Raw genomic sequence first — 57,671 nt, 5'->3', positions numbered from 1 at the left:
AGTCAATAAGCGAAGTTGAATTATGCGCAAATATTTTTGACTACTATGCAAATGAAGGAAGCCGTTTATTAGCGGATAAAGAAATTGATGTTAAACACGGAAAAGCCTTCTTAACTTATGAACCAATCGGAGTACTCCTGACGGTTCAACCATGGAATTTCCCGTTTTATCAAATAACTCGAACAGCTGCCGCTAATTTAATGGCAGGAAATACCATTGTTTTAAAACATGCTTCAAATATTCCTCAATGTGCTGAAATGATGGAAAAAATATTTATTGAAGCAGGACTACCGGATGGGGTTTACAACAATTTATTCATTCCTGGCTCAAAAGTTTCTGCTCTTGTTTCAGATGAACGAGTCAAAGCCGTATCTTTAACAGGTAGTAAACCTGCAGGTTCCAATTTTGCCTCTGAAGCCAGTAAAGCAATAAAAAAATCAACCCTTGAGCTAGGAGGAAGTGATGCTTTTATTGTGCTAGCTGATGCAGATATTGATAGCGCGGTTGCATCAGCGACTGCTGGCCGTCTATGGAATGCAGGGCAGGTTTGTGTTTCACCAAAACGTATTATTGTATTAGAAAACGTTGCGAAAGAATTTATCGCAAAAGCAAAAGCAATCTATGAAAAAATTATTGTGGGTGATCCAATGGACCCAGCCACGCAACTTGCTCCATTAAGTAGTGAAAAAGCGGTGAATGAAGTTGTTCATCAAGTTGAAGTAGCCGTAAAAGAGGGAGCAACACTGGTATTTGGAGGTAAGCGATTAGATCGTGAAGGGGCATTTATGCAACCCACAATACTGACAGATATAAAACCGAATATGAAAGCGTATTATGAAGAAATATTTGGCCCAGTTCTTTGTATTTATGCTGTAAAAAATATAGATGAAGCCATTCAATTAGCTAACGCGACTGAATTTGGTTTAGGTGGAACTGTCTTTGGTAAAAATGAAGCTGAAGCGATAAAAGTGGCTCGCCAAATAGTTTCAGGGATGGTTTATATCAATCATCCGACAGGAATTGCCCCGGAACTCCCCTTCGGTGGAACTAAGCTTTCTGGTTATGGTCGAGAACAATCACTTGCGGGAATTCGTGAGTTTGTGAATGAAAAATTAATTCGGGTTACCACGCCAGATGCACCTTATTAATCATTTTTAATCTTCAGTTAGGGCTCATGTTTTTTATAGACATGAGCCCTAGCCTATTCAAATCAGCCTTATTCCTACTCAGATTTTCTCGCCTTAATACTGCTACACACGATTTAAATCAAATAACACAAAAGAAAAATGACAAAATTGATTGCGCTGTTTATAAAAGGGCAGATAACCTAAGAATTAAGCGTAACTTAAACATTATTGAATTTGTTATTCAATGAAAAGGAATATCGATGCAATTATCTGAACGAATAGCTCAATTAAGCAATTACCTTGAAAGTGGTTTATATGAACGCCAGCAAGCTATTCGTTTGTGCTTATTAGCCACACTCAGTGGTGAAAGCGTATTTCTATTAGGCCCTCCAGGGATTGCTAAAAGCTTAATTGCACGAAGAATGAAATATGCCTTCCGTCATGCCCATGCATTTGAGTATTTAATGACGCGCTTTTCGACGCCTGAAGAAATTTTTGGGCCGTTATCTATTCAAGCTTTAAAAGACGAAGGGCGCTATGAACGCCTAACCAAAGGTTATTTACCTGATGCTGAAGTGGTTTTCTTGGATGAAATCTGGAAAGCTGGTCCAGCTATTCTTAATACGCTATTAACGGCTATCAATGAACGTAAATTCCGTAATGGTGATGAAGAAAAAGCTATCCCCATGCGTTTGCTCGTCACGGCTTCGAACGAATTGCCTGATGCAGATAATAGTTTAGAAGCCCTTTTTGACCGCATGTTAGTGCGTATCTGGCTTGATAAAGTACAGGAAAAACAAAACTTTCGGGCATTATTAACAGGAAAATCATCATTAGAAGAATCTCAAATCCCTGAACATTTAAAAATCAGTGATGAAGAATACCAACAGTGGCAACAAGAAATCCCTAAAATTACGCTGCCCGATCACTGTTTTGAGCTGGTCTACCAGCTGCGCCAGCAATTGGACGCCACTGACAAGCAAGTTTATGTCTCGGATAGACGTTGGAAAAAAGCCATTTATTTATTACAAGCAAGTGCATTTTTTAATGGCCGTAGCAGTGTTTCTCCCCTTGATATTGTGCTTTTAAAAGATTGCCTGTGGCACGATATGCAATCTATGAATGCATTACCACAGTTAATTCAATCACTTTTACAAGAAGAGGGTTGGCAGCAGCGTAAATTCACCCGTGAAATTGAGCAAATTTACCAACAGTGGATGTCATCTACGCAAGATCAAAACAGTCAAGATGCCTTTAAAGTGAATAAAAACAATGCGATGTTTGCCCGCAAGGCCTCATATGTGCTGCCTGAGTATGTTCAGGAAGGACGGATCACGCTGTTTTTACATCGTCCATTGCAATTGCATAATATGAAAGTGACATTTGTTACCACAGACAAAAAAGCACTCACTTTATTTTTAAATAAAGGTACGACGTTATCCGCACATTTAAACGGTATTGGTTTTGCACAAGAAATTGCCGCTGAAGTGAATAATTTAAATCAGATACAGTTATTAGATATAAGCCATCAATCATCAACATTATATATCCAAGATAAAACAGTGACACAAACCTCCACATCAAATAACCAAGAATGGTTAGATAAGCTGGATAACATTCAATCTGATATTCAAGGCGCTCGCTATCAATTTGAAAAGCAGCAACCCAATCTTTTTATTGAACCCCATTGGTTGGCAGATATTGAGCAAAGTTTTCTACAACTTTCAGAAAAATTAACGCAATTACGTAATCAGATCACAGGGAAAGTGGCTGAATAATTATGATGAGTTTAGCCACTCTGGAGATGCTGCTTTCGGTTAATGAAAGCCAACTAATTGAAGAGATTATTATCTCGCTCCTTGCTACACCGCAATTAGCGGTATTTTTTGAAAAACACCCTCGTTTAAAAAAAGCATTGTTAAAAGACTTATCCAGTTGGAAAACAGACCTGAAACAGCGCTTACAAGATGCGTTAGTTCCCGCGCAACTTTCTGAAGAGTTTGAGTTGTATCGACAATCCCTTGGTATCTCAACGGATGCTTTTTTTACGCGGCTTCCTTCTGTAATAGAAAGGCTTAACCAAATCGACTCGCCGTTTTACCGAGAAGCAAATCAATTACAAAGTGGTAAAATTGAAAATCGCAGTGCAAGGCAAGCTTTGTTTGTACAAAAGTGGCGAGTCAGCTTAATTTTACAAGTCACCACCCTGCATAAAGAGTTATTAGAGCAAGAAAAAGAGCAATTACTGGCGGAATTGCAACGCAGGTTAGCCTTGAGTGGAAATTTAGAAGATATTTTGGGTGAAAATGAGCGGGCAGCAGGACGTTTGTGGGATTTAAGCAAAGGGGTGAATATGACCTCTACTTATAATGACCAGTTGTTAAATCGCTACAGTGAATTTTTACGTCAGCAGCCTGAACTCGAAAAAATAGCTCAATTATTAGGGCGCAGCCAAACAGCGCAAGCTATTCCTGATGATAGCGTGGTTTTAGAACCGATGACCATCATGGAGAAAGTACCAGAGACAGTGCCTGAACAAGTTAATGGCTTAAACCAAAGCGATGATATTTTGCGTTTATTACCCGCTGAACTTGCGATGTTGGGTATCGAAGAAATTGAATTTGAGTTTTATCGAAAATTACTGGAAAAGCAGCTATTAACTTATCGATTGCAAGGGGATAGCTGGCAAGAAAGAAAAGTACTACGCCCTATTACACATCACCATGATGAAGAGCAACCTAGAGGACCATTTGTGGTGTGTATTGATACATCAGGCTCAATGGGCGGGTTAAATGAGCGTTGTGCAAAGGCATTTTGCCTTGCGCTAATGAAAATTGCGTTAGCCGATAACCGCGCGTGCCATGTGATGCTGTTTTCTACGGATATTGTGCATTACGATTTATTATCTGCAGATGGGCTGGAACAATGCATTCGGTTTTTACATCAAACATTTAAAGGCGGAACAGACCTTGCAGCATGTTTGCAAGAGACAACCGTTAAACTAGAGTCTAAGCAATGGATGGATGCTGATGCTGTGGTCATTTCTGATTTTGTAGCTCAACGTTTGCCCGATGAACTCATTCAAAAAATAAAAACCATGCAGAAGAAAGGGAAATACCGCTTCCATGCGGTATCTGTGTCAAACTATGGGAAACCCGGCATCATGAAAATCTTCGACCATATTTGGCGCTTTGACACCGGGTTAAAAAGCAGGCTTTTACGCCGCTTTAGTCGCTAATTACAGCATACCTTCAACAGATTCTTGCATGTCTGGCGCCCAAACACCACATTGAACTTGGCCAATGTGCTGGCGTTGCAGAAGTAGCATCACTAAACGGGATTGGCCAATACCACCACCAATAGTTTGTGGCATTTCACCTTTTACTAGTGCTTGGTGCCATTCTAGTTCCATCCGTTTTTCATCTTGTGTCAGGCTTAATTGACGCGTTAAGCATTCAGGGCTAACACGGATCCCCATGGAAGACAGCTCAAATGCGTCTTGTAATACAGGGTTCCACACAAGGATGTCCCCGTTTAAACCACAAAAACCGTCTTCGTTTTCTGTTGTCCAGTCGTCATAGTCTGGAGCACGTACATCGTGAGATTCACCACTGGATAACTTACCACCGATACCAATAAGGAAAACAGCACCAAGTTCCTTCGCGATTGCTCGCTCACGGCCTTTAGCATCAAGGTCAGGGTAGCGTTGTAACAGCTCTTCACTGTGGATAAAGTGAATTTGGTCTGGCAGGAACGGTGCCAGTCCAAACTCTTTACTTACGGCAGCTTCTGTTTCTTTTATTGCCTTATAGATTTTACCCACTGTCTGTTTCAGATAAGGAAGTGTACGCTCCTCATCTGCCATCACTTTTTCCCAATCCCACTGATCGACATAGACGGAGTGGATTGGGGTTAAGCGATCTTCGTCCGGACGTAACGCTTTCATATGCGTATAGAGTCCTTGGCCTTCACTGAAACCAAAACGACCTAACGTTTTACGTTTCCATTTAGCCAATGAGTGCACCACTTCAAAGGTCGCACCTGGGATTGATTTCACTTTTACTTGAACCGCTTTTTCACTGCCTGATAAGTTATCTTGTGTACCATCACCAAGACGACTCAGGATAGGCCCTTGAACTTCAATTAGACCGAGTTCTTTTTCAAGTAAACGTGAGAAATAGGATTTTACAAAACTAATTTGTTGCTGATGTTCAATGAATGACTTGTCCATAATTTATTACCCATAATTTGTTTGCTGTATTAGCTGATGTATAGATTAAGCAACAAAATGAGGTATAAATTCAATATCCATCATTAAAAAAAGCCTTTCCTATTTATTTTAATTAAAAAAATAGGTATAAAAATGAATAATCGTTAAAATAGAGGTAAAATAATGCCAGAAAATTATCAAATCGATAATCTCGATCGTGACATACTTCACGAATTAATGAGAAATGCACGTACACCTTATGCAGAATTAGCCAAAAAATTTGCAGTAAGCCCAGGGACAATTCATGTCCGTGTCGAAAAAATGAAGCAAGCAGGGATCATTAAAGGCACCCGTATTGATATAAACCCAAAACAGTTAGGTTTTGATGTCTGCTGCTTTATTGGCATTATTTTAAAAAGTGCAAAGGATTACCCAACAGCATTAAAAAAATTGGATGCCTTAGAAGAAGTGGTCGAGGTGTATTACACAACTGGTCAATACAGCATTTTTATTAAGGTCATGTGCAAATCAATTGATGCCCTGCAAGACGTACTTATCAACAAAATTCAAACAATTGATGAGATTCAATCTACGGAAACCCTGATCTCCTTACAGAACCCGATCTTACGTACAATCAACCCTTAGAAAAAAAAATGATATAACCACATTATCCACAGGTAGATCCCAGCTCATTCACAGCGTACAATAGCGCCCTATTATTGTGAAAGAGAATCACCATGACAAAAGTAACCTTAATAAGTGGCAGTACAATGGGCAGTGCAGAGTATGTTGCTGAGCACATGGCTGAGATTTTAGAAGAACTTGGTTATGAAACAGATATTCAACATGGCCCAGAGCTTGATGATTTAACACTTGAAGGCATTTGGCTGGTGGTGAGTTCGACTCACGGAGCAGGTGATCTACCTGAAAGTATTCAACCGTTCTTTGATGCTATAGAAGAAAGCTCACCAGATCTCAGCCAAGTGATGTTTGGTGCTGTTGGGATCGGTAGCTCGGAATATGACACTTTTTGTGGTGCGATCCACAAACTAGATACCCTATTAAGCGAAAAAGGGGCTAAACGGATCGGTGAATGTTTTGAAATAGACATCCAAAAACACGAAATCCCAGAAGATCCCGCAGGGGAATGGGTTAAAATTTGGGCAAACGAACTATAATTTGGTCAAAATAGCATCAGTCAGCTGTGGATAACTCAGGGTAGATCCCTTTATTAACCCGTAGTTATCCAGAGTATAAGTTTTAGGGCCACCAAGGCCTGTGCATAAGTACCCATTTTGATCCCAGCTTATACGCAATTGGATCACGGATCATTCACAGTATATGATCCTTTACATTTTTATGATCTTTAAAGTGAAAATCCACTTATCCACAGAAACCGATGATCCTAATAAAAGATCTAATAAAGAGATCTTTAAATAAAAAGATCTTAATATTATATAGGGGAGAAACCTAAGCTTGGTCTCTTCCTCAAACTTGAGTAGAATTCTCTCCTCAAATGCACAGTCAGCATTTTCTAACGTTTAAGGTTCACACATGTTTTATCCAGAGCAATTTGACGTCATCGTAATTGGTGGTGGTCATGCCGGTACTGAAGCAGCAATGGCAGCTGCACGTATGGGGCGTCAAACCCTATTACTGACTCACAATATTGATACATTGGGCCAGATGTCTTGCAACCCAGCCATCGGTGGGATCGGTAAGGGGCATCTGGTCAGAGAAATTGATGCTCTTGGTGGTTTAATGGCCACAGCAACTGACAAAGCTGGCATTCAATTTAGAACATTAAATGCCAGCAAAGGCCCTGCTGTTCGAGCTACTCGAGCACAAGCGGACCGCGTTCTCTACCGCCAAGCGGTTAGAACAGCTTTAGAAAACCAACCTAATCTAATGATTTTCCAACAACCTGTTGAAGATTTGATTGTTGAAAACAATCAAGTCACAGGAGCGGTTACTCGCATGGGCTTAAAATTTAAAGCCAAAGCAGTCGTCCTAACTGTTGGGACTTTCCTGGATGGAAAAATTCATATTGGGTTAGAAAACTACAGCGGTGGTCGTGCAGGTGATCCACCATCAATTTCCCTTTCTCAGCGTTTAAGGGAATTACCATTACGTGTTAACCGTTTAAAAACGGGAACACCACCGCGTATTGATGCAAGAACTATTGATTTCAGTCAGTTAGCTCAACAGCTAGGTGACGACCCAATGCCCGTATTTTCATTCTTAGGTTCGCAAGATCAACATCCACAACAGATGCCTTGCCATATCACTTATACCAATGAAAAAACGCATGATGTGATCAGAAATAACCTTGATCGTAGCCCAATGTATGCAGGGATCATCGAAGGGATCGGCCCTCGCTATTGCCCATCGATCGAAGACAAAGTCATGCGCTTTGCAGACAAAGACTCACACCAAATTTTCTTAGAGCCAGAAGGTTTAACCAGTAACGAAATCTATCCGAACGGGATTTCCACCAGCTTGCCTTTTGATGTGCAAATGCAGATCGTGCACTCTATGAAAGGGATGGAAAATGCAAGGATCATTCGTCCTGGTTATGCAATAGAGTATGATTTCTTTGACCCACGCGATCTCAAACAAACTCTGGAAAGCAAATTTATTAATGGCTTGTTCTTCGCTGGTCAAATTAATGGGACTACAGGTTATGAAGAAGCGGGTGCACAAGGGTTACTTGCAGGCTTAAATGCTGCACAACATGCCTTTGGCTTAGAAGGCTGGTTCCCACGCCGTGACCAAGCATATATGGGGGTTCTGGTTGACGATCTTTGCACACTCGGCACTAAAGAACCATATCGTATGTTTACCTCACGTGCAGAATATCGTTTGATGTTACGTGAAGATAACGCAGATTTACGTTTAACAGAAAAAGGCCGCGAGTTAGGCTTAGTCGATGATATTCGTTGGGCTCATTTCAACAACAAAGTTGAACTGATTGAAAAAGAACGTCAACGTTTGAAAGACATTTGGGTTCATCCTAAATCGGATAACCATACAGAGATTGATGGCATCTTAACCGTTCCTTTATCCAAAGAAGCTAACGGTGAAGATTTATTACGTCGTCCTGAAATGACTTATCAAATGCTAACTACGCTAAACTTATTTGCGCCTGCAATTGATGATCCACAAGCCGCTGATCAAGTTGAGATTCAAGTTAAATACGAAGGTTATATTGCGCGTCAGAAAGAAGAGATCGAAAGACAGCTGCGCAATGAAAACACTTTGTTACCTGTTGATCTTGATTACAAACAAGTGAAAGGCTTATCTAACGAAGTTATGGCAAAGCTGAACGATCACAAACCAACATCGATCGGCCAAGCTTCGCGTATTTCGGGGATCACCCCTGCAGCAATCTCTATTTTGCTTGTATGGTTGAAAAAGCAAGGCATGCTACGCCGGAGCGCTTAACATGGATTTATTATCAAAACTCAATCAATTGCTTGCAAAAACAGATATCGATTTAACGGAAAAGCAAAAACAGCAGTTAGTTAATTACGTTGGGTTATTAGTTAAATGGAATAAAGCCTATAACTTGACCTCTGTGCGTGACCCACAACAAATGTTAATTCGTCATATCATGGATAGCATAGTGGTGAACGGTCAACTCAACGGGCAACGGTTTATTGATGTTGGAACGGGCCCTGGCTTACCAGGCGTTCCTTTGGCTATTGTTCGACCTGACGCCCATTTTGTTTTATTGGACAGTTTAGGGAAGCGTGTACGCTTTTTAAAACAGGTTCAACATGAGTTAGGACTAACTAACATTGAACCTGTTCAATCGCGAGTTGAAGAGTACCCTGTTGGAAATGGTTTTGATGGTGTCATTAGCCGCGCATTTGCATCACTGAACGATATGCTAAGCTGGTGCCACCATTTACCGTCATCGGATGGACGTTTTTACGCACTTAAAGGTATCATTCGTGATGATGAAATGGTTCTGCCAGAAGGGTTTGCTATTGAGTCTATCACTGAACTTCAAGTGCCAGAACTTGATGAACAACGCCATTTAGTTAAAATTTCGATGAAATAAAGTTGCTTTCTATCAAATTATTTTATCTTTTAGAGCGATAGCCGAATGTTGAAAAACGGACGGCTATTTTTCGTTTTGAGCAAATAACAAAAACTCAGATTTTACGCATTATTTACACGGCAATAACGAATAAGTTTCAAAAATAATACGTTGAATGGAAAAAGTGAATGTAAATGCCTATTTTAACTTAATCGATTTAGCTAATAAAATAGTTAACAGTGAAATATTTGATTTATAGATTCGTTATTTAGCTTAAAAAATGTATTTCTTAATTATTTGATTTACAGATTAAATCTAATTTTTTTTGTGAAGAAAGTTGAAGGAATAAATAAAGCGAATAAAGCTAAATGTGATTAATGTCACAATTAAGTGAATGAATGTAGCAATTCATTAACTATTTATTAATTATTATAGCGACAATTCTGCGCTGACTCGAAAAAATTAAATATTTATTCACCTTTTCGCTACTTACTGATTGAATTCATTTCGCCTGCCCGTATAATTTGCACGTTTTTGTCTCTTGACACATTTACGCAAAGGCAGTTTTATACAACACTTAGCGTTTCTGAGGCTGAGAAGAGCTGGGAGTATACAAAAAGTTATGTCTGTATCCCTTTATGACAACAAGCATGCTGTAAAGCAGTTGTCTGTTCAGTTTATAACTTTAGTGATCCTCAGTGGGGCTTTCTGTGCAAATAGTATAGAATGGGGGGCCTCTGCTCTTGCTGGTGGGTTAGCATGCTGGTTACCAAATATCGTATTTATGCTGCTAGCACAATTTCAGAAAGCAAAAGAAGAGGATGAACCTGTCCGCATTGCCTGGTTCTTAGCATTAGGAGCAGGGCTAAAGGTTGTTACAACTATCGTTGTTTTAGTTGTTGCTTTCGGTGTGTTCAAAGCGTCATTAACACCACTGGGTTTGACCTATTTAGCGGTGCTAATTGTTCAGATTGTTGCACCAGCCGTTTTTAAACGGTAAGTATTTTTAAACTACAAAAGGGTAAGAGGCATCATGTCTGCATCAGGAGAAGTGATGACTACAGAGGATTACATAGGCCACCATCTGAGAAACCTTCAGTTGGACCTGAGTACCTTTAAGTTGGTCGATCCCCACGCTAGTCCAACATTTTGGACGTTGAACATTGACTCGCTTTTTTTCTCAGTAGTTCTCGGGGCTCTGTTCCTGTGGCTATTTAGAAGAGTTGCAGCCAATGCGACTAGTGGCGTACCCGGTAAGTTACAGACTGCAATAGAACTGATCATTGGTTTCGTTGATAACTCAGTCCGTGATATGTATCACGGTAAGAGCAAAGTTATTGCTCCTTTAGCATTAACGGTGTTCGTCTGGGTATTCTTAATGAACCTGATGGATTTACTCCCAATTGATTTCCTTCCGTATATTGCTGAGCATTATCTCGGGTTACCTGCACTACGTGCAGTACCAACCGCAGATGTTAGTGTCACTCTATCGATGGCAATTGGTGTGTTTATCCTAATCCTCTTTTACAGCATCAAGATGAAAGGAATTGGCGGATTTACTAAAGAGCTCACAATGCAGCCTTTTAATCATCCTGTCTTTATTCCAGTCAACTTGATTCTTGAAGGGGTAAGCCTGCTGTCAAAACCTGTATCACTCGGTCTGCGACTGTTTGGTAACATGTATGCAGGTGAATTGATCTTTATTCTTATCGCGGCTCTGCTTCCGTGGTGGTCACAGTGGTTGTTAAGCCTACCTTGGGCTATCTTCCACATACTGATTATTACGCTACAAGCCTTTATTTTTATGGTTCTGACTGTTGTCTATCTGTCGATGGCATCTGAAGAGCACTAATTTTATTAATCAATAATTGTATTAACTGAAACAAACTGGAGACTGTCATGGAAAACCTGAGTATGGATCTGCTGTACATGGCTGCCGCTGTGATGATGGGCTTAGCGGCGATCGGTGCTGCGATCGGTATCGGCATCCTAGGTGGTAAATTTTTAGAAGGTGCTGCTCGTCAGCCAGATTTAATTCCTCTGCTGCGTACACAGTTCTTTATCGTAATGGGTCTGGTCGATGCTATTCCGATGATTGCTGTTGGTCTGGGCTTGTATGTAATGTTCGCTGTTGCCTAATTAACGTAGAACATTAATTCACTAATGAATAAGAGGTATTGTCTGTGAATCTAAATGCAACAATCCTCGGCCAGGCTATCGCGTTTGTCCTGTTTGTTTGGTTCTGTATGAAGTATGTATGGCCACCGATTATGGCGGCCATTGAAAAACGTCAAAAAGAAATTGCTGACGGCTTATCTTCTGCAGAACGTGCTAAAAAGAACCTGGAACTGGCGCAAACCGACGCAACCGACCGACTGAAAAAAGCGAAAGCTGAAGCTCAAGTCATCATTGAACAAGCGAACAAACAGCGTGTTCAAATGATTGATGAAGCAAAAGCAGAAGCAGAAGCAGAACGTGCAAAAATCGTCGCACAAGCGCAAGCTGAAATTGATGCTGAGCGTAAACGTGCACGTGAAGAGTTACGTAAACAGGTTGCGATGCTTGCTATCGCAGGTGCCGAGAAGATCATCGAACGTTCCGTGGATGAAGCTGCTAACAGCGACATCGTTGATAAACTAGTCGCTGAACTGTAAGGAGGGAGGGGCATGTCTGAAATCGCTACTGTAGCTCGCCCCTACGCCAAAGCAGCTTTTGACTTTGCTGTGGAAAACCAAGCTGTCGAAAAATGGCAGAATATGCTGGCCTTCACCTCACTGGTGACGCGCAATGAACAGGTTGGTGAGCTGCTTTCTGGTTCTATTGCACCAGAAACATTAGCTAAAACGTTTATCTCTGTTTGTGGAGATGAAATTGACGAGCATGTTCAGAATCTGATTCGTGTGATGGCAGACAACGGGCGTTTAACGACGCTACCAGAAGTATTAGCTCAATTTATTCAATTGCGCGATGCTTTGGAATCAACCATTGAGGTTGATGTCATCTCTGCTAACGAACTGAGCGAACAGCAGTCAGCTAAAATTTCTGCAGCGATGGAAAAACGTCTGTCACGCAAAGTTAAGCTGAATTGCAAAATTGATAAGTCTGTTATTGCTGGAGTGATCATTCGTGCTGGAGACCTCGTTATTGACGGGAGTATCCGCGGTCGCTTAGAGCGTTTAACTGACGTCTTGCAGTCTTAAGGGGACTGGAGCATATGCAACTGAATTCCACCGAAATCAGCGAACTGATCAAACAGCGTATTGCTCAGTTCGATGTTGTGAGTGAAGCTCACAATGAAGGTACGATTGTATCCGTTAACGACGGTATCATTCGTATTCACGGTTTAGCCGAAGTCATGCAGGGTGAGATGATCGCACTGCCTGGCAACCGTTACGCTATCGCATTGAACTTAGAGCGTGACTCTGTTGGTGCGGTTGTCATGGGTCCTTATGCCGACTTGGCAGAAGGCATGAAAGTTAAATGTACTGGTCGTATTCTTGAAGTTCCAGTAGGCCGTGGCCTGTTAGGACGTGTTGTGAATACACTGGGTCAACCAATTGATGGTAAAGGTCCTGTTGATAACGATGGCTTCTCACCTGTAGAAGTTATTGCACCAGGCGTTATCGATCGTCAATCCGTTGATCAACCTGTACAGACTGGTTATAAATCAGTCGATGCGATGATTCCAATTGGTCGTGGTCAGCGTGAGCTTGTCATCGGTGACCGTCAAACAGGTAAAACTGCTTTGGCAATCGATGCGATCATCAACCAACGCGACTCAGGTATCAAATGTGTGTACGTGGCTATCGGCCAGAAAGCGTCTACTGTTTCTAACGTAGTTCGTAAACTGGAAGAGCACGGCGCACTGCAAAACACTATCGTTGTTGTTGCTACAGCATCTGAATCAGCTGCTCTGCAATACTTAGCACCATATGCTGGTTGCGCGATGGGTGAATATTTCCGTGACCGCGGTGAAGACGCACTGATCGTATACGATGACCTGTCTAAACAGGCTGTTGCATACCGTCAAATTTCACTGTTGTTACGTCGTCCACCAGGACGTGAAGCTTACCCTGGTGACGTTTTCTATCTGCACTCACGTTTACTTGAGCGTGCTGCTCGCGTTAACGCTGAATACGTAGAAAACTTTACGAAAGGTGAAGTTAAAGGCCAAACAGGTTCACTGACGGCTCTGCCTATCATTGAAACCCAAGCTGGTGACGTTTCTGCATTCGTACCAACAAACGTAATTTCGATTACAGATGGTCAGATCTTCCTGGAATCTAACCTGTTTAACTCTGGTATTCGTCCAGCGGTTAACCCAGGTATTTCAGTATCTCGTGTTGGTGGTGCTGCTCAGACTAAAATCATTAAGAAACTGTCTGGTGGTATCCGTACTGCACTTGCTCAGTATCGTGAACTTGCAGCGTTTGCTCAGTTTGCTTCCGACCTCGATGACGCGACTCGTAAACAGTTAAGTCATGGTCAAAAAGTCACTGAACTGCTGAAACAGAAACAGTATGCACCGATGTCAGTAGCAGAGCAGGCACTGTCTCTGTTCGCGGCAGAACGTGGATTCTTGGATGATGTTGAGTTAGCGAAAATTGGTGCGTTTGAAGCTGCTTTAGTTTCTTTTGCACAGCGCGAGCATGCTGACCTTATGAACGAAATTGGCCCGGCTGGTAGCTATAACGATGATATCGAAGGCAAGTTGAAAAAACTGCTCGAATCATTTAAAGCAACTCAGTCCTGGTAATACTATTCGGCCCGAATTTTTAGGGCCGTCTGGTTAATAAGGAGAAGCAGAAATGGCCGGCGCAAAAGAGATACGTTCCAAGATCGGAAGTGTACAAAATACACAAAAGATCACTAAAGCGATGGAAATGGTCGCTGCGTCCAAAATGCGTAAAACGCAGGAACGCATGGCGGCCAGCCGTCCTTATGCAGAAACCATGCGCAGTGTGATTGGTCACCTAGCGTTAGGTAATCTGGAATATAAACACCCATATCTCGAAGAGCGTGAAGTTAAGCGTGTCGGGTATCTGGTTGTTTCAACAGACCGTGGTCTGTGTGGTGGCTTGAACATTAACTTGTTCAAAAAGCTACTAGCGGACATGAAGTCATGGTCTGAGAAAAACGTTCAGGTTGATTTGGCTTTAATCGGTTCTAAAGCGGTTTCATTCTTCGGTTCTGTGGGCGGTAACGTCGTAACACAAGTCACCGGAATGGGGGATAACCCAACGCTTTCGGATTTGATTGGTCCAGTTAACACTATGCTACAAGCCTATGATGAAGGGCGTTTGGATAAACTGTATGTGGTGACTAACAAGTTCATCAATACAATGTCTCAGGAGCCAACTATTCTTCAATTACTGCCATTGCCTGCAAGCAATGACGAAACATTGAAGAAGAAGTCTTGGGATTATATATACGAACCCGATCCTAAGGCGTTGCTGGATACCCTGCTACGTCGTTATATCGAGTCGCAGGTTTATCAGGGCGTCGTTGAAAACCTGGCTAGTGAGCAGGCCGCACGAATGGTAGCGATGAAAGCCGCTACTGATAATGGTGGAAACCTGATCAAAGAGTTGCAGTTGGTTTACAACAAAGCTCGTCAGGCCAGCATTACTCAGGAGCTTACCGAAATCGTTTCGGGTGCTTCCGCGGTTTAACAGCTAGGTTTACGAATTACGTAGAGGATTCAAGATGGCTACTGGAAAGATTATCCAGGTAATCGGCGCCGTTGTGGACGTCGAGTTCCCTCAAGATGACGTACCAAAAGTGTACGACGCTCTTGAGGTTGTTAACGGTAAAGAAAAACTGGTGTTGGAAGTTCAACAACAGTTAGGCGGTGGTGTTGTCCGTTGTATCGCAATGGGTACATCTGATGGCCTGAGCCGTGGTTTACAAGTAGTAAACTTAGAGCACCCAATCGAAGTACCAGTAGGTAAAGCAACTTTAGGACGTATCATGAACGTTCTGGGTCAGCCTATTGATATGAAAGGTGATATCGGCGAAGAAGAGCGCTGGTCAATTCACCGTGCAGCACCAAGCTACGAAGAGTTAGCTAACTCAACAGAACTGCTGGAAACCGGTATCAAAGTAATGGACTTAATCTGTCCATTCGCAAAAGGTGGTAAAGTTGGTCTGTTCGGTGGTGCGGGTGTTGGTAAAACAGTAAACATGATGGAACTGATCCGTAACATCGCGATTGAGCACTCAGGTTACTCAGTGTTCGCGGGTGTTGGTGAGCGTACTCGTGAAGGGAACGACTTCTATCATGAAATGACCGACTCAAACGTTCTGGATAAAGTATCACTGGTTTATGGCCAGATGAATGAGCCACCAGGAAACCGTCTGCGCGTTGCGTTGACTGGTCTGACTATGGCTGAGAAATTCCGTGACGAAGGTCGTGACGTACTGCTGTTCGTTGACAACATTTATCGTTACACCTTAGCAGGTACTGAAGTATCAGCACTGTTAGGTCGTATGCCATCAGCGGTAGGTTATCAGCCAACGCTGGCGGAAGAGATGGGTGTTCTGCAAGAACGTATTACCTCAACTCAAACGGGTTCTATCACTTCCGTACAAGCGGTTTACGTTCCTGCGGATGACTTGACTGACCCATCACCAGCAACAACCTTTGCTCACTTAGACGCAACGGTAGTTCTGAGCCGTCAAATCGCATCTCTGGGTATCTACCCAGCGGTTGACCCTCTGGATTCTACTAGCCGTCAGTTAGACCCACTCGTCGTTGGTCAAGAGCACTATGATGTTGCACGTGGCGTTCAGTCTATTCTGCAACGTTACCAAGAACTGAAAGATATCATTGCAATTCTGGGTATGGATGAACTGTCTGAAGAAGACAAACTGGTTGTTGCTCGTGCTCGTAAGATCCAGCGCTTCCTGTCTCAACCATTCTTCGTTGCTGAAGTATTTACCGGTTCACCAGGTAAGTTCGTTTCCCTGAAAGACACTATTCGTGGCTTCGGCGGTATCCTGAACGGTGATTACGACCACCTGCCAGAACAAGCGTTCTATATGGTTGGTACCATTGAAGAAGCTGTGGAAAAAGCGAAAAAGCTTTAATCCAGCTGACAGGAGGTTGATATGGTAGCTGCAATGACATACCACCTGACTGTAGTGAGTGCTGAAAAACAAATGTTTGAAGGCCTAGTACAGAAAATTCAGGTGACAGGTAGTGAAGGTGAGCTGGGGATTTATCCACAGCATACCCCGCTGCTGACTGCCATAAAACCGGGCATGGTACGTATTACCAAGCAGTTTGGTGAAGAAGAACTAATTTACCTCTCTGGCGGTATTTTAGAAGTTCAACCAAACGGTGTTATCGTACTCGCTGATACAGCGATCCGTGGTAAAGATTTAGACGAAGCTCGTGCAGTGGAGTCTAAACGCAAAGCGGAAGAACACGTCCGTAAAGCACACGGCGATGTTGATTATGCTCAGGCATCGGCAGAACTTGCAAAAGCAATAGCGAAACTTCGAGTCATCGAGTTAACTAAAAAGCTAATGTAATGATAGCGGTATAGTAAAAAAAGCCAGTTGGTTAATCCTAACTGGCTTTTTTATTTGAGCGAAATATGTAGTATTTTAGATAGGAAATAGGTTTACTTTCATCCCAAAGTTGGAGTTTCAGGAAAAATGACTGTGCAAAGAAAAAGTGTCGTAATTTTAGCTGCCGGTAAAGGCACACGGATGTATTCAGATTTGCCTAAAGTTTTGCATTTACTTGCGGGCAAACCAATGGTTCAGCACGTAATTGATACTGCAAAATCAATCGGTGCATCAGATATCCATCTGGTATACGGGCATGGCGGTGATTTACTGAAAGAAAAACTGGGTGAGCAGAATTTAAATTGGGTTCTGCAAGCAGAACAGCTCGGTACTGGGCATGCAATGCAACAGGCGGCACCAAGTTTCCAAGATGATGAAGATATCGTCATGTTATATGGCGATGTGCCTTTGATTGCGAAAGACACGTTAGATCGCCTGATTGAAGTTAAGCCCCAAGGCGGCATTGGCTTATTGACCGTGATTTTAGATAACCCAACAGGTTATGGCCGTATCATCCGTGAAAATAATGAAGTTGTCGGAATCATTGAGCAAAAAGATGCGACTGAAGAGCAACGTAAAATCCAAGAGATTAACACTGGGATCATGGTTGCAAGCGGTAAAGATTTCAAACGTTGGTTGGCTCAATTGAACAACGATAATGCGCAAGGCGAATACTACATAACGGATATTATTGCTCTTGCTCATAAAGAAGGTAATAAAGTAGCGACCGTTCACCCAAGCCGTTTAAGTGAAATGGAAGGGGTTAATAACCGTCTGCAACTAGCTGCACTTGAGCGTGTTTACCAGAAAGAACAAGCAGAAAAATTGTTACTTGCGGGGGTGATGCTAATCGACCCTGAGCGTTTTGATATACGCGGCACATTGACCCATGGGCGTGACATTATTATCGATACCAATGTCATTATCGAAGGGAATGTGACGCTTGGTAACAACGTACAAATTCAATCTGGTTGTATTTTAAGGAACTGCGTTATTGGTGATAACTCAGTGATTAGCCCGTATTCAGTCATAGAAAACTCTGAATTATCATCAGAATGTACGGTTGGTCCTTTTGCTCGTTTGCGTCCTGGTGCTAAATTAGCGGCTAAAGCGCATGTGGGTAATTTCGTTGAAATGAAAAATGCCACTTTAGGTTTAGGCTCAAAAGCGGGGCATTTAAGTTACCTTGGCGATGCGCAAATTGGTGATAACGTGAATATCGGCGCAGGAACCATCACATGCAACTATGATGGCGCGAATAAACATAAAACCATTATTGGTGATGATGTGTTTGTCGGCTCTGATACTCAATTAGTTGCCCCTGTTTCGGTAGCAAAAGGCGCCACCATTGGTGCTGGCACGACAGTCACTCGAGATGTTAACGAAGACGAATTAGTGGTCAGCCGCGTTAAGCAAATGCACATTAAAAACTGGCAGCGTCCAGTAAAGAAAAAATAAGTGAATTTTGATAAGGGGCCGATTGCCCCTTTGAATATAAAAAGTAGTAAATTATAAAATAGCTACCTAAGGTGGCATAAAAATATCTCCCCATTTTCTACAAGGCTGGGGAACAGCGAAAGCTGAAAAGCAATTAGGTTACGACAAATGAAGGTTTCTAAAGAAAGGAACCTTTTGTCTAGGAATAAATAAAATATGTGTGGAATTGTAGGTGCTGTTGCACAACGTGATATTGCAGAAATTCTGTTAGAAGGTCTTCGTCGTCTTGAATATCGTGGTTATGACTCAGCGGGTATGGCTGTTGTTGACCACGAAGGTCATTTACAACGCTTACGTGAAGTGGGCAAAGTGCAAATGCTGGCGGAAGAAGCAGAGAAAAACCCAGTATCTGGCGGAACGGGGATTGCACATACCCGTTGGGCGACACATGGTATTCCAAGTGAACGTAATGCGCATCCGCATACGTCTGGTTATATTGCTGTTGTTCACAACGGTATTATTGAAAACTATTTAGAACTCAAAGACGAACTGAAAAAACAGGGTTATGTCTTTAGTTCAGAAACTGACACTGAAGTGATTGCACACCTTGTTCATCATGAACAACAAAAAGGTGGCACGTTGGTGGAAGTGGTTCAACGTGTTATCCCTCAGTTACGCGGCGCTTACGGTACCGTGATTATGGATAGCCGTATTCCTGAATTATTAGTCGCTGCACGCTCTGGTAGCCCATTGGTTATCGGTCTGGGTGTCGGCGAAAACTTCTTAGCTTCTGACCAACTGGCGCTGTTACCCGTGACTCGCCGTTTCATCTACCTTGAAGAAGGGGATGTTGCTGAAGTCACTCGTCGTACTGTTCGTATCTTTGATAATAGCGGTGCGCCAGTTGAGCGCGAACAAATTGAATCGAACGTTCAATATGATGCAGGCGATAAAGGCGTGTATCGCCATTACATGCAGAAAGAAATTTATGAACAGCCGATGGCCATTAAAAACACCCTTGAAGGGCGTTTTGATAAAGACAACGGTATCGATTTAAGCGAGTTAGGCCCGAAAGCGAACGAAATTCTTTCCCAAGTTGAGCACATTCAAATTGTTGCTTGTGGAACTTCTTACAACGCAGGGATGGTTGCACGTTACTGGTTTGAATCCTTAGCGGGTATCCCATGTGATGTGGAGATTGCTTCAGAGTATCGTTACCGTAACCCAGCGCATCGCAAAAATAGCTTGATGATAACGTTGTCCCAATCAGGTGAAACTGCAGATACATTGGCTGCGCTGCGTTTATCAAAAGAGTTAGGCTACTTGACCTCGTTAGCTGTTTGTAACGTCGCGGGTTCTTCATTGGTGCGTGAGTCTGAATTTGCACTGATGACAAAAGCAGGGGCAGAAATTGGTGTGGCATCAACCAAAGCGTTCACTACCCAATTAACTGTTTTACTGATGTTAGTGGCGTACATGGGCCGTTTAAAAGGCGCAAACCCTGAGTTAGAAGAAAGTATTTCTCATGCATTACATGCGCTCCCTGCGCGTATAGAAAGCATGCTGTCACAAGATAAAGTCATTGAAGCGTTAGCCGAAGATTTCTCTGATAAACACCATGCCTTGTTTTTAGGTCGTGGCGATCAATTCCCTATCGCAGTTGAAGGGGCATTGAAATTAAAAGAGATTTCATACATCCACGCTGAAGCTTATGCCGCGGGTGAATTAAAACACGGCCCATTAGCGTTAATTGATGCAGATATGCCAGTTATCATCATCGCACCTAACAATGAATTATTGGAAAAACTGAAATCCAATATTGAAGAAGTACGTGCTCGTGGCGGTCTACTGTATGTGTTCGCTGACCAAGACGCTGGTTTTGTCGCAAGTGAAAACATGAAAATTGTTTCGCTGCCACATGTTGAAGAATTGATCGCACCGATTTTCTACACTGTTCCACTGCAACTGTTGTCTTACCATGTTGCATTAATCAAAGGAACAGACGTTGACCAACCACGTAACCTAGCGAAATCAGTGACGGTTGAATAATCAGCATCAACTCATTTAGATTGCAGCCGGTATAACTATAATTAATTAGGTTATATCGGCTTTTTATTAATATAAGTCGTAATTTTCAGGAAATATTTTTAGAAACGACGAGTTTTTCTCCACTCTAACGCATAAAAAAAACTTCATAAATTCGTCACTTGCTGTTGTTATTTCATTGGTCTGCATATTCTATTTTTGGTGGATTAAAAATAAAATTGAGTGCATATCAAATCATCTTTTTGAACAATAATAAAAACCAATAGAAGGCGACGTGGATGGCAGAGATAGAATGGCTGAGTGCGGTTGTTATCGCAATTACAATTGGGTTTTGGGCAACAGGGAAACTCCCTGAATACTTGGTAGCATTACTGTTTTTAGCCGCAGCAGCATGTTTACATTTAGCCCCGACCAATGTGATTTTTTCAGGGTTCACTTCAGAAGCTTTTTGGCTTGTGTTAAGTGGTTTTATCCTTGGCTTTGCGATTAATAAAGTTGGACTGGCAGAGCGTATTGCTCAACATATCTCAGGGCGTTTTACGAGTTCATGGTTAAAGCTGATCACAGGTGTGGTGCTCCTTGCTTATGGGTTGGCTTTTATCATGCCATCGAACATGGGGCGGATTGCACTATTGATGCCGATTGTGATGGCGATAGCCGATAAAGTCAGATTAGAAAGTGGTAGCCGAGGCCGTATAGGGTTAGCGTTAGCTGTCGGGTTTGGTACATTCCAACTTTCAGCCACGATACTACCTGCTAACGTACCGAATTTAGTGATGGCTGGTGCAATAGAAACCACCTATGGAATAAAGCTATCTTATCTAAACTACCTATTTCTCCATATGCCTATTTTGGGGCTAATCAAAGGTCTTTTAGTTGTTCTGAGTATCTATTTTCTATTTCCTGCCAAATTACAGCCGATGACTGAACAAAAAAAATTACCGCCGATGAGCCGTAATGAGAAAAAATTAGGCCTTCTTTTGGCAATAACCTTACTTTTCTGGATAACAGATACCACTCATGGTGTTTCTCCTGCATGGGTCGGTTTAGTGGCGGCATGTTTATGTTTGCTACCGAAAGTGGGGTTTGTGACCAATGATGAATTTGTTCAAGCGGTAAATATTCGCACCTGTATTTATGTAGCGGGGATTTTAAGCCTAGCAACCTTAGTGAGTTATTCAAATGTCGGAATGGTAGTAGGTACTTACCTTCAAAAATTATTGCCATTGGACCCTAATAGCCCATTTGTAGATTTTGGTAGCTTAGTTGGGTTGACCAGCGGGTTAAACTTTGTCGTAACGGCTAATGGTGTTCCTGCATTATATACACCGCTGGCTGAATCTCTCTCCACTGCAACTGAGTTACCCATGATTGCCGTACTGATGGTACAAGTTATTGGTTATTCAACGCCATTGTTGCCTTATCAGGCATCACCCATTGTTGTGGCTATGGGGATGGGCAAAGTACCATTAATGGATGGCGTTAGATTATGTATTATATTATTTATACTGACTTTCCTCTTGTTAGTTCCTCTGGATTATTTTTGGTTTAGATTGCTGGGAGTGATCCCTTCTTAGTTTTACCCAAAAAGGGGATTTTATTTGCAATTGTTGCCTTACCATATTGCGTTAGTCAAAGGTTCATTATTTTATCGTAATGGACCTTTTTTATTATCTAAAAATATAGCTTCTATTTTTTGTTTTTTTTAATATAAAATTAAAAAAATAAGGAAATAAAATATGGAAATTATATTTATTGATGTAATTGATAAAGAATATGAATCTTTTTGTCAGTTATATTGGCAAGTTAATGAAAATGGTCGTTTTTCATATTCAATGCTTAAATTAGAAGAAAAAACACAGTTAAAAACGAAAGAAATAAAAGCAATAGTTGCTAAAAGCTGTAAAGCCTATTGTTTAAAACTAAAATGTGTTTCCTGTGGCGAAATGGAACCACTAAAAGATAGAAGCCACTTTAGTCATTTAAGTCATTTAGAACATATATGCATTGATTGTATTCGTATTGAAAATGAAAAGGAACGACTCGAAAAGATAGAGTACATTGATATGATGATGCTTTGTAAAAAAGAAAAAGCAATAAGTATCAATGATATTTCATTTGAAAACTGTGTTTATTTGCTTGCGCTGATACGCCATAGTGCAGATGAAAACCTAATGTATTTAGAAAGTATTGAAAGTCAGAAGTGTAAAAAACTGACGCCGAGTTGTGAATTTGATAGGTATATTATTGAAAAACTCTATGCTGAAGGTGTACTGGCTATTAGCTCAGCAACGAATTTAAAACGGTTAACGGTGAGTGAAGATGATATTCACTTTAATAAAATATCAATGTGTTGGGAGGTTATTGTCGCGGAAACAGATAACTTATCAGTTATAATTGATTTATTGGAAGATAAATTATCAGATATTTATTTTATAAATATAAATAAAGAAATTTTAATCAATCTATGCAAAGAAAATAATTTATATGAGTGTTTTTTTTATCTTAATAATGAAATGTCTGAATACGGATTTACTTCTTTTCAAATTGGTGAAAAAACAACGAAAAACATAGTTAATTTACTAGAAAGTATATCTGTTGGGCAAGTTTTTCATATTATCACTAAGACGGTTACGGATGCCTTTATCTATCACCAAAAAAAATCGACTAAAATCAATAAGGGGCAAGCGGCTAATTCTGTTGTTGATGCAATGAAAAGAATGTATGAAAGGTACTCTGCAAATGGGTGGCAGATATATTCAAAATACCGGCCTAGAGATTATCCTCAATCAGTACTTTGTCAGATTTTATTTGTATTTATTTTGCATACGGATGATGGTGGAATTCATAAACCGTTGAATCAAATTATAATTGAGGATAAAAGAGGTATTTTTTCAGCGCCTTAAGTGGCACAAACAGCATCTTTTTAAATGGTGAGTCGGCTATGAGTTTCTATAACTGACTCACCCAAATAAAATGTTATTTCAACGTCAAGGAAAATACCCCAGTCGCGGGGATTGGCATAAATTGTTGGTACATTTCTTTGCGGGTAGCTTCAGGGTCAATATCGTTAAACAACTCTGGGTGCAACCATTTAGCTAATGATTGAAAGGCGATAATATTTTCAGGTGAATCATAGAAAATATGCCATAAGCCATGTACTCGCCCTTGTTCGACAGCCCGTAATTGCCCAATAGGCTTGCGCATCGAAATGGCTTTTAAACTCGATTGTGCAGCTTGTTCTGTGGCGGAATAGCCGACGGTGACTCCTGCTTTACCTTCAGGGAAAACGCCAGTTGCGACATATACATCGGGTTGGCTTGCCAAAATAAACTCTGGGTTGAGTTTACCAATTGCCCCAGGAATAATTTTTTCACCAATTGCGATACCACCAGCAAGGTTTATCATATCCGTCATGCTGCCTTTTCCTGGTGAGCCGCAACATTCTTGTAAGCCGGGAAGATAATCCACAAAAATCGTTGGCTTATTTTTTGTCTCTATATTGGTTGGAATGCGTGCAATAATTTCATCCATTTTTTGTTGGTAATAGGCATTAAACTGATTCGCTTGAGCTTCTTTTCCAATGGCTTGACCGAGTATTTTCATACTCAGCTGGGTGTGTTTGATAGGGTGCTGGCTAAAATCCACATGGATCACTGCAATCCCTGCGGATTCTAATAAACGGGCGGCTTCACTGCCAGCTCCGGGGCCATGTCCACCGGTTAGCGGTAAAATAACTAAATCAGGTTGCAGGGCTAAGGCTTTCTCGATACTGAATGTATCTTCTGAGCCACCGCCGACAGTCGGAATATCATCAATTTGTTTAAACACGGCCTTGTAAGCGGCATAACCTTGCACATCTAAATCGCGAAAATCCCCTTGCCACCCAATTATTCGTTGGAACGGTGCTTCTTTTTCTAAAATGGAAAGGGGGTAAATCATCCGTCCTTCCCCCAGCAAAATGCGCTGAACGTGATCAGGAACTTGCACTTGCCGGCCAGTAATATCAGTCACAGTTACTGCTTGGCTGTAGATTGAAAATGAAAAGAGACCGAATGAGAGTAAAGAAAGTAATAATTTCATTATGTTATCCTGTTAACCGATAGCGCAGAAGAGCGCCGTTTTTTCCACCAAATCACCACGCCACTGATATACAGAAAGGGCAATAAAAAGCCGGAAAAAAACACAATAAGCAGCCCAAAGAAACCCAGTCCAATTTCGCTATGGAGAGTTGAAACCAAACCTTTGATTTCTTGGGCTGAAATTAATGAAGTGAATAAATCGGGGCGGGCTAGAAGCATACCGCTGAAGGCAATAATAAAAAGTGGGAGAGTAAAATAGATAGCAAAGAAATAGTGCCATTGACGCCATTTTGCCCCATTTTTTAGGCCTTTTTTCCAATGCACTAACATGGAAAATACGTTTTTCCTTGGCCACCATAATAGGGCACCACTCACTATTGATACGATCAACACTACGCCACAAGTTAATACCAACCAGCTTCCTATGTCAGGAGGTAATAGCAGCAAACGGTGTAATGAAACCACTTTGGCAAAGAGTAAATCATCAAAAATAACAAACCCTTTTGCATCTGCATTGATTGGGTCAATAAAGGCGATACCCAGTTTATTCGATGGGGTAACAGAGCCAAACACCATCGCATTCGTTGCAGGAATAAAGCCACTGTTCGGTGGTGCAACTCCCATTACTTTATTGAGCTGTGGATAGCTATTTGTCGCTTGCTGTCGCCAAATGTCTGACGACAGCAATGCCCCTTGTGTATGCGGCGTGGCATACAACACATGTTGGCCAATTTCCCATTCTAAAATAGGCTTCTTCAGTAATAGTAGCGACCCAGAAATGCCTAAAATAGCAATGAAAAAACCGATCACTAAGCCGAGCCATAAATGGATTTTTAGCCAATATTGACGTGAAGATTGCTTAGCCATCACGATCACCAACGGTACCGTAATGAGGCAATCACGGTTCTATCAAAGCCAACAGAACATCCACCCATTGAACAACTGGTATAATATTGTTTATTGGTAATATTGTTGACGTTCACCCCCACTCGCCAGTTATTCAGGTTGGAATTGATCCCACCTAAATCATAATGTGCAGCGGCATCGAAGAGGGTATTTGATGGATTGGAAATGGTGTCATCGTTATTTACAGGGGATGAGCCAGTATAACGAACACCTGCACCGAAGCCCAGGCCTTGAAGTTGCCCACTCTGTAGGGTGTAATCGGCCCATGCAGAGGCAGTGTGTTCGGGTAAGCCTGTTGGGCGCTTACCTTTTTCTGCGGCATTATTGGTTTTGGTATTTTCTAATTGGTTATAAGTGTAAGCCGCGGTTAAATTTAGCCCATCAAATGGTGAGTAAACCCCCTGTAATTCAACGCCTCTGGAGCGAACTTCTCCAGTTTGTAAGCTATTTAAATTATTTTCAGGATCGGCGGTGAGCATGTTTTGTTGCTTCAGTTCAAACACCGCTAAAGTGAGGTTAGTGTTGCTGCCTTCTGGCTGATATTTCAGCCCTGCCTCCATTTGTTTAGCAGTAATCGGCTTATAGTTATTGCCATAAAAATTAACCCCAAGTTGTGGGTTAAATGAAGTGGAATAGCTTACATAAGGGGCTAACCCAAAGTCAGTGACATACATAGCGGCTGTACGGTAGGTAAATTTGCTATCCCGCTGCTCGGTAGATGCTTCACTTTTTCGATTGTGTGTTTTGCTATTCGACCAATCTTCTCTCCCGCTTAAGACCAAGATCACGCCGTTATCAAATTTCGCTTGCTGTTGTGCATAAATGCCCACTTGGTCGCTAGTTTGTAGTGTATTGGACATCATATTATTGACGGGGCCGTAATCACCGCCGTAGCTTGGGTTGTAAATATCGATTGAGCTCGCCTTTCCGGTCATCAAAATATAGTCTTCACGAGTATGACGATAATCCACACCAGTAAGTGAGGTCATTTCGATGTTATCTATCCACCAGTTAGCCTGTAAGTTGTTGTCTAAACTCAGAACATCGCCTTTAATGCGAAAATGGTAAGCCACACGGTTTAACGTTTTCATATCGGGGGAAAGATACATCCCCTGTGCGATATTGGTATTTAAATCGGTATGGCTAAAACGTGCGCCTGAGTGAGCCGAAAAGGTCTCGTTAAAATCAGTATCTAATTGATAGCCCAGAGATGCTTGTGTCCTATCATTTTTTAACCCAGGCTCATCGAGGAAAACATTGGGGTTCACCTTACCATTAGGATTAGGAAGCAGCGTGCCATTCAACGGTAAGAAAGGGCGCGGGGCACCAAACTTATCATGACTGTAATCGGCTAATACCGTGAATGTCGTATTGTCATTCGGTAACCAAGTAAAGGCTGGGGCGATATAGACTTTATCGTCTTTGATGTGTTTTATTTGCGTATCACTTTTACGTACAAGACCTGTTAGGCGATAAAAATATTTGTCGCTACCATCAATTGGCCCACTAAAGTCCCCTTGTAGCTGGCGGCGGTCAAAGTTGCCACCTTGTACTTCAATTTCATGAAGTGGCTGGTACAAAGGCCGCTTAGTGATTTGGTTAACAATCCCACCTGGCGAGTTTTGGCCATATAAAACGGACGAAGGGCCCCGAATCACATCAACTCGCTCTAAGCCATAAGGTTCTACTTTAGGCCATGCTTGCGCGGTGGTACTGCGTAAACCATCCCTTAACATCCCTGTGCTGGATGCATTAAAACCACGGATATTTAAACTATCGAAACGTGATGATGCCGCTCCGTTGGTTTGTAGTACACCTGAGGTATAACGTAACGCTTCACCCACTGATTGCGCGTTGTGAGCGCTCATTTCGTCGCGTGTGACAACACTGATGGCTTGCGGCGTTTCAATTAACGCAGTATTGGTTTTTGTTGCGCTGGTACTGCGTGTTGCCACATACCCCTCTACTTCCCCTGTTGGGGATTGTACTGGGGATGCGGTGACAACAATTTTCTCGTTTTTGGCTTGATTGTTTTCTTTTGAATAGGCAGCAGACGAAAAAATTAATGAAATAACAGTAAGATAAATAGGTGAATACAGATAATTTTTCATTGAGACGCAAACCCTAGCAAGAAAGATAAAACGAGAATGTATCTCATTTACACTTTTCTGGTATTCGCGTCGCTTTGGATATTCAGACTATTTATTTGTGAATATAAATATCCTATTGATTGGATTGATTAATAATCAACATAATGTTTTAGGTGAAAAACCAAATCGTTTACGAAAGGCTGTTGAAAGGTGTGCTGGGGAGTAACCGACTTTCCATGCAATAGTCGAAACTTGTTCTGCGCCAGTTGATAATAGGCGGTAAGCTAACTGGAGGCGTTGTTCTTGAATAAATGGCGCAATGGAAGAGCCAAACAGTTGTTTAAATCCAAAATTGAGTTTACGAATGTTGAGCCCTGAGAGTCGGCTAAGTTGGTATAAATTTGGCGGTTGCGCTAAATCGGATAAAATCAACGCCTTGGCTTCATTGAGTTTGCTTATGTCATGGCTGCTAAGTTTTGGATGATGAATAGATTGGTGGCTTTGTTGGATATGTTCAAATGAATGAGCACAAAGTTCGAGTATTTTGCCTGTTAAATACATGTCTCCAAGTGCGCCACTGAGAGGGCTGTTCAGTATTTGATTTCCTAACGCAGTGAGGACATTACCTGCGTGTTTAGAAAGTAATTGTGGCCCTTGATTTTTGGCAGCAAGTAGCAACTCGGGTTGTTTAATGTGAAAAGAATCGAGTAAGTGTTCAGATAAGCACACAGAGACATAACGCACGTCTTCCGCTTGTAAAAAGCGCTGTTGGCTTTCATGGTCGTGTTGATTGGCGATAATACATAATGAAGCGCCCGATAACGAAACTGTTTTTTTATTATCGGGCTGGCATTCAAGCTCACCATTCATCATTAAGACGAGTTTGACCCCTTTCCACAAAGGCTCACTGACCCATTTTCCCGCTTCTGGGGTCATTTTTCCCCGAAAAAAGAAAGAGTTGCTATTGGGAAGTAATGTTGTGACTTGGTTGTTTTGCATTCCACCAACCTTTGGGATATCGACGTCGTGAATAGTGATTCTAACTGATAATTATTATCATCACTACAAATAAACGTCTAATGTTTACTGATGGCATAGAGTGTTACCTATCGATATGAGTATTTTTTTGCCATTTTTTAATGTGACATCGTCTGTAAATCGGCTATCACAATTAGATAAGTTGACGTTTTTATTAGGAATTTTAATAATAAAATTATTGATTTTGCAAATGGAACCATCAGGTTCATTTTTTAATAAATCAAACATATTAATAAATATAGCATTTGTTGTGTTGATTCTATTTTCGTTATGATTATGGATGAGTGTTATTTTTTTTGAATTAGGTGAGCTATAAATTAAATAAAGGTTTTTATTTAATAAGTCTTTTTTGAATATATCGATATTTTCAATTGGTTTTTCTAGGGTTTTCTCTTTTTTAATTATGTTGTTTTTTGTTTGTAGATAATTTTTATTATCCTCATTGGATTTGATAATGTTTTCAAATTTATTTAGTAATGTAGCCGTGTTGTTTGTGTTAAAAGGTTTCTCTTTTATATTGTAGGCGAATGATTTGTATGAGTTAAAATTTCTATTGAATATATTATTTTGTATATATGAGTTTGGTTTTTTTTCTATCATTTTCTATAATCTCCATTATTATCTATTTTTATTAAGTTATTAAATAGAGATTATTTTTGATATCAAAAAAAGAGACTAAGGCTAACTTTTTAATAAATTTTCCATATCACTAAATATAGACTGCCATTCATTATCATCGATTTCCATTAACCCCATATAGCGCAACATAAAAGCCCCTTCCGTTGCCAGAAACACAATGCGAGCTAATTTACCTTTTTCTGTTGATGTGTCGAGGTTTTCAATGCGTTCCCGATACCAAATACGGGTGCTTTCGAGGTATTCAGGGGTTTGCAGTAGTGATGCCATCAATGAAGCGCCTTTTGCCATGGCGATTTTATCGTGCTGGTGGGTGGCTTGCATGTGTGCCAAAACTTGCCCTTCTGGGGAGTTATCTCGCTCTATCGCTTGATTAAAAATTTCATCATAAGACTGCCCCCATCGCTCAAACATGGCATCGATTAAAGCATCTTTGTTGCCAAAACAGTATTGAACGCCCCCTTTGGAGATGCCCATCGCTTTCGCAACCGCATCGATCGTCAGAGCCGCAGCACCTTGATGAATAACAATATCTTCAGCAGCATCAAGTAGCTTTTCTCTGTCGATAGTTCGTTGACGTCCCATTTAGGAAAACCTCTTTTCAATACGTACGTATGGATTTATATTATAGCACGATCACCAATAAATGATGATCAAATAAACTCATTGAGAGAATGTTATGTTAACCGATTATAAGCGCTGGATAGTGCTTCTATTAGTTTCAAGTGTGTTGTTTCTTATCGTTATTGATGTCACGGTGCTTTATACCGCATTACCTAAATTAACGCACGATTTAGGGGCGACATCATCTGAAAAGCTGTGGATTATGAATGCTTACCCGCTGGTAGTGGCTGGGTTATTGCCTGCTGCGGGGATGTTGAGTGACAAAGTCGGCCATAAGCGGATGTTTTTATTAGGGCTGCCACTATTTGGTATTGCCTCTTTGTGTGCGGCATTTTCACCCACAGCAACCAGCTTAATTTTATCGCGTGGTTTTCTTGCTGTTGGCGCAGCTGTCAGTATGCCTGCAACGCTTGCCATTGTTAGGCACGTCTTTATAGACCCAAAAGAAAGGGCATTGGCGATTGGCATATGGTCCGCTGTAGCATCAGGAGGTGCAGCGATAGGCCCTTTAATTGGCGGAATTTTACTTAACCACTTTTGGTGGGGGTCTGTTTTCCTGATTAATGTTCCCGTTGTGTTATTAGTTATCCCTTTTGCGTATTTCTTGATCCCGCAATGTGGTGGGCAAAGTAATAAAAAAATCGATATTTTAGGCTCTGTTTTAGTGCTGGTTGGCTTAATTAGTTCAATTTATGCATTAAAAGAGCTTGGTAAACCTTATATTGATTGGATGAATGTAGTGGTTGCAGGGGGGATCGGGGCTTTCTTTTTGGTGGTATTCAAACGCCGGCAGATGGTGTCAGAATCACCAATGATTGATTTTGCATTATTAAAACAACCGAAATTCAGCGCAGGCATCATGATGGCTATTTTATCCATCGTGGTTATTGTTGGGGTTGAATTATTACTTAGCCAGCGTTTACAGCTTGTTTTAGGTTATAGCCCATTTGTCGCCGCGTTGTATATCATTCCTATTCCACTGGCTTCTGTGATAGCGGCACCATTGGCGGGTATGTATCTGCATAAATTTGGTGAGGTAAAACTGACCCTTTTTGGTTTTATTTGTACATTAGTCGGTGTTGTTGGTTTAACGATGGTGTACCAAACCTCAGCAGGTGTTTTGTTACTTTCATTCCTCTTTTTGATAGGTTTTGGTTTAGGTGCTATTTTTACGACGGCTTCGACTACGGTGATGTTAAACGCGCCTGATGAAAAAGCAGGTATGGCAGCTTCAATTGAAGAGGTTGCTTACGAAATAGGTAGTGTACTTGGCGTGACATTTATGGGTGGGCTGATGAGCGCTATTTATACGTTAAAGCTCTCTCTACCAGAAGGTATAGCGGTTAGTGATAAAGTGTATGACAGCATTGATGAGGCATTATTAGTCGCAGAAAAATTACCACAAGATAAAGCTAGTCTATTGGTCAGTCAGGCAAATATTGCTTTTGACCATGCATTTTTAGCGGTGATGGTCGCAACAATATTTGTTTTGTTAATCAGTATTATCGTTTTGCCTGCATTCTTGAGGTCAAAAAAAACGTCATCAGCCTATTAATTAGTAAAGAGGGAGCAATAGGCTCCCTTCTTTTTTACTTCACTTTACGAATCAAAAAGATAGCTAAAAGAGGGCTAAGAGCGAATAACGCAAACAACCAAATTGATGCTTGTTGTGCACCCACAATTCCTCCAGGGTTCATTAAGCCACTATTATTCACAACCACACCAACCAAAGCAGCAGAAAGGGCAGTTGCATACAACTGGATTGTAATGATGGATGAAGAGGCTAAATTTTCCTCACCTTCTGGTGCGGCATTGAAAACGCGCAGAACTAGGTGAGGCCAACACACACCAATCCCGAGTCCCACACCCGCCATTGCGACTAAATACACAATAAATAGCGGTAGAGACTCAATAAGTTGCTGATTATGCGTTAAAACAGCTAACACAATCAGAGAGATAAATATGATGATTGGACCCGTTCTAATTATCTTCACAACAATTGGGCCTGTTTTATTGGCGCTAAATAACGCACCAATAGTCCAGCCTGCCGCCATGATTGCGGTTAAATATCCAGCTGACAAAGGTGAGAACTGATGGATAGTTTGTAGGAAATAAGGCACATAAATTTCAGTTGTCATACCGCCAACGAGTAAACACATGGTTAAGAAAATGACACCAAGTGGATTTTTCAGCGAATAAGCGCCTGTTGGTAACAACCGCTTTCCATTTTTACCGTCTAAACGTGCCATCGTGACTAGCAAGGCAATACCGATAGCTAAACCGATAAGGTTTATCAATAGTTTGTCAGACAGGCTACCTATGGAAATGGCGAGTACTGAAATGACTAATAATGAAATTGCCAAGAAGGGTATTTTATTATTTTGTGGTGTTTGAGTTTGTTTTTTAGGTAATTGATTAATAACGATAATAACAAGGAATACTGCAACAGGAAGTAACGCCCAAAATGCCCAGCGCCAGTGGCCACCTTGTGCGAAAATTCCGCCAATGGCAGGGCCGCATAATGTCGCAATCCCCCACATCCCAGAGACCACCCCCATGGCCCGAGACCATAAGTTTTCGGTAAAGACGATGCGGATTAAGGCATAACTGAGTGCAAATAAAATTCCCCCACCGAGCCCTTGCAATGCACGTCCTCCCAATAACACCAACATTGAGGGGGAGGCTGCACACCAAATGGAGCCCAGTGAAAAGAGGGTGAGGGCGATTAAATACGCCAACTTTGGCCCAAAGTGGTCGAGCACTTTGCTTGAAAGTGCGGATCCGACAATCGAGGTAGCTACAAATAACGTGGTATTCCATGCATAATATTCGAGGCCGCCGATATCATTAACGACACTGGGTAAGATTGTGGTGACGATATAAATATTGATAGCATGTAGTGCAACGCCCCCAGTAAGGGCAATAGTCAGTAATGCATTGGTGCCGCTGAGTAAATCAGCCCACTTAGCCTGTGGTAAGGTCGATGTTTCATTGCTCATAGAGAGACCCGCTAGACGGAATAGGGAAAAAAGAGGTATTATCCAAGTAATAGCTTGGATAATAGAGTCGCATAATGATTAATGCAAGTAATTACTTTGATAATTTAAATCTAACACAAGCCGTCGATAAAGTGCTTTTTTGTATTAAAACCAAAGGGCCGATTTCGACGTCAGTGATTGCTAACGATTTAAATATGACAGGGGAAGCCGCAAGGCAACATATTCAAAAACTGACTTCGATGGGGTTAGTTGAAGGGGCTCAGTGTTTATCACAAACAGGCGCTGGTCGACCACGGCAAAATTGGGTATTAACCGAATTGGGGCATCAGCGTTTTCCTGATACTCATGCACAGCTTGCGTTACAGCTGATTGATTCTGTTCGGACTATTTTTGGCGATGATGGCTTGGAAAAGCTTATTCACCAAAGAGAGATTGAAAGCCGTGAAAAATATATCGCCCGCTGCCAAAACTTACCGTTAGCAGAGCGCCTTGCAGCATTAGCTGAAGTACGCAGCGAAGAAGGCTATATGGCAAAAGTTGAGCAAGAGGGGGAAGATTGGCTCTTTATTGAGAACCATTGCCCTATTTGCGCCGCCGCAACGGCTTGCCAAAATTTTTGCCGCTCAGAGTTAGCGCTTTTTCAAGAAGTGATAGGCAACGAGGCAAGTATTGAACGTGAACAGTATTTGTTAGAGGGCGCTGGGCGCTGTGTTTACCGTATTTCAGCGCGCTAACGTTTTTTCTCGCTTTTGTTGATCAACCAAGCAAATAAAATACCCGATAACGCGCCAGCAATATGGGATTCTGTCGAAATATATTGATGAACGGGTAACAAGCCGCTCGCCATTGCACCAAAATAAAATAACACTAACAATGCGATGGCGATATCCGCGAATTTTCGGCGCAAAAAACCTTGGGCAATCAACAACCCCCACAACCCAAAAATCCAACCGCTCGCGCCAACATGTACGGCATTACGGCCTACTAGCCATACCATCAGCCCGCCAACAACAATAATAAATAGTGAAGCAACGAGATAAAACTTGATGGTGCGATGGAGTAATAGGGCACTGAGTATAATCAGCGGTGGAAGATTACTGAATAAGTGATCCCAACTTCCGTGAATAAAAGGGGCAAGCAAAATCCCTATCAAACCACTGAGAGTACGAGGGACAATACCAAAATGAATAAGCTCACCCGCTGTTAGGCTATTAATCAACTGAATGCCAACTAATATGGCAACTAAAGCGACTAATAGTGTCACGCGGGGGTATTTCATTCGGCTTTACCTAATGCTTGAACACTTTCGACTAAAGAGGCGAGTTGGACAACCACTCGGTCACCAATATCAGTATTATCACCACCAAGGGCTTTATTACGCATAAAGTCTTTCTTGATTTGTTGCCAGCGTGCGGCTTCTTTTTCGGTTAGTGTTCCTCGTAACTCTGCGAGTTTTAATAAATTTTCCTCTGCACCCGTTGTGAGCAATTGGGCTTCACCGAGGTAGTGGTCATCTAATAACCGCTCCAGCTCTTCATCATTCATAACAGAAGAGACTTTTTCACTGAGTTTATTCATATTTCGGTAACTGCCTTGCAAACGAAATGCAGGTTCAGTGCGGTATTTGTCCGATTGAGCTGCGCTGGCAATATATTGCTGATTGACCTTCAACACAATGTCGCGAAGTTTAACTAATTGTTTGATGACTAAAACTATTTCGTTTATTTCGGCGTCAGAGTAAGGGTAACTCAGTGTATTGGTTGAAACCGATTTCCCCATGGCTTTATCTACAAGGAGATATAAGTCATTGAGATCTCTGAGTGCCAGAGGGGCTAAAACGGGGTTCGAGGTTAAGCTATTTTCGATATAGCTTAATGCGAAAGCCTCATCCATCCCACCTAATACTTCCCCGAGGTTATAGATATCGGCACGGTTAGCTAACATATCTGGGATACGGAATACTTCGCCAGATTCGGTATAGGGGTTCCCTGCCATCACCACACAGAATTTTTTGCCGCGCATATCATAGGTTTTGGTTTTGTTTTTCCAAACCCCTTCAATACGCCGTGTTCCATCACACAGGGAAATGAATTTCTGTAAGAATTCAGGGTGTGTATGTTGGATGTCATCCACATACAGCATGACGTTATTTCCCATTTCAAGGGCTAAATTGAGTTTTTCTAGCTCTTGCCTCGCGGTAGCATTCGGTGCTTGTGCAGGGTCAAGTGAAAGCACATCATGACCAAGTGCAGGGCCATTGACTTTCATGAAAATCAGCCCCAAGCGATCAGCGGCGTATTCCATTAAAGTAGTTTTACCGTAACCAGGCGGCGAGATCATTAACAGTAGCCCCATTAAGTCGGTACGTTTTCCTTCACCGAGTGCGCCGATTTGCTTCGCCATGTTATCGCCAATAATGGGTAAGTAGACATCATTAATCAGTTTGTTACGTACGAAAGAGCTCAATGGCTTAGCTTTAAACTCATGCAATTTTAAGCGGCTACGTTCCTCTGTTACGATGCGTTGTCGCAAAGCTTGGTATTGGCGGAATTCAGGGATAAAGCGTTTTCGCTGCCCGCGCATCCGGCTAAAGTAATTATCTAAGCTGAGTGATAGCGTTTGGTTTTCAATGGTTGGGTGTTCCCCCAGTAAACCGCTGACTTTAAAGTAAAGGTCAGCTTCGCTGTAGCGGGCAGAAGCCACTTTATCTAAAATAATAATGGCAATTGCACCAGGTATATAAGGTACTAGATGTGCGAATTGAGGGGTTGAGCACAGCCCTTGCAGCCAATTTTGAATAAGTGACCAACGTTGGGCGTAGCGTGTACCTAAATTTTGTTGGGAACGATTGAAATCGAGCCACATATGGGCTTCTTCTAAGCGTTCTTGTAACGCTAGAACGAGTTCTTTTGCATATTTACTGTAGACCAGTTCGATAGGCGTTCGTGCTAATGCAAAGCTCAGATATTCCGCAGCTTGTGTTTGCTCATAACTTTGGCATTGAATAGGATTATCTTGTAAAAACAAACTGATATTGGCTTCAATTTCCGCTTGTAGGTCAAGTAAGGCATTATCATTATGGAACAGCTGATGAATGTTCATCGCTGTTCTAGCACGTTCAGGCCAAAGAGCGGGGAACTCTTCGTTTTGGGCTATTTCCCAGTAAATCGCTGCAATTGCACGCGCAGTCGGGTTATAACGCAGAAGATCGGCACTCTCCCCGACAGGAATTAATTTTTTTAAGATTGCAATGGCATCGTGGTCGTGAATCCCTTTTTCATAGCCTTCTTTGTAGCGTGGGCCTGCAAAATCGCGCACGATTTTTTCCAGCTTTTCAGGGGAAGTTAACGCGCGGGTTAACAACGCCATGTTGAGTTCGTCTTGGCGTTTAGCGGCAGAATAAATAATCGAATAAGCAAGGTACTCCGCGCGATAAACTGTCTCTGACTCAGATTCTAAAGTTGCCGTCCAATAAGGCTGTAACTGTGTGAGCTCTTCATTTTCAATCGGTTCCTGAAAATCCGTACCCGTGAGATATACCCAGAGTTGGTTATTTTTAGGCAAGATAGTGAGGTCTAGCTCTTGCGTGTTAACGCTAAACCGATGGCGACCCAATTTGATGATATTACCGCCATCTTCAAAAATATCGGTTTTATCGCGCAGAATGCGGATAGCTTGATCACGAGATGCTTTTAAGCGAGCATCGATATCATCGGCTTTAACGTTGTCGTTAATCTCTCTTAGTTTTTCGATGATTTCTCGCGTTTTTAACGCAAGGGGGTCTGAGGCAAAAAATGCATTTAGCTCATCTTGAGACTGCAGACGGGTGGTTCTGCGTTGCAAGCTATCGAGTAAGCGGTCAGCAGCAGTTAACAGGTTTTGTGCACGGCGTTGGCGGTCATCAATAAGAATTTGTTTATGAGATTCAAAGGTTTCAAGTAACTCTTCACGCTTGGCTAAGATATCATCAAGAAACTCATCGTGGCCACTAAACTGGCTTTCCAGTTCTTCTAATTGAACCAGTAATCTTGATAGCTGATCATCACAACGCTCAGGGTCTGTCGCAAGGGACAATGCGTTGGTGATACCTTGGCTAAATAAACGAAATTGTGCGCCAAACTGCGCCACGGTTTCAACGCTGGTTTGGGACTTTCGTTTCTGTTGTAAGCGAGCCCGTGACTGATTCAGCTGTGCATAAATTTGTGAGATAGAATCAATGATATGGGTTTGTTGTGTCACATCATTGAATGACAGTGAAGCCATTAAATTAGATAGCATATCCAAATCTGTTGACATTTTTTCCATGTCATTCATTGGGATATCTAATTGGGCGCTGTTTTGCGCTTTTTCGGTTTGTTCTTCAAAAACGGTTAATTGTGCTTTGAAAGGTTGTAGCGCTTTATCGCTAGCCAGAAAAACGGCGGTTTCTTGGGAGACATATTGTTGATTTTTTTCAATTTCGCCTTCCATTTCACTCAGTTTTTCTAAATCCATATAGCGAAATTCACGCAGCGAAATCAAGTGCCCGCGTTGTGCATTTAGGGCATTTAAACCATCAACAAATTGCTGAATATCATCCCAGCTGTCGGGTAATGTCAGCGATAATAGTGATTTCTGGCGGCTAATGGCTTCATTCATCGATTTAGCCGACTGCTGGCGGATGCTTTCTACCTTTTCATATTCATCAAGCACTAATTCACTGGTTTGCGTGATTTCTTTCAGTAACTTACCAATTTCTAAGCATTGCTCATCGCTGAACCAATAGTATAAATCCAATAAATTTTTAGGTTGCTGGCTGAGCTGCTCATAGCGGGCGATAGAAACATGATTACCTTCAATCTCTTTGGCAACATGCAATATTTCAGAAATACCACGGACTAAATCTGCGTTACCAATTCGGCCAAAAAAGCCCCCTCGAGTCGGTTGCTTATCCGCAAATTCATCAGAATAAAATGGTGTTTGCCACACTTGCATTGGATGGACGCGCGTGGCTTCTTCCCCTTCACCTTCGAACAGAACCATTTTGCCATCTTCAAGCATGGCATAACCATGCCCAATCAATGGAACGGACAGGGTACGTTCAATCAGGTTATAGTTGAAAAGTGCGATACGGCCTTGGTTCGGGGAATAAAAAACATATAAAACGTCTTCGCCATTGGGTGAACGACGTAAGCGGCGAAAACGCATGCCATCCATCGGTTGTTCAAAGGTTTTGTATTCACCATTTTGTAGGTAATACCCCCCTGGGAAAATAATACCGTGATCTTCAGGGAGTTGAACGCAAGCCTGCCCAATGGCGTCAATGCGCTGCACAGACTGGGTCAGTGTGTTGTAAACCAGATAGCGCCAGCTTTCTTCTCGGTAAGGCAAAATCTTTAAAATAATCAAACTGCCTGTTTGGGCATATTCAATTTGCGCATCATCGAGGGACTGATTTTTATCCAGCACTGCTTCACGATAAATCCCCAAACCATCTTCAGTGTTATTTTCACACTTGATTGTTAAGTCACCACCGATAGTTTCAACGAATACGGTGTCGAGGATATTAATGTGAGGGTAACGGCCATTTACAGTATCTTCGCGAGTGGTTTTTTGCCACTCAAAGTCATAAGCGGGGGGGAGGGCGATATCGCGTTCCCCTCGATTATCAATGTATTCAATACGTTGTTTATCGCTTGAAATCGACCAACGAAAAACGCGGACATCGGTAATGCGGTCGCCAATTTGGAAGCTGGCCAGTAGTTTGCCATCTCGTTCGACAAGTTGCAGTAATTGGGTATTTTTATAATAGGTATAGAGCTCAGTAAAATCCTGAACAAAGCGAGTATCATTTAAAAAGGTATCTTCATTATCGACGGCTTCAACATCAAATTCGCCTTCGTTTTCAATCAATCGATACAATGAAAACACATCATTGAGGTGCGTTTCTTTTTTTAATCCAAGGAAAACGTTATAGCCAAATAGCAACCATTCACCCACTCGAACAATATCTCGGGCTTGGCAGTTATTTTCAGTACGAATACGAATACGCCCAATAATATCCATTTGGCTTTGACCAAATTCTTCTAGGCGTTTTTCATTGAGCTGTATGGCTTTTTGGTGAAGTTGCTGGCCTTGTTCGGTCAGCCGCTTACGTAAAATGTCATATGCGCCCCCTTCTGCAACAGCGCTATCGAGTATTTCTTGCTCGCGATCCGTTTCCTGAAAATCTGACATGGTGCAGCGAATTCCCTTAAAGTGGATGAAAAAAAGGCAATAGGGGGCAAAAAAGCCCCCTCAGATTTTGATTAACTAAAGTTGGTCATCAGCGGGTGGAACGGGTTTTGCCGTTACGGTTTTTGCTAATTGTCCCGCCCCTTTTGCAGCCATAAAGCCATTGATTAGGTCTTGAACTTCAGGGTTTTTCAGTAAAGCGGCAATATCGATTTTTTTATCTTCTTTACTGCGGTTAATCAGCTTTTCCACATTTTCTTTGGCAAAACTACTTTTATCCATAAAGCCATCGACAGCCTTACCTAAGCTAAGTGCTTTAGAGAAGGTGTTGAAGAAGTTGCCATCGCCGCCCACAATTTCGATATTGGTTTTGCTAAGCGCTGCAGCCAAGACATCCGCTTGCTCACGAGCGATTTCTTTATTGGCATCGATAGAAGCCATAGCTTGTTCAAATTCTTTCTCAAGGCGCATACGGAATTCTTCATGGGAACGTGCGGTATCGCTGAGGTGATCCATTGATTTGAATTTGTCAGTTAAGCCGTCTGCTTCGGCTTTCAGGCGCTGGCGAATAACTTCCGCCTGTGCTGAACCTAATTGGCCTTCACCTCGAGCTTGTGCTGCCAGTTTCTCTTCAAGGACTTTTGCATCCGCTAAACCTAATTTTTCTTTTGCGTTAGCTTGTTGTTCTTCACCACGCGCTTGCGCTGCTAATTTCTCTTCGAGGATTTTGGCTTCAGCAAGCCCTTGTTGTTGCTCTGCTTTCGCTTTGGCTTCCATGACTTGTGCTTCGGTTAAACCTTTTTCTTTTAAGCCGCGCGCTTCTGCTAACAGTTTTTCGGCGGTGATATTGGCAAGCACTAAACCTTCTTTTTCTTCTGCTTCGGCAGTCGCTTGGCGAACGCGTGCTTCTGCTAAACCTAATGCAGCGTGTTCAGCTTCAATTCCTTCTGCTAAGCGTTTTTTCGCTTCTGCTTGTTTGGCTGAAGCTTCTAATTCGGCTTGTGCCATGGTGCTGATTTCTTCCGCTTTGTGTTTAGCGCTCGCTTCATCGGCTTCGGCTCTTTTCACTTGGCGAACCAATAACTCTTCAGCTTCAGCTTGTGCATTGATCACAGTCACTTGGCGCATACGATCAGCTTCGGATACTTCACGGACTTCTTTTATACGTTCCTCTTCCTGTGCGACAGTTTTTTCAACGGCAACACGTTCACGGATCACATTCGAGATGTTTTTGCGTTCTTCTTCTAATGCTTTTTCTTTTTCAATGCGTTGTAGCTCAACCTCACGCTCACGGGCAACGATTTCAAGCTCTCGTGCGCGACTAACGCGTTCTTCTTCAATGGCTACGGCACGGGTGCGGTTTTGTTGAGCAACTTCAACTTCACGCATTCGGTTTTCTTCACGAATCTCAATTTCTTGCTGAGTTTGTATACGTGCTTGTTCCGATTTTAAGCGTTCTTCTTCTTGAACACGCAAGGTTTCGGCTTGTTCGCGGGAACGAATATTATCAATTTCACGTTTTTGACGTGCTTCCGCATCCGCTTGTTGGCGTTCTAGCGCTAAACTGGCTTCGCGTGTTTCCACATTTTTCTTTTGAATCGCTAACTCTTGGTCACGTTCTTTTTGGTTCGTTTCAATATTATGGATAGCGGTAATTTCAGTGATTTTACGAATACCTTCAGAGTCAAAGATATTGTTTGGGTCAAGGGCAGATTTCGGTGTTTGCTCTAAGTAGTCAATGGCAACGTCTTCTAATGCATAACCATTAAGGTCTTTGCCAATCACATCAACGATGCGGTCACGGAAGTTTTGGCGATCTTCAAAAAGTTTCGCTAAATCAAACTGTTTACCGACTGTTTTTAGTGCTTCAGAGAATTTTGCACTAAATAAGGTGCTGACGGCTTGATGGTCAGAAGCGCGGTCAACCCCAATGGCTTTTGCTACTTTCAATACGTCTTCAGTGGTTTCATTTACGCGTAAGTAAAAAGCAACAGTGATATCCGCACGCAAGTTATCATGGCAAATTAAACCGTCTTTGCCACGGCGATCCACTTCTAATGTTAGAAGTGAAATGCGCATAAATTCTTTTTTGTAGATAACAGGATAGACCAGTGCACCTGTGAAATGCACTTTGGGCTGTGAAGACATGTCGTTCACAATCAGTGCTGTACCTTGTGGGACTTTGATATAGAAGGCTTTAAATAATCCAAAGAAGCCTAAAATAATGACGATGATCCCGCCAATAATGGTTAAAAAGGGCATTAATGCAGCCAAATCCATATTTCTTCTCCATAGGTTCCGACGAGGTCGTTATTTTAAATAGGCAAGCAAAGGTTTATTGTCTATATCGTGAAAACTAATGACGGAACTCATCTTCCGTCACGACTTGGTAACTGTGGGACTGCGCATCATAGCTAATAATGACGACGCGATCGCCTCGCTTTAAATTCTCGATTGATGGTGCGCGTATCTGTAAAATTAACCCTGCACCGCCATCTTCTAACATCGCTTCCCCATTTTGTTCACTCACAGAGCCTGAACGTACAGTTGCTAATTTGCCAATAAGCTGATGTACGGTTTTGGGTTTATTTAGGCTGACGAGTTTTTTACGGACGGGTTTTAAACATAAAGCAGTGAGATGAAGGGAAATAAACAGTGTGATGGCAAATACGGCAAAGCCAACAAGGTAGCGTAATAGGGTTGAATCAATAAAACGGATAAAGCCATAAACGCAAAAGTAACTGATAACCCAGCCAAATAGCGTAAATAAGGTTAGAATAATGGTAACTGGAATTCCTGCTAAGCCCAGTTTAGTGAGCCAGCCCGCAAAGCCCGTAGCGTCGAGTCCTGCATCAAATTCAGTATCGATATTAAAGACATCAATATCGAGTAAGCCAAATGCAGCACATAACCAGTAAAATAAAACAATAATGAGTAATCCACTAAAAACAATGGTGGGAAACATCAAACTATTCTGAAAAAACAATCCCATAAGGCTTTCTCTTTATTGTTGTTTAAGGGGTAACGGCGGATGTTTTTGTTTATTACCTTATTGTATGTAATGCAATAATAGCGTTTTTAGCCACAAGCTGTATCAGACAAGTCTTTATCGCCCAAATTTAATAATATCTTGCTGTTTTCTATTTATAATTTGCTGAAATTATTCTTAGAATGACAATGATAATAAAACCGATGGATCTTCGGTTATTTTAGCACCATTTGTAAATGGATGATAATGATTATCATCTGAAAATAAAGGTAAATGAACTCCTTGGCAGATAATTACCAAGGAGTATGAAAGGAAAGTTAGTCGATTAAGTTGAGGAACGCAGCACCGCGTGCCCCGCCAGAATCACCATAGCGGGCTTTTTCAATGGCAGGTAAAGTGGCAATTCCATACAGATATTGAGGTAGAACTTCAGGCAAACGCCGGTAAATTTCTTCAAATTGCGATAAACCGCCGCCAAAGACGACTAAATCGGGGTCGAATACGGTAATGACTTGCCCCATAAACATCGCCAATACAGACATGTAGCGTTCAACGTGTTCGATTGCTTCAGGGCTTTGCTGATGATATCGCTCAATAATTTCAATAGCAGAGCGTTTTTCCCCTGTAAATGCAGTATAAATACGTTCAAACCCAGGGCCTGAAAGGTAAGTCTCGAAACAAGCTGTTTGTCCGCAGCCACAGGTTACTTCAGGGACGGTATCCCCTAATAGTTTTGCTGCGCGAACACTGAGGTTCATGTGGCCAATTTCGCCTGCAATCCCATTTTTTCCTGACAACACTTTGCCATTAATGACAAAGCCACCCCCTACACCTGTACCCAAAATTAAGCCCAACACTGTTGGATAACGCTTAAATTCAGGATCCCAAGCTTCGGATAGTGCAAAGCAATTGGCATCGTTTTCCACTTTTACTGGGCGCTGTAACGCATTGGTTAAGTCATGAATCAGAGGCTTGTACTGCGCTGCGGGAACGTTAGTGGTAAATACGGTGCCCTCTGCATGATTAACAATACCAGGAACGCCAACGCCAATTTTCCCTTGGCAATTGAATTTTTCATCGGCTTCTTGGGTGAGTGCAAGAAAGGCATCCAGCAGTGCTTGGTAGTCATTTTTAGGTGTCGGAACACGTTTCTGCCAGACTTGATTGAGTTCATTATCAAAGACTGCAAGTTCAATTTTGGTTCCGCCCATGTCAAAGCCGTAATACATTTTCCTTTTCCCCAAATGGTATGTTTATCATCGATAATGACGTATCCATTTGATAAACAATTAAATGATTATGTGTGATGGCCTAATTATACAAAAGATTGTGGCTGGAGAAATTATCGTTTTGGTTTTTATTTCTGTTCAGTGAACTCAGAGTAGCAATGGTGAGCGTGATTATTTCTATCAGTGATTATTATTTTATTGATTCATGTCATTTACGGATGTTCATAAAAGGAGAATAAATAAACCTCAAAAAAACTTAAGTCAAATAAAGAGGTTTTATGGCTCGGGGATTCTTTTATATTACAGAAAAAAAACGCCGCCGTTATGGTGTTGCGTTCTTTGTTGGTATTATCAGTGGGATTGTTTCTGCCTTTGTGAAGTGGGGGGCAGAAGTGCCTTTACCACCACGTAGTCCAACCGATATGTTTAATGCCGCTTGTTCACCAGAAACACTGATCCGCGTTGCTGAGCAAGTGGACTGCTCACGTAATTTTCTCAATCCACCTTATGTATTTTTAAGGGATTGGTTAGGGATGGTAGACCCAAATGCGGCAGTGTATACATTCGCAGGACATATTTTTAATTGGGTCGGTGTGACGCATATCCTATTTTCACTGGTTTTTGCGATTGGTTACTGCATCGTGGCAGAGATTTTCCCAAAAATTAAATTATGGCAAGGTTTGTTAGCGGGGGCATTAGCACAGTTATTTGTTCATATGATTTCATTCCCTTTAATGGGCTTAACACCACCACTTTTAGACTTACCTTGGTATGAAAATGTTTCTGAAATCTTCGGGCATTTAATTTGGTTTTGGTCGATTGAGATTATCCGTCGCGATTTAAGAAACCGCATAACAGGTGAGCCAGACCCTGAAGTTCCTTTATCGCAAGGCTATCGTTAAGGTTTTTATTCTCACCCCAACTGACAGGCGTTATGGTAAAAATAACGCCTGTCTTCCTCTTTAGTTTGTTTTTGACAAATAAAATCATTGCGTCCCTTTTTGATAAAGTGTATTGTTATATTATAACATTACATTTAGGTGGTTATTATGAAACAAGGGATCCATCCTCAATATCGCACGGTTGTTTTCCATGACACTAGTGCGGATGCCTATTTCAAAGTGGGTTCAACGATTAAAACAGAAAAAACGATTGAATTTGAAGGCGAAACTTTTCCGTATGTTACGTTGGACGTCTCTTCTCAATCACATCCGTTCTACACGGGAAAACAAAAATTAATTTCCCAAGAAGGGAAAACAGCGCAATTCCAGAAACGTTTTGGGCGTTTTCTGCGAACAGAGGATAAGTAAACGTGAAAGTGTTGAGTTCATTAAAAACAGCAAAAACGCGCCACCCAGATTGCCAAGTGGTTCGCCGCCGTGGGCGCGTATATGTGATTTGTAAAGCCAATCCGCGTTTTAAAGCGGTGCAAGGTTGCAAGAAAAAACGTTAGTTCCTGCTTTTCCTTTAAAAATTTACCTGTATTGCCTCATTTTGTTTTTAGCTTAACCACGACAACACATACTCCTTGTCGTGGTTTTTTTGTTTTTTCTTTGCGTCCATTAGTTTTATTACTAATCATCCTGCTAATAGTGATGAAATTCACTTGCACACCGGTTCATATTTTGTCAGGTTTAATACATCCGAAAAATTTCGAGCTTCAACTTCCGTGAATGCCGAATGAATGATTAAAAAATGGCCGCATTGACGCCAATGGAGCTGGAACTGGAAATTTCTTGGTAAAAATTAAACAAACAGGGTGAATAAAAATGAAAAATGTAGGGTTTGTTGGCTGGCGAGGAATGGTCGGCTCAGTATTGATGCAGAGAATGGTCGAAGAACGTGATTTTGATGCGATTCATCCTGTTTTCTTTACGACCTCACAACATGGCGCTGAAGCACCGGTTTACGGTGGTCATCGTGGTGTTTTACAGGATGCCTTTGATATTGATGCTTTAAAAGCATTGGATATCATCATTAGCTGCCAAGGCGGTGATTATACTAATGAAGTTTACCCTAAACTTCGTGAGTCAGGCTGGAATGGCTACTGGATTGACGCAGCATCTTCATTACGTATGAAAGACGATGCGATTATCATCCTTGACCCAGTGAACAACCAACACATCCAAGATGGTTTAAATAAAGGCATTAAGACCTTTGTTGGTGGTAACTGTACAGTGAGTTTGATGTTGATGTCTCTGGGCGGCTTATTCACCAATAATTTGGTTGAATGGGCATCTGTTGCCACTTACCAAGCTGCATCGGGTGCGGGTGCTCGTAATATGCGTGAACTTTTAGCTCAAATGGGGTCATTACACACGCAAGTCGCAAAAGAGCTGCAAGACCCTGCATCCGCAATTTTAGATATCGAGAAAAAAGTCACCGACTTTACCCGTAGTGGCACAATGCCAACAGATGCCTTCGGTGTGCCATTAGCAGGCAGCTTGATCCCGTGGATTGATAAAGCGTTAGAAAATGGGCAAAGTCGCGAAGAATGGAAAGGCCAAGCAGAAACCAACAAAATTTTAGCAACGGGTAATAACATCATTCCAGTGGATGGTTTATGTGTTCGTATTGGTGCACTGCGTTGTCATAGCCAAGCTTTCACTTTAAAACTGAAAAAAGATATTCCATTAAACGAGGTTGAACAGCTGTTGGCTTCCCATAATGACTGGGTGAAAGTGGTGCCGAATGACCGTGAAATTACAATGCGTGAGCTAACACCCGCAGCAGTTACAGGCACACTAAGCACGCCAGTAGGGCGCCTGCGTAAACTGAATATGGGCCCAGAGTATTTATCTGCCTTTACTGTCGGTGACCAACTGTTATGGGGCGCCGCTGAACCGCTGCGCCGTATGTTGAGAATCTTACTGTAATGACAAACTAATACCGTGTTTTATCAAGCCTACACATGAACATTGTGTAGGCTTTTTCGTTAAAAGGGCTTGGTAATTTATTGTATTTTTTGGGGATGTTGTTGTGGCTGGTGTTCTAATTCTTTTGCTAAGAAATAGTTTAGGAACGTCCTGATCACGGCGATGATACCTAATTTGATCAGGCTATCTAAATCAGGGTCAACGGTGGTAGCTAAAATATCCGCTGCTAACTGAAACTCTAATGCGGTGGCTAACCAATCACCAAAGCAATAACGTGCGGTACGCGCTATTTTAACGCGAAACCATACAATTAATGTTTTGATTAAACCAATAATCACACAGATGACAGAAATGGTTTCTAACAGTAATTGAAGTACATGAACGCTAGAGCCTAATAACTCACGTAAAAAAGTTAATTCGAACATACAAGCCTCGATATTTAGATGAAACTCAATGCGCTAACTATGAGCAAAGATTGGCAAAATATCGAGTTTTATTGTGGGTCGACCGTTTCTGTTGGTAATTGATTAATGGATAATAAATTTCGGTTACCGTCAATTACCTGAATATTATCGCTTGGTTGGTAACATGTGCGCAGAGGTGATAAGCAAGCTTGAGACGCGCGCTGTTGTATACCAAGCCAATCACTGATTAGCCAATAATTATTTGCTGTGGAATAAGGGGCGTGTAAATGTGTTGTATTTACTGTTGGCTTACTAGCACTTTGGCTGTACCAAATTAATAAGGGAATTTCATAGGCCTCTTTTCTTGGGTTATTAACACCATGGTGGTAGTGAATAGTGTTATCACTGTCTAAGCGTTGTAATGCGTGATCTGAATAGTACATCAAAGTCGCAGGTTTACCTTCGAGTTGCTGCATAAGGTTTTCGATAAATTTATCGGTATAAGCAATTGAACTGTCGTAGCAATCGTCATCTTCTTGGCCACTAAATGTTTTTAGCTCGTCTTCAGGAAACCGGTTACAAGCAGGTTCATGGCTCCCATAGGTATGTAAAACGATGAGCTTTTGTTTATCGGTTGGGTCATTGAGAGCATCACGGAAATCATCTTGCAGTTCTTCATCATAGCCAACAAATTCGTTCCAAGCTTTCTGTTGTGACATCGAAGCAATTGCAGAAATGATACTGGTACGTTTGTTCGTTTTGCCCTGATTGCTGATCCAATACGTTTTAAAACCCGCGTGATTCGCTAATGAAATAATATTGTCTGCATAATGTGATTTGTCCTGCATCTGCTCAAAACGGATGTTAGACAATGAAATAGGAACCGACAAGATGGTGACAGGCGCGGGGGAATAGGCTTGTTGAAACGCTAAAATTTGGGGTTTCCGATTATTCAAATTAGGTGTTGTATCATACTGATAGCCGTAGAAACTCATATGGTCACGACGTAGCGATTCCCCAATGACAAGCACATAGATTTGGGTTTCAGAGTTTTTTTTCTGATAATTAAACGAAACTTTCTGGGACGATATTTTCTTGATCCCGCGGTTTTCATATAAATTTTTGACTAGCGCTGCGGCATTGTAGAACGGTGTATTCAGTAAGTATTTTTCAGTGATTAATAATGCGCTATCAGGCTTACTAAACAGTGATGCGTAATAGGCTGGGATGGCTAGTAGATAACCGCAAAGGAGTGCCAGGCTTATCGCGGCGGTACGGCGATTCATATATTTTGCACATAGATGAATACTTGATAAATATAAAGTAAAAACAAATAGATAGAAAATTACATAGCCAATATTGTAGGAAAGCATTCCCACCGTCTCACTGCTATTGGTATTGATAAAGGTTTCTGCGATAGAAGAAGAGAAGCGGATATCGTGTTTTTGATAAAAGAAGAATGAGACGGATAAATTGAGTGCCCACAAGAGCGAAACAAAAACAGTAAATACCTTGCCAAGAAGAAACCGATAGACGCCAGCGCATAGCAGTAGCATCAGGGTACCTGAAATAACAATCGCAATGTCTGCAATAAGGCTAACATCCCCACTGAAAAATATAGGAATGATAGATATCAATAACGCATAAATTGGAATAATAAGTTGGCGCATTAGGGTGCTCTTTTTATCTGTTTTTGGCCTTGCCTTAAGTTATGTGGATAAATTAAAAATCATAAGTTTATAAATTAACATTTAGTTAACTTTGGCTGTTATTCGTTTATAACATAAAAAAAGATAAGATAATCAAAATCATGGCGTAAAAAACTGTAAAATCTTGTGATGTTTAGTCATGGTGAGTGTCTGCCTTGGCAGTGTGGAATAACCCCCGCCATAAGCGGGGGAGAATAAACAGGGTTAAAAAGCGATCGCAACTTTGGCATCAATATTGTTATCGTGATAATGCCCAGATAAAAATTTATTGTAGTTAATTGATAGCTTAGTATTTTCTTTTATATTGATATTTGTACCGACTTTTAACGCGACGCCATGGCGTGCTGCTGGGGCACTATGTATCGTAAATGCGCTCGTCGTATCAGAAAAATTCAATTTGACCCCTCTATTCAAGTTGCCATATTGATATTGCCAGTTAAGTTCACCATGTAGACCGATATTTGACTCATTACCGACTTTCCACTGGTTATCAAGACGCAGCCCTATTGTCGATAAACGAGAGCCAATATACTGTTTACCTGCTTGCAAAGAGGTGTTGTTGATGTGCTCTTTGATAGCATGATTTGTTGTGTTGATATAAGTGAAGTTGGTGAATGGTTCAAGGTTCATCCAACGGGTGTTAATCGGATAGGCCATTTCAATAAACGCTTGGTGGGTGTTGGTATAATAATTCGCGGAGTGACTTGTGCCATCACTGATTGCGCGTTCAGTGTGAACGAGGTGTGAAGTATGGCTAAGCCCTGAACGAACGGCGATCGGTTGCCATACTGCACTACCATAAATAGCGGCATGGTAGTTATTACTGTGACCTTGGTCTAGGTGATTAGATAATGAACTTTGGCTAAAACCTGCGGCGATGCCGAATGTCATTTTATCATTAATAAAACGTCGGTTTGCACCGAGTAATAGACCATAGCTTGATGATTTATACCCTGTCGCATTGCTATCACCCGTGGTTTTATCCCAGTCGTATAACATGTTAACCCACACATTACCTTTGTCTTCGCTATTTAATGATTCAGATAAGCGAGCTTGTTGCAGTACGGCCTCTTTAATTTGACGGCTATCATTTAATTGGTTTGATAATACGTCAGCATATATTTGCCCAGTTACATCACTAAATAGGGTTTGAGCCTCCTGCTTTGAGCGACTTTTTAACGTTTGTTCATACAGAGGATGGCTTATCGGAAGCCTATCAATAGCGTTAGCGGCAGCTTTTTGATTTGGCGTGGTAGCCGCACTGGAAAATGGGGTATTATTACGCCCTATTTTAAGTGTGACCTCTTTCGGGGCGTAATTCAGCGTGGTTCCAATAAACTGATAATTAGGTAAAACGGTATCGAATTGGCCATTAACCCCTTTTTGAGCGCTAAGGATCGTATATTGAGTACCAAACAAGCGGTTAATATCGAGCTTAGAGAGAGGCTCGTTTTGGTTTTCAAGTGAGACGGTGACGATACCGCCTTTTAATGAAGAGCTGCCTTGGCTAATGATTTTATCGTTATTACCTTCAGGGGTGATTTCCACCAAATAGTGGCTATCAGGCGCAAAAGTTATTGAATCAACAATGTTAATTGTACCAATAGAATGACCTGGAGCAACTGTAGCGCCTTGGTTGGCGGTTAATTGTTGAATGCTACCGTTGCCCGTCAGTAAACCCTGATGATGAATATTAACTGGGGCTCTGACCTGCCCCCCTTCGAGATCCAAGGTTCCTTTATTAATATCAATTGCGGAGTCTAAGTTTTTTTTAAGGGTCACTTTGCCGCCATTAATATGGGATTTTTGCAAATATTTATTTTCGCCTGCTAACACTAAGTGGCCTTGATTGACGGTGAGACCTGCAAAAGTATTGTTGCCGGATAATACGAGGGTTCCATGGCCATTTTTAATTAATTTTCCAACGCCTTGAATATTATTTTTCCATTCATCTAACTCGCCAAAATTAGCGATATCCAAATCATTAGTTTCTTGATTAACAACCAAGTTTTCATATAAATAAGCGGGGCCTTGATAAGCAGCAGGTAAGTTAATTAACCCCCAATAAGTATTGGGATCATTTTCTTTGATATTCCACCCAGCAATTGAATGGCTTGGGTATGCCGTGCTGGCTAAAATATTATTCCATTGTTTATTATTTAGGTAAGGGAAACGTAATCGAAGTAAATAACTGGCAGTTTTAGGGATATTTTTAGGCTCGATATTAGCCGTATTTTGGGTGTTTTCTTTTCCATAATAGCCGATATGCTCATTGGTGATAGGGCTAGATACTGTTAAGCAGTTTTTTTGGTTATTTGGACATGATGACGAAATATCTTTACGGATATTTTTTGCGGATTCAACAATGAATTTGGTGTTTTTTTCATCAGACAGTAGTCGTGATAATAAATAATAATTACCGACACGAGAAGCGATAGTATCGGTGGCAAAGTGTGCGCCAACAATCACGCGGCTTTCACCATATTCAATTGCTCGGTTGAACATTTCGCTGCCTTTTTCGGGAAAAATCATCGCTAATACTGCGGCTTGTTTGAAACCATTCCACGTATGGCCACTTGGGTAAGATGAGCCCTGTATTTTCGAATATTCAGCAATATAATGACCATCGTCATCCAAGACTTGGTAAGGGCGACCGCGTTTAAAGTGGTCTTTAAGAATAAAATCAATCGACCGTGTACGTTGTTTTTTTTCGTCATAAGCACGGGTACTTGTATTATGTAATAAATTGATTTCTTGATATTGTTTATGGTCTCTTATATTAATATCATGTTCACCAAACAGTATGGTTTGATAACTGTTAAATAAATAACCCGAGTCTTGGGATTTATCTGCGAGCGCTAATTTCTTTCTTTCCCCAGTGATACTGGTGTATTCACGACTAATAAGCCTATCTTGCTCAGCAACTGCACTGCCTTCTTTAGGTGTGCTATTAATAACATTGTTTTTAATATCCTCAAGCCATGTACTTCTGATATCAATAATATTTTCCTCTAATTCTAAAACATGAGTTTTTGCTGTTAGAGTATTCGTGAATATGAATGGTAATAAAGTTAGTGACGCTGAAATAAAAAATTTTCTCATTGTAACCCCGCTAATGCTATTAGTGATTTTTCATTTGGCGGAGTTTATTGATAATATATTTATTTTTTATGACAGTTATTTGGAATAAAAAAGTCATACTAATTAAAGTGTTAAGTTTTATTTTTAATTATTTTCTTGTGAGTAAAATTGCTTCTTATTGATGGGAGTTGTTTTTTTATTCTTTTATTATAAATTTAATTAAATCGTGGAAATAAGATAATCGTTATAAAAATTTTTCATAAAAAATAACCCCAGACTTTCGTATGGGGTTATTGAGTTTTATTCAACCAACAGAATAATTAGATATCGATATTGGCTGCTTTTAAGGCGTTTTCTTCGATAAATGCACGACGTGGCTCTACGGCATCACCCATTAACGTGGTGAATAGTAGGTCAGTTGCGATTGCATCTTTCACCGTTACACGCATCATACGGCGGGTTTCTGGGTTCATGGTGGTTTCCCAAAGTTGTTCTGGGTTCATTTCACCAAGGCCTTTATAGCGCTGTACGTATAGGCCACGACGGGATTCACGAGTCAACCAAGCCAGTGCTTCTTCGAAATTACTGATATCTTGGCGGCGTTCGCCACGCTGGATATAAGCGCCTTCTTCAATTAAGCCACTGATTAAGTCACCTAAGTGCGTGATACGACGGTATTCGCTGCCGTGAACAAAATCGAAGTCTAAATTGTAGTCGGTATCAACACCATGGGTACGGATACGAATAGTGGGTTCGAATAGCTGGCGCTCACGATTTTCGGTAATTGTGTAGCTGTAGGTGCTACCAAATTGTTCGTTATCTTCTAAGCGTTTAACTAACGTAGCAGCCCATTCTTCGACTTTTGCGCTGTCTTTTAAGTCATCTTCGGTGAGTGTTGACTGATAGACCAAGCTGTTAAGCAGTGCTTGCGGGTAAAGGCGCTCAAGACGACGGATAATGCGGTGAGCTGCATTATATTCGACAACCAGTTTCTCAAGCTCTTCACCTTTCATGGCGGGTGCTTCAGCACTTAAATGCAGCTCAGCACCATCAAGAGCGATAGAAATTAGGTAATCGTCCATTGCATCGTCATCTTTAATGTACTGTTCTTGTTTACCACGTTTCACTTTATACAGTGGTGGTTGAGCAATAAAGATATGGCCGCGCTCAACAATTTCAGGCATTTGACGATAGAAGAAGGTCAACAGTAACGTACGAATGTGCGAACCATCGACGTCGGCATCTGTCATGATAATAATGCTGTGATAACGCAGTTTGTCTGGGTTATATTCATCGCGACCGATACCACAACCTAATGCGGTAATCAGGGTTGCAACTTCCTGAGAAGAAAGCATTTTATCAAAACGCGCTTTTTCAACGTTAAGAATTTTACCTTTCAGAGGTAGGATGGCCTGGTTTTTACGGTTACGCCCCTGTTTTGCAGAGCCGCCCGCAGAGTCCCCTTCCACAAGGTACAGTTCGGATAATGCAGGGTCGCGTTCTTGGCAGTCAGCCAGTTTACCCGGTAAGCCTGCTAAATCTAATGCGCCTTTACGACGAGTCATTTCACGAGCTTTACGTGCTGCTTCACGTGCACGTGCGGCATCAATAATTTTCCCAACGACAATTTTGGCGTCATTTGGGTTTTCCAGTAAATACTCAACCAGTTTCTCATTCATCATCGTTTCAACCGCAGTTTTCACTTCGGATGACACCAGTTTTTCTTTGGTTTGTGATGAGAATTTAGGATCAGGTACCTTCACAGAAATAACAGCAATCAGACCTTCACGGGCATCGTCACCTGTTGCGTTGACTTTGCTTTTCTTCTGATAACCTTCTTTTTCCATGTAGTTGTTCAGTGTACGCGTCATCGCGGCACGGAAACCTGCAAGGTGAGTACCACCATCGCGTTGTGGAATGTTATTGGTAAAGCAGTAAACGTTTTCTTGGAAACCATCATTCCACTGCATTGACACTTCAACACCAATACCGTCTTTTTCGGTTGAGAAATAAAAGACAGAAGGGTGGATAGGGGTTTTATTACGGCTTAAGTATTCAACAAAAGCTTTAATACCGCCTTCATAATGGAAGTGGTCTTCTTTGCCATCACGTTTATCAATGAGTCTGATAGAAACGCCCGAGTTTAAGAAGGATAACTCACGTAAACGCTTCGCTAATATATCATATTCGAACTCAGTGATGCCTTTAAAGGTATCCATGCTTGGCCAAAAGCGGACGCGTGTCCCTGTTTGGTCAGTTTCACCAACAACGGACAGAGGGCCTTGTGGCTCACCGTGTTTGTAGATTTGTTCGTGAACTTTGCCATCACGTTTGATAACTAATTCTAATTTTTCAGATAAGGCGTTAACAACCGATACCCCGACACCGTGCAATCCGCCGGAAACTTTATAGGAGTTATCATCGAATTTACCCCCTGCGTGCAGAACGGTCATGATGACTTCTGCGGCAGAGACACCTTCTTCTTCGTGGATACCCGTTGGGATACCACGTCCATCATCCTGTACGGAGATAGAGTTATCGGCATGGATAGTGATAACGATATCGTCACAAAAGCCTGCGAGGGCTTCGTCGATAGCATTGTCGACAACCTCGAAAACCATGTGATGAAGACCTGTTCCATCGTCTGTATCACCGATATACATGCCCGGGCGCTTACGCACCGCATCCAGTCCTTTTAATACCTTGATACTTGAGGAGTCATATGTATTCGACATCAACGTTTCCTGCTCTTTCTATTTCTGAGGTTGAACTTCTATTTTGCCATGTTCTACGCTAAACATCTTGCTATTTGCATCTATCATATCATTAACTTGCTCGGGTGTAATGGCACTGACAAACACCTGTGCTTGCGTAGCTTTGAGGCGAGCTGCCAATAATTGACGGCGGCCCGCATCGAGTTCGGAGGCAAAATCATCCAGCAGATACAGGCATTGCTGCCCGCTCTGACGGGTGAAAAACTCACCCTGCGCTAACCTAAGTGCACACATCAACAGCTTGAGCTGTCCCCGTGATAGCATATCTTCAACGGGTGTACCATTGGCTCTGATACGCAAGTCCGCTTTATGTGGCCCTGAAGCGGTATAGGTTAGTGCTCTATCACGCTCAAATTGGCGTTCTAGTTGTTCTGAATAATCAATTTCTTTATCCCAGCCGCGTTGGAAGGAAACGGATAATGAAAATTCGGGTAAAAACTGTTGGCAAGTCTGCTCTATATTTTCAGCGATGCCAGAAATATAGTCTTGGCGCCATTGGCTTATCTGCTCTGAAAGCGGCGCTAACTGAGCATCCCAATGGCGAATTTGCTCATAACGAGTGACTTGCCGTAAAGCGGCATTTCGCTGCTTTAATAACCGTTTTAAATCTGACCAAACAGAGAAAAACAGTGGGTCATTGTGAAAACAGCCCCAATCAATGAAAGCGCGTCGATATTTAGGGCCACCATTGAGTAAGGTAAAACCTTCAGGGGTAATTAACTGCATTGGCAATAATTTTGCTAATTCAGCTATTTTATGGCCATCTGTTCCGTCAATTCGGACTTTACTGTCACCTTCGCGGTTTTTGCTTAAGCCTAATGAAAGGTCGTTACGCGTTTCATCTAAGTGGCTAAGTTTACCATGAAGAATAAATTGTTCTTGCTCATGGCGTATAACGCGGTTCGCTTGAATGCTGCGAAATGCACGGCCATGGCCTAAGGTGTATATTGCTTCCAATATACTGGTTTTACCGCTCCCATTTGGGCCAATGAGAAAATTAAACCCATTGGCTAAGGAGAGATCCGCATTTTCTATATTTCGAAAATCGCGGATCAATAAACGCGAAAGGATCATAAATACCGATTACAAACGCATTGGCATGACGACATAAACAGCGGCTTTGCTGTCGGCATCTTCAATTTGTACGCTAGAAGTTGCATCAGTTAGCAGCAGCTGTACATTTTCACTTTTCAGTGCGTTAAGGACATCTAAAATGTAACTGACGTTAAAGCCGATTTCCATTTCAGTGCCTTGATAGCTCACGTCAACGATTTCTTCGGCTTCCTCTTGCTCTGGGTTATTCGCCGTGATGCGCAATTGGTTTTCGCTAAAATACAGACGGACACCGCGGAATTTTTCATTTGATAAAATTGCCGCGCGAGAAAACGCTTGTTTAAGTAAATCACAACGCGCTTCTAATGTTTTGTCTGGGTTTTTCGGTAATACGCGGCGGTAATCAGGGAAACGACCATCCACCAATTTAGAGGTGAAAATAAAATCGCCAACATGGGCTCGAATATTATTGCTGCCAATTTGCAATTGCAGAGGTGCATCGCCACCATCTAATAAACGCATTAACTCAATCACGCCTTTACGTGGAACAATGACAGAGTGGGATGGCAGTGATTGACCAATATCCATCGCGCAAACAGCCAAACGGTGGCCATCGGTTGAAACGGTTCTGAGCATTTGGTCTTCAGTTTCAAATAACATGCCGTTGAGGTAATAACGGACATCTTGGTGCGCCATTGAAAACTGAGTCGCTTCAATTAAACGTTTCAGTATTGATTGCGGAAGAGAAAACTCAACCTCGCTTTGCCAATCATCCAAGTTTGGAAAATCAGCCGCAGGCAGCGTCGATAATGAGAAGCGGCTACGACCAGAACGGACGAGCAGTCTGTCATCATTGAGCTCTACATGAATTTCAGAACCCTCAGGTAATCCACGCCAAATATCGAAAAATTTGCGTGCGGGCACCGTTGTTGCGCCAACTTCATGTTCCCCAGTTAGGGTGACATTGGCCATCATCTCCATTTCAAGGTCGGTTCCAGTGAGTTGGAGGGTGCCTTCTTTTACCTGTAATAAAAGGTTACCTAAAATAGGCAGAGTTGGACGCCCACCTAAAGGACCACTAACCTGTTGTAACGGTTTTAATAACTGCTCGCGTTCTATTATAAATTTCATAGCAATTAAGATGATAATGTTCTGATTAAATTAGAAAAATCTTCTTTGATGTCATGGCTTTCTTCTCGTAACTGTTCAATTTTACGACAAGCGTGTAACACCGTGGTATGGTCACGGCCGCCAAAGGCATCCCCGATTTCAGGTAAACTATGGTTAGTTAGCTCTTTCGCTAGTGCCATTGCCATCTGACGCGGACGTGCGACAGAACGAGAACGGCGTTTTGAAAGTAAATCTGCTACTTTAATTTTATAATACTCAGCAACTGTTTTCTGAATATTATCAATAGTTACCAGCTTTTCTTGTAGTGCTAATAGGTCACGCAGTGCTTCTCTGACAAAATCGATAGTAATCGCGCGGCCAGTAAAGTTTGCGTTGGCAATCACACGATTTAACGCGCCTTCCAATTCACGGACGTTCGAACGCAGACGTTTTGCGATGAAAAAGGCCACTTCACCTGGAAGTTGGATTTCATTTTCATCTGCTTTTTTCATTAAGATCGCTACACGCGTTTCCAGTTCAGGTGGTTCAATAGCGACGGTTAAGCCCCAACCAAAGCGTGATTTTAAGCGATCTTCCACCCCGTTGATTTCTTTCGGATAGCGGTCGGATGTTAAAATAATTTGCTGATTGCCTTCAAGTAATGCGTTAAACGTATGGAAAAATTCTTCCTGTGAGCGCTCTTTATTGGCAAAAAATTGAATATCATCAATTAATAATGCATCGACAGAACGGTAATAGCGCTTGAATTCTTCAATCGCGTTGTTCTGTAAAGCTTTGACCATATCTTGAACAAAACGTTCAGAGTGCATGTAAACGACACGTGCATTGGCCTTATGTTGCATGATGCTGTTACCTACAGCATGTAATAAGTGGGTTTTACCTAAACCTGTTCCACCATAAAGGAATAATGGATTATAGGCGCCACCTGGATTTTCAGCCACTTGCCTCGCTGCTGCGCGAGCCAATTGGTTCGATTTACCTTCAACAAAGTTATCAAATGTATGCTTAGGATTCACATTAGAACGATAAGCGACATCTGGTTGTACTTTGGCTGAGTTGTCCCAACTCGGTTTAACGGGGGCTGACGGTACGGCAAAAGCAGGCACTTCATGAATGGTGCGTGCTTGGGGGGCTGCCGGCGCGACGGTAATCGGTTTATTGCCTACTTCAAAGTGTAGTGCAGGTGCGTCAGAACCACAAAAATCATTCAATAATTCATTGATATTATTGATGTATTTATCCCTAACCCAGTCGAGAACGAAACGATTTGGGGCATAAAGTGCCAATGTATTATCGTTTAATTCAGCTTGAAGGGGGCGTATCCACATACTGAATTCTGTGGCAGGTAGTTCATCCTGCAATCGGGCAAGACATTGCTGCCAAAGCGAAAGTGACAC

At 41.8% G+C, this 57,671-nt stretch carries 46 protein-coding genes (1 of these 46 running past the window's edge); 26 read left to right on the top strand and 20 right to left on the bottom strand.

What is annotated here, in order from left to right:
• The 3 genes from ACE2AL_RS00230 to viaA all read left to right on the top strand — a co-directional run.
• On the top strand, positions 1-1,148 hold the 3' portion of the coding sequence (locus ACE2AL_RS00230) for an NAD-dependent succinate-semialdehyde dehydrogenase (RefSeq protein ID WP_206085498.1). Its footprint begins 247 nt before the window's first position; the window shows 1,148 of its 1,395 coding nt (coding positions 248-1,395); its start codon lies off the left edge, out of view; the stop codon is at positions 1,146-1,148.
• Positions 1,149-1,387: 239 nt separating this feature from the next.
• Entirely contained in the window at positions 1,388-2,905 is a 1,518-nt protein-coding gene (ravA, locus tag ACE2AL_RS00225; protein WP_272681598.1) for an ATPase RavA, read from the top strand.
• A gap of 2 nt (positions 2,906-2,907) precedes the next feature.
• Positions 2,908-4,365, top strand: a complete 1,458-nt coding sequence (gene viaA, locus ACE2AL_RS00220) for an ATPase RavA stimulator ViaA (RefSeq protein ID WP_272681597.1) — start codon at positions 2,908-2,910, stop codon at positions 4,363-4,365.
• On the opposite strand, the gene asnA is transcribed toward viaA, so the two are convergent.
• Positions 4,366-5,358, bottom strand: coding sequence for an aspartate--ammonia ligase (gene asnA / locus ACE2AL_RS00215; protein ID WP_206085511.1), 993 nt, complete (start codon positions 5,356-5,358; stop codon positions 4,366-4,368). It lies immediately after the preceding gene.
• A 162-nt stretch (positions 5,359-5,520) separates the two neighbouring features.
• On the opposite strand from asnA, the gene asnC reads away from it, so the two are divergent.
• From asnC to ACE2AL_RS00130, 17 genes are all read left to right on the top strand, one after another.
• Positions 5,521-5,982 carry a transcriptional regulator AsnC gene (asnC, locus tag ACE2AL_RS00210; protein ID WP_206085513.1) on the top strand — a complete coding sequence of 154 codons (462 nt, stop codon included), beginning with the start codon at positions 5,521-5,523 and terminating at the stop codon, positions 5,980-5,982.
• 92 nt (positions 5,983-6,074) lie between these two features.
• Positions 6,075-6,515: an FMN-binding protein MioC gene (gene mioC / locus ACE2AL_RS00205; RefSeq protein WP_206085515.1), complete on the top strand. Its 441-nt coding sequence runs from the start codon at positions 6,075-6,077 to the stop codon at positions 6,513-6,515.
• Between the two features lie 376 nt (positions 6,516-6,891).
• Entirely contained in the window at positions 6,892-8,781 is a 1,890-nt protein-coding gene (mnmG, locus tag ACE2AL_RS00200) for a tRNA uridine-5-carboxymethylaminomethyl(34) synthesis enzyme MnmG (protein ID WP_206085517.1), read from the top strand.
• Position 8,782: 1 nt separating this feature from the next.
• Complete coding sequence (gene rsmG, locus ACE2AL_RS00195) at positions 8,783-9,403, top strand: 16S rRNA (guanine(527)-N(7))-methyltransferase RsmG (RefSeq protein WP_206085519.1); 621 nt, start codon at positions 8,783-8,785, stop codon at positions 9,401-9,403.
• 601 nt (positions 9,404-10,004) lie between these two features.
• Positions 10,005-10,382, top strand: coding sequence for a F0F1 ATP synthase subunit I (atpI, locus tag ACE2AL_RS00190; RefSeq protein ID WP_206085521.1), 378 nt, complete (start codon positions 10,005-10,007; stop codon positions 10,380-10,382).
• 33 nt (positions 10,383-10,415) lie between these two features.
• On the top strand, positions 10,416-11,234 hold the full coding sequence (gene atpB / locus ACE2AL_RS00185; RefSeq protein ID WP_042846803.1) for a F0F1 ATP synthase subunit A: 819 nt from the start codon (positions 10,416-10,418) through the stop codon (positions 11,232-11,234).
• Positions 11,235-11,281: 47 nt separating this feature from the next.
• Complete coding sequence (gene atpE, locus ACE2AL_RS00180) at positions 11,282-11,521, top strand: F0F1 ATP synthase subunit C (RefSeq protein ID WP_004093904.1); 240 nt, start codon at positions 11,282-11,284, stop codon at positions 11,519-11,521.
• A gap of 44 nt (positions 11,522-11,565) precedes the next feature.
• Complete coding sequence (atpF, locus tag ACE2AL_RS00175) at positions 11,566-12,036, top strand: F0F1 ATP synthase subunit B (protein WP_004906301.1); 471 nt, start codon at positions 11,566-11,568, stop codon at positions 12,034-12,036.
• 12 nt (positions 12,037-12,048) lie between these two features.
• The gene (gene atpH / locus ACE2AL_RS00170; protein ID WP_206085529.1) at positions 12,049-12,582 is read left to right on the top strand and encodes a F0F1 ATP synthase subunit delta; all 534 of its coding nucleotides are present in this window, start codon (positions 12,049-12,051) and stop codon (positions 12,580-12,582) included.
• Between the two features lie 14 nt (positions 12,583-12,596).
• The gene (gene atpA, locus ACE2AL_RS00165; protein ID WP_206085531.1) at positions 12,597-14,138 is read left to right on the top strand and encodes a F0F1 ATP synthase subunit alpha; all 1,542 of its coding nucleotides are present in this window, start codon (positions 12,597-12,599) and stop codon (positions 14,136-14,138) included.
• A gap of 52 nt (positions 14,139-14,190) precedes the next feature.
• Complete coding sequence (atpG, locus tag ACE2AL_RS00160) at positions 14,191-15,054, top strand: F0F1 ATP synthase subunit gamma (RefSeq protein WP_004906741.1); 864 nt, start codon at positions 14,191-14,193, stop codon at positions 15,052-15,054.
• Positions 15,055-15,088: 34 nt separating this feature from the next.
• Entirely contained in the window at positions 15,089-16,471 is a 1,383-nt protein-coding gene (atpD, locus tag ACE2AL_RS00155; RefSeq protein WP_206085533.1) for a F0F1 ATP synthase subunit beta, read from the top strand.
• A gap of 21 nt (positions 16,472-16,492) precedes the next feature.
• The gene (locus tag ACE2AL_RS00150) at positions 16,493-16,918 is read left to right on the top strand and encodes a F0F1 ATP synthase subunit epsilon (RefSeq protein ID WP_042846797.1); all 426 of its coding nucleotides are present in this window, start codon (positions 16,493-16,495) and stop codon (positions 16,916-16,918) included.
• 126 nt (positions 16,919-17,044) lie between these two features.
• Complete coding sequence (glmU, locus tag ACE2AL_RS00145) at positions 17,045-18,415, top strand: bifunctional UDP-N-acetylglucosamine diphosphorylase/glucosamine-1-phosphate N-acetyltransferase GlmU (protein WP_206085541.1); 1,371 nt, start codon at positions 17,045-17,047, stop codon at positions 18,413-18,415.
• A gap of 195 nt (positions 18,416-18,610) precedes the next feature.
• Positions 18,611-20,443, top strand: a complete 1,833-nt coding sequence (glmS, locus tag ACE2AL_RS00140) for a glutamine--fructose-6-phosphate transaminase (isomerizing) (protein ID WP_272574338.1) — start codon at positions 18,611-18,613, stop codon at positions 20,441-20,443.
• A gap of 275 nt (positions 20,444-20,718) precedes the next feature.
• Positions 20,719-22,017 (top strand): SLC13 family permease, encoded by a 1,299-nt coding sequence (locus ACE2AL_RS00135; protein WP_206085545.1) that lies wholly within the window; start codon positions 20,719-20,721, stop codon positions 22,015-22,017.
• Positions 22,018-22,179: 162 nt separating this feature from the next.
• Positions 22,180-23,346 (top strand): hypothetical protein, encoded by a 1,167-nt coding sequence (locus tag ACE2AL_RS00130; protein WP_375083815.1) that lies wholly within the window; start codon positions 22,180-22,182, stop codon positions 23,344-23,346.
• Positions 23,347-23,419: 73 nt separating this feature from the next.
• Here the strand turns inward: ACE2AL_RS00130 and ACE2AL_RS00125 are convergent, their stop codons facing one another.
• The 6 genes from ACE2AL_RS00125 to ACE2AL_RS00100 form a co-directional block, all read right to left on the bottom strand.
• On the bottom strand, positions 23,420-24,523 hold the full coding sequence (locus tag ACE2AL_RS00125; protein WP_375083814.1) for an ABC transporter substrate-binding protein: 1,104 nt from the start codon (positions 24,521-24,523) through the stop codon (positions 23,420-23,422).
• On the bottom strand, positions 24,523-25,389 hold the full coding sequence (locus tag ACE2AL_RS00120) for a PepSY domain-containing protein (RefSeq protein ID WP_371007468.1): 867 nt from the start codon (positions 25,387-25,389) through the stop codon (positions 24,523-24,525). Before ACE2AL_RS00120 ends, ACE2AL_RS00125 begins: the two co-directional genes overlap by 1 nt.
• A 5-nt stretch (positions 25,390-25,394) precedes the next feature.
• Positions 25,395-27,539, bottom strand: coding sequence for a TonB-dependent siderophore receptor (locus tag ACE2AL_RS00115; protein WP_272574336.1), 2,145 nt, complete (start codon positions 27,537-27,539; stop codon positions 25,395-25,397).
• A gap of 135 nt (positions 27,540-27,674) precedes the next feature.
• Positions 27,675-28,517, bottom strand: coding sequence for an AraC family transcriptional regulator (locus ACE2AL_RS00110; RefSeq protein WP_272539769.1), 843 nt, complete (start codon positions 28,515-28,517; stop codon positions 27,675-27,677).
• 84 nt (positions 28,518-28,601) lie between these two features.
• Positions 28,602-29,156, bottom strand: coding sequence for a hypothetical protein (locus tag ACE2AL_RS00105; RefSeq protein WP_272574335.1), 555 nt, complete (start codon positions 29,154-29,156; stop codon positions 28,602-28,604).
• Positions 29,157-29,237: 81 nt separating this feature from the next.
• Positions 29,238-29,777, bottom strand: coding sequence for a TetR/AcrR family transcriptional regulator (locus tag ACE2AL_RS00100; protein WP_272539767.1), 540 nt, complete (start codon positions 29,775-29,777; stop codon positions 29,238-29,240).
• A 94-nt stretch (positions 29,778-29,871) separates the two neighbouring features.
• Between ACE2AL_RS00100 and ACE2AL_RS00095 the strand changes: the two genes are divergently transcribed.
• Positions 29,872-31,371, top strand: coding sequence for an MFS transporter (locus ACE2AL_RS00095; RefSeq protein WP_375083813.1), 1,500 nt, complete (start codon positions 29,872-29,874; stop codon positions 31,369-31,371).
• 34 nt (positions 31,372-31,405) lie between these two features.
• Here ACE2AL_RS00095 and ACE2AL_RS00090 read toward each other — a convergent pair whose 3' ends face one another.
• A complete protein-coding gene (locus ACE2AL_RS00090; RefSeq protein WP_375083812.1) occupies positions 31,406-32,815 on the bottom strand; it encodes an MFS transporter in 1,410 nt (469 codons plus the stop codon).
• 74 nt (positions 32,816-32,889) lie between these two features.
• On the opposite strand from ACE2AL_RS00090, the gene ACE2AL_RS00085 reads away from it, so the two are divergent.
• Positions 32,890-33,549: a metalloregulator ArsR/SmtB family transcription factor gene (locus ACE2AL_RS00085; RefSeq protein ID WP_206085565.1), complete on the top strand. Its 660-nt coding sequence runs from the start codon at positions 32,890-32,892 to the stop codon at positions 33,547-33,549.
• Here the strand turns inward: ACE2AL_RS00085 and ACE2AL_RS00080 are convergent.
• The 5 genes from ACE2AL_RS00080 to nagK form a co-directional block, all read right to left on the bottom strand.
• On the bottom strand, positions 33,546-34,094 hold the full coding sequence (locus tag ACE2AL_RS00080; protein ID WP_371007474.1) for a rhomboid family intramembrane serine protease: 549 nt from the start codon (positions 34,092-34,094) through the stop codon (positions 33,546-33,548). The two genes, ACE2AL_RS00085 and ACE2AL_RS00080, sit on opposite strands and share 4 nt — an antisense overlap.
• Complete coding sequence (locus tag ACE2AL_RS00075) at positions 34,091-39,031, bottom strand: DNA repair ATPase (RefSeq protein WP_375083811.1); 4,941 nt, start codon at positions 39,029-39,031, stop codon at positions 34,091-34,093. The genes ACE2AL_RS00080 and ACE2AL_RS00075 overlap by 4 nt, the downstream gene beginning before the upstream one ends.
• A 75-nt stretch (positions 39,032-39,106) precedes the next feature.
• On the bottom strand, positions 39,107-41,308 hold the full coding sequence (locus ACE2AL_RS00070) for a flotillin family protein (protein ID WP_225820451.1): 2,202 nt from the start codon (positions 41,306-41,308) through the stop codon (positions 39,107-39,109).
• Between the two features lie 76 nt (positions 41,309-41,384).
• Positions 41,385-42,020, bottom strand: coding sequence for an OB-fold-containig protein (locus ACE2AL_RS00065; protein WP_272539762.1), 636 nt, complete (start codon positions 42,018-42,020; stop codon positions 41,385-41,387).
• A 314-nt stretch (positions 42,021-42,334) separates the two neighbouring features.
• On the bottom strand, positions 42,335-43,246 hold the full coding sequence (gene nagK / locus ACE2AL_RS00060; protein ID WP_206085582.1) for an N-acetylglucosamine kinase: 912 nt from the start codon (positions 43,244-43,246) through the stop codon (positions 42,335-42,337).
• Positions 43,247-43,524: 278 nt separating this feature from the next.
• Here nagK and ACE2AL_RS00055 point away from each other — a divergent pair, with 278 nt between their 5' ends.
• The 4 genes from ACE2AL_RS00055 to asd all read left to right on the top strand — a co-directional run bounded on the left by ACE2AL_RS00055 (position 43,525) and on the right by asd (position 46,122).
• A complete protein-coding gene (locus ACE2AL_RS00055) occupies positions 43,525-44,148 on the top strand; it encodes a YagU family protein (RefSeq protein WP_206085583.1) in 624 nt (207 codons plus the stop codon).
• Between the two features lie 147 nt (positions 44,149-44,295).
• Complete coding sequence (locus ACE2AL_RS00050; protein WP_206085597.1) at positions 44,296-44,556, top strand: type B 50S ribosomal protein L31; 261 nt, start codon at positions 44,296-44,298, stop codon at positions 44,554-44,556.
• 2 nt (positions 44,557-44,558) lie between these two features.
• On the top strand, positions 44,559-44,699 hold the full coding sequence (ykgO, locus tag ACE2AL_RS00045) for a type B 50S ribosomal protein L36 (protein WP_206085604.1): 141 nt from the start codon (positions 44,559-44,561) through the stop codon (positions 44,697-44,699).
• A 316-nt stretch (positions 44,700-45,015) separates the two neighbouring features.
• Positions 45,016-46,122: an aspartate-semialdehyde dehydrogenase gene (gene asd, locus ACE2AL_RS00040; protein ID WP_206085606.1), complete on the top strand. Its 1,107-nt coding sequence runs from the start codon at positions 45,016-45,018 to the stop codon at positions 46,120-46,122.
• A 77-nt stretch (positions 46,123-46,199) separates the two neighbouring features.
• Here asd and ACE2AL_RS00035 read toward each other — a convergent pair whose 3' ends face one another.
• The 7 genes from ACE2AL_RS00035 to dnaA all read right to left on the bottom strand — a co-directional run bounded on the left by ACE2AL_RS00035 (position 46,200) and on the right by dnaA (position 57,671).
• On the bottom strand, positions 46,200-46,547 hold the full coding sequence (locus tag ACE2AL_RS00035; RefSeq protein WP_206085608.1) for a DUF1622 domain-containing protein: 348 nt from the start codon (positions 46,545-46,547) through the stop codon (positions 46,200-46,202).
• 68 nt (positions 46,548-46,615) lie between these two features.
• The gene (locus ACE2AL_RS00030; protein ID WP_375083810.1) at positions 46,616-48,196 is read right to left on the bottom strand and encodes a phosphoethanolamine transferase; all 1,581 of its coding nucleotides are present in this window, start codon (positions 48,194-48,196) and stop codon (positions 46,616-46,618) included.
• Between the two features lie 243 nt (positions 48,197-48,439).
• Entirely contained in the window at positions 48,440-51,337 is a 2,898-nt protein-coding gene (locus tag ACE2AL_RS00025) for an autotransporter domain-containing protein (protein ID WP_375083809.1), read from the bottom strand.
• Positions 51,338-51,636: 299 nt separating this feature from the next.
• Positions 51,637-54,051 (bottom strand): DNA topoisomerase (ATP-hydrolyzing) subunit B, encoded by a 2,415-nt coding sequence (gene gyrB, locus ACE2AL_RS00020; protein WP_206085621.1) that lies wholly within the window; start codon positions 54,049-54,051, stop codon positions 51,637-51,639.
• Between the two features lie 18 nt (positions 54,052-54,069).
• Positions 54,070-55,164 carry a DNA replication/repair protein RecF gene (recF, locus tag ACE2AL_RS00015; RefSeq protein ID WP_206085623.1) on the bottom strand — a complete coding sequence of 365 codons (1,095 nt, stop codon included), beginning with the start codon at positions 55,162-55,164 and terminating at the stop codon, positions 54,070-54,072.
• Between the two features lie 9 nt (positions 55,165-55,173).
• Positions 55,174-56,274 carry a DNA polymerase III subunit beta gene (gene dnaN / locus ACE2AL_RS00010; protein ID WP_206085625.1) on the bottom strand — a complete coding sequence of 367 codons (1,101 nt, stop codon included), beginning with the start codon at positions 56,272-56,274 and terminating at the stop codon, positions 55,174-55,176.
• A 5-nt stretch (positions 56,275-56,279) separates the two neighbouring features.
• Entirely contained in the window at positions 56,280-57,671 is a 1,392-nt protein-coding gene (gene dnaA / locus ACE2AL_RS00005; RefSeq protein WP_206085627.1) for a chromosomal replication initiator protein DnaA, read from the bottom strand.

It is taken from the genome of Providencia xihuensis, from assembly GCF_041953405.1.
GTDB lineage: Bacteria > Pseudomonadota > Gammaproteobacteria > Enterobacterales > Enterobacteriaceae > Providencia > Providencia vermicola.
Note: the sequence above shows the minus strand (reverse complement) of the source record. Positions and strands in the feature narration are given on the sequence as shown.

Excerpts from the sequence above, each read along its gene's own strand:
- ravA (WP_272681598.1), top strand. The coding sequence starts at position 1,388 with ATGCAATTATCTGAACGAATAGCTCAATTAAGCAATTACCTTGAAAGT.
- viaA (WP_272681597.1), top strand. The coding sequence starts at position 2,908 with ATGATGAGTTTAGCCACTCTGGAGATGCTGCTTTCGGTTAATGAAAGC.
- asnA (WP_206085511.1), bottom strand. The coding sequence starts at position 5,358 with ATGGACAAGTCATTCATTGAACATCAGCAACAAATTAGTTTTGTAAAA.
- asnC (WP_206085513.1), top strand. The coding sequence starts at position 5,521 with ATGCCAGAAAATTATCAAATCGATAATCTCGATCGTGACATACTTCAC.
- mioC (WP_206085515.1), top strand. The coding sequence starts at position 6,075 with ATGACAAAAGTAACCTTAATAAGTGGCAGTACAATGGGCAGTGCAGAG.
- mnmG (WP_206085517.1), top strand. The coding sequence starts at position 6,892 with ATGTTTTATCCAGAGCAATTTGACGTCATCGTAATTGGTGGTGGTCAT.
- rsmG (WP_206085519.1), top strand. The coding sequence starts at position 8,783 with ATGGATTTATTATCAAAACTCAATCAATTGCTTGCAAAAACAGATATC.
- atpI (WP_206085521.1), top strand. The coding sequence starts at position 10,005 with ATGTCTGTATCCCTTTATGACAACAAGCATGCTGTAAAGCAGTTGTCT.
- atpB (WP_042846803.1), top strand. The coding sequence starts at position 10,416 with ATGTCTGCATCAGGAGAAGTGATGACTACAGAGGATTACATAGGCCAC.
- atpE (WP_004093904.1), top strand. The coding sequence starts at position 11,282 with ATGGAAAACCTGAGTATGGATCTGCTGTACATGGCTGCCGCTGTGATG.
- atpH (WP_206085529.1), top strand. The coding sequence starts at position 12,049 with ATGTCTGAAATCGCTACTGTAGCTCGCCCCTACGCCAAAGCAGCTTTT.
- atpA (WP_206085531.1), top strand. The coding sequence starts at position 12,597 with ATGCAACTGAATTCCACCGAAATCAGCGAACTGATCAAACAGCGTATT.
- atpG (WP_004906741.1), top strand. The coding sequence starts at position 14,191 with ATGGCCGGCGCAAAAGAGATACGTTCCAAGATCGGAAGTGTACAAAAT.
- atpD (WP_206085533.1), top strand. The coding sequence starts at position 15,089 with ATGGCTACTGGAAAGATTATCCAGGTAATCGGCGCCGTTGTGGACGTC.
- ACE2AL_RS00150 (WP_042846797.1), top strand. The coding sequence starts at position 16,493 with ATGGTAGCTGCAATGACATACCACCTGACTGTAGTGAGTGCTGAAAAA.
- glmU (WP_206085541.1), top strand. The coding sequence starts at position 17,045 with ATGACTGTGCAAAGAAAAAGTGTCGTAATTTTAGCTGCCGGTAAAGGC.
- glmS (WP_272574338.1), top strand. The coding sequence starts at position 18,611 with ATGTGTGGAATTGTAGGTGCTGTTGCACAACGTGATATTGCAGAAATT.
- ACE2AL_RS00135 (WP_206085545.1), top strand. The coding sequence starts at position 20,719 with ATGGCAGAGATAGAATGGCTGAGTGCGGTTGTTATCGCAATTACAATT.
- ACE2AL_RS00130 (WP_375083815.1), top strand. The coding sequence starts at position 22,180 with ATGGAAATTATATTTATTGATGTAATTGATAAAGAATATGAATCTTTT.
- ACE2AL_RS00125 (WP_375083814.1), bottom strand. The coding sequence starts at position 24,523 with ATGAAATTATTACTTTCTTTACTCTCATTCGGTCTCTTTTCATTTTCA.
- ACE2AL_RS00120 (WP_371007468.1), bottom strand. The coding sequence starts at position 25,389 with ATGGCTAAGCAATCTTCACGTCAATATTGGCTAAAAATCCATTTATGG.
- ACE2AL_RS00115 (WP_272574336.1), bottom strand. The coding sequence starts at position 27,539 with ATGAAAAATTATCTGTATTCACCTATTTATCTTACTGTTATTTCATTA.
- ACE2AL_RS00110 (WP_272539769.1), bottom strand. The coding sequence starts at position 28,517 with ATGCAAAACAACCAAGTCACAACATTACTTCCCAATAGCAACTCTTTC.
- ACE2AL_RS00105 (WP_272574335.1), bottom strand. The coding sequence starts at position 29,156 with ATGATAGAAAAAAAACCAAACTCATATATACAAAATAATATATTCAAT.
- ACE2AL_RS00100 (WP_272539767.1), bottom strand. The coding sequence starts at position 29,777 with ATGGGACGTCAACGAACTATCGACAGAGAAAAGCTACTTGATGCTGCT.
- ACE2AL_RS00095 (WP_375083813.1), top strand. The coding sequence starts at position 29,872 with ATGTTAACCGATTATAAGCGCTGGATAGTGCTTCTATTAGTTTCAAGT.
- ACE2AL_RS00090 (WP_375083812.1), bottom strand. The coding sequence starts at position 32,815 with ATGAGCAATGAAACATCGACCTTACCACAGGCTAAGTGGGCTGATTTA.
- ACE2AL_RS00085 (WP_206085565.1), top strand. The coding sequence starts at position 32,890 with ATGATTAATGCAAGTAATTACTTTGATAATTTAAATCTAACACAAGCC.
- ACE2AL_RS00080 (WP_371007474.1), bottom strand. The coding sequence starts at position 34,094 with ATGAAATACCCCCGCGTGACACTATTAGTCGCTTTAGTTGCCATATTA.
- ACE2AL_RS00075 (WP_375083811.1), bottom strand. The coding sequence starts at position 39,031 with ATGTCAGATTTTCAGGAAACGGATCGCGAGCAAGAAATACTCGATAGC.
- ACE2AL_RS00070 (WP_225820451.1), bottom strand. The coding sequence starts at position 41,308 with ATGGATTTGGCTGCATTAATGCCCTTTTTAACCATTATTGGCGGGATC.
- ACE2AL_RS00065 (WP_272539762.1), bottom strand. The coding sequence starts at position 42,020 with ATGGGATTGTTTTTTCAGAATAGTTTGATGTTTCCCACCATTGTTTTT.
- nagK (WP_206085582.1), bottom strand. The coding sequence starts at position 43,246 with ATGTATTACGGCTTTGACATGGGCGGAACCAAAATTGAACTTGCAGTC.
- ACE2AL_RS00055 (WP_206085583.1), top strand. The coding sequence starts at position 43,525 with ATGGCTCGGGGATTCTTTTATATTACAGAAAAAAAACGCCGCCGTTAT.
- ACE2AL_RS00050 (WP_206085597.1), top strand. The coding sequence starts at position 44,296 with ATGAAACAAGGGATCCATCCTCAATATCGCACGGTTGTTTTCCATGAC.
- asd (WP_206085606.1), top strand. The coding sequence starts at position 45,016 with ATGAAAAATGTAGGGTTTGTTGGCTGGCGAGGAATGGTCGGCTCAGTA.
- ACE2AL_RS00035 (WP_206085608.1), bottom strand. The coding sequence starts at position 46,547 with ATGTTCGAATTAACTTTTTTACGTGAGTTATTAGGCTCTAGCGTTCAT.
- ACE2AL_RS00030 (WP_375083810.1), bottom strand. The coding sequence starts at position 48,196 with ATGCGCCAACTTATTATTCCAATTTATGCGTTATTGATATCTATCATT.
- ACE2AL_RS00025 (WP_375083809.1), bottom strand. The coding sequence starts at position 51,337 with ATGAGAAAATTTTTTATTTCAGCGTCACTAACTTTATTACCATTCATA.
- gyrB (WP_206085621.1), bottom strand. The coding sequence starts at position 54,051 with ATGTCGAATACATATGACTCCTCAAGTATCAAGGTATTAAAAGGACTG.
- recF (WP_206085623.1), bottom strand. The coding sequence starts at position 55,164 with ATGATCCTTTCGCGTTTATTGATCCGCGATTTTCGAAATATAGAAAAT.
- dnaN (WP_206085625.1), bottom strand. The coding sequence starts at position 56,274 with ATGAAATTTATAATAGAACGCGAGCAGTTATTAAAACCGTTACAACAG.